Raw genomic sequence first — 56,913 nt, 5'->3', positions numbered from 1 at the left:
GGATATACTGCACAATATTAACAAATACGATTCAATAAATAGTATACAAACCGATATGGAAAAACATTTTTGCCAAAATAAAAACTACTGGAAATCAGCAGCTATCCATTAACTTAATGTTAACAACATGTTAAAAGAAAACGAAAACCAACAAATCAAAATTAAATTGCTCCATATTTTTCACAAAACCAACATCCTAACAAACAATAAACTAATTTATATATAAAACCTTTTATTATAGATTGAGCCTGTTGGTATCTTGAAAACCGAATCAAATTGTTTAGTACCTTTGTATCATCATGGAAGCACTACTGACAGAACTAAACACAAAGGGCTATATCGATGAACCGATCGATCCGACATTGGATCTGGTTGATGAGATAAACAAACTCAAGAAAGAGAAAAATGCGGTGCTGTTGGCGCATTACTATCAAGAGCCGGAAATTCAGGATATCGCGGATTACATAGGTGATAGCCTCGGTCTTTCACAGCAAGCAGCCAAAACGGAAGCGGACGTCATCGTATTTGCAGGGGTACATTTCATGGCTGAAACGGCCAAAATCCTGTCTCCGCAAAAGAAAGTGCTTCTTCCGGATCTGAAAGCTGGGTGTTCGTTGTCTGACAGCTGTCCGCCGCATCTGTTTGCGAAATTTAAAGCGCAGTATCCCGATCACATCGCGATTACCTATGTCAATTGTACAGCCGAACTAAAGGGACTTAGCGATATTGTATGTACCTCTAGTAACGCCGTGCAGATCGTGAATAGCTTGCCAAAAGAGCAGAAGATTATCTTTGGACCGGATAAGAACCTGGGAGATTATGTTAAAAAGAAAACAGGTCGCGATCTTGTCCTCTGGAACGGCGCCTGTATGGTGCATGAAATTTTTTCACAAGAACGCATCGCGCAGCTGCGAAGGGAATATCCGGGAGCCAGATTTATTGCTCATCCCGAATGTGAAAAGGAAATTCTGGACACCGCTGATTACATCGGTTCTACCTCGGGATTGCTGAAATACACAAAGGAAAGCAATGCCAATGTGTTCATTGTGGCCACGGAGAGTGGTATTATCCATCAGATGCAGAAAGCAAATCCCCAAAAAGTATTCATTCCGGCACCTCCCAACAATGCCTGCGCTTGCAACGACTGCCCTTATATGAAACTCAACACGCTGGAGAAGTTGTATAACTGCATGAAATTTGAACTTCCGGAAGTAGACTTGTCAGCCGATGTGATCGAGCGGGCCAGACGGCCCATAGAACGGATGCTGGAAATCTCGGAGCGTCTGGGGCTTTAGTTTGAATATTCAGGTAGAATTTCTAACACGAAGTAGCCAAATCTATTTGGTTCGGCTAGCGAGAAACCGAATATAATTAAATAGGATGTTTGATAACGAAGAAAAAACGAATTTAGAGCGTTTGGGGGAATTTGGTTTAATCGATCACCTAACCAAATCGGTAGAATTGACCCAGGAAACGACGGACAAAGGCATCGGAGACGATGCGGCTGTATTGGATTTTTCTGGAAATAAAACCTTGATATCTACTGATTTACTGTTGGAAGGGATCCATTTTGATTTACGGTATGTACCACTTAAGCATCTGGGATACAAGGCGGTACAGGTAAATCTTAGTGATATTTATGCGATGAATGGGACGGCTTCCCAAATTACATTTTCCATTGGATTGTCGAGTAAGTTTCCGTTGGATGCGGTAGAAGAACTGTATAGCGGGGCATTATTAGCCTGTCAGAAATACGGGGTTGACTTGGTAGGTGGTGATACGTCGGCTTCTGCACAAGGTTTGGTTATCAGTGTTACCAGTATTGGCTATGCGAGGGCGGAAGAAACTACGTACCGTAGCGGCGCACGGGAAGGGGATTTGATTTGTGTTTCCGGGGACCTCGGCGGAGCCTACGTAGGCCTCCAATTACTGGAACGTGAAAAACGCATTTTTCTGGAAAATCCCAACATACAGCCCGATTTGGAGGGGAAAGATTACATCGTTGAACGGCAATTGAAGCCGGAGGCGCGAAAAGATATCATTGAGTTGTTACGTTCGCTGGGTGTTAAACCGACAGCGATGATCGATGTATCGGACGGATTGGCTTCCGAAATATTGCATATTTGCAAAGCTTCGGAAAAAGGATGCAAACTGTACGAGGAAAAAATTCCGATTGATCCCATGACTTATGACACTGCAAGAGACTTTGGTTTGGATCCGACGGTTTGTGCCCTAAGTGGTGGGGAAGATTATGAGTTGCTGTTTACAGTCGATCAAGGCGATTACGATAAACTAAAAAATCAACCCGATATCACCGTCATTGGTCACATTACAGAGCCTGCTGCCGGAACCGGATTGATTTCGAAATCAGGTAATGTACATCCGCTCCAAGCGCAGGGTTGGAATGCTTTTCGAAGGGTATGATTAAAATACACGTGTAAAAAATTTATTTTTTACACGTGTATCAAACTAGTTTCGTATTTTTGCATGAAGGAGATAAAACCATGAATACGAAACTTACATTAACAATAGAGCAGTCGGTTATCGAAAAAGCGAAAAAATTTGCTAAAAAAAACGAAAGAAGTCTTTCCGATTTGATAGAGAATTATTTGAAAGCATTGACCGATGACGAAATAGCTATTGAAGATGAGTTATCCCCAACTGTTAAATCTTTGAGAGGTTCTTTTAAACTTCCGAAAAACTTCAATTATAAACGGGAACTTACTGACCGCTTATCGGAAAAATACCTATAATGAATAAAGTTTTAATCGATACGGACGTCATTCTTGATTTCTTTTTCGATCGGGAACCTTTTTCAGTGGATACATCAAAAATCCTAAGCTTATGCGAAAAAGGAGAATTAAGAGGTTTTGTAACACCTATAATGATTAGCAACGTCTACTATCTGCTCAGAAAAACTGCAAAACATGAAAAAGTCATTGAGCATTTAAAAATGCTGATGAACATTCTCCAGGTTTCCATGATAAACAAAGAAACTGTTTTGGATGCCCTAAATTCTGACTTTAAGGATTTCGAAGATGCTCTACAAAATTTTTCCGCACAAAACGAGAAAGAAATTAACGTAATCATTACTCGAAATATCAAGGATTATAAATCAAGTAAATTGTCAGTAATGACACCCGAAACGTACTTAAAAAGCCGCTGATTTACCTACTTCTTCAGGAATCCCCGCAATACATAATGCAATATCCCTCCGTGGCGGTAATATTCAATTTCAATAGCCGAATCAAACCGTGCTTTGGATTGAAATTCGATGATTTCTCCGTTATTCTTGGTAGCCTTCACGTTTAGTAATTTATGGGGATACAGATCGCCCGATATGCCGGATATGTCGAATATTTCCGTGCCATCTAATCCGAGGGATTCGGCATTTTCTCCACCCGGAAACTCCATCGGAACTACGCCCATACCGACCAGATTGCTGCGGTGGATCCGCTCAAAGCTTTCAGCAATAACAGCCTTTATTCCTAATAAATTGGCACCTTTGGCTGCCCAGTCGCGCGAGGAACCACTTCCGTATTCTTTTCCTGCTAATACGATCAACGGGGTTTGGGTTTCGACGTATTTCATCGCTGCAGCGTATACGGAAAGCGTTTCACCAGTGGGAAAATAGGTTGTATATCCTCCTTCTTTTTCCGTGATCCGATTCCGAATACGTACATTGGCGAACGTACCCCGCATCATCACTTCGTGGTTTCCGCGTCTTGACCCATATGAATTAAAGTCTTTTGGGTCCACACCTTTATCGATCAGGTAGGTGCCCGCTGCGGAATCGGCTTTAAATGAGCCCGCTGGCGAGATGTGATCGGTCGTGACCGAATCCCCCAGATATAAGAGTACTTTTGCCTTGCTTATATCCTGGGCTGGAAGGGGTTCACTGGTGATATTTTTGAAAAAAGGAGCTTCCTGAACGTAAGTGGATTGCTCGTTCCACTCAAAATTTTTACCCTGCGGGGCTGTCAGCTTTTTCCAGTCGTCTCCCCCGTCAAAAATAACGTCGTATACCTCCTTGAAGTCGGACGTACGCATACAGCGGTCGATCGTATCGGTAATTTCTTCCTGGGTGGGCCAGATATCACGCAGATAAACCGGATTGCCATTGGGATCATAACTCAACGGCTCGTTGAGCAGGTCTACGTCTACCCGCCCGGCGAGGGCGTAGGCAACGACCAACATGGGTGACATGAGGAAGTTCATTTTAACCTGCGGATGCACACGTGCTTCAAAATTTCGGTTACCGGACAGGACAGATGCCACAACGAGGTCGCCCTTGTCCACGGCCTCCGCGATGTGCGGCGGCAACGGACCACTGTTTCCGATACAGGAAGTACATCCATACCCCACGGTATGAAAACGCAAGGCTTCTAGATCTTCCAAAAGATTGGCACGTTGCAGGTATTCGGTAACTACTTTGGATCCCGGGGCAAGGCTGGTTTTCACCCAGGACTTGGTACGGATGCCTCGTGCCACGGCCTTCCGTGCCACGAGGCCGGCGCCTACCATGACGGCCGGATTGGAAGTATTGGTACAACTCGTGATGGCCGCGATGACGATACTGCCGTCACTCAGCACATACTCCTGGTTTTTTATTTTGATCCGTACAGAGTGGATGTCTTCAGTTTCAACCTGTATCACGTCGTCTGTAGGACGATTCTCATAGGTAAATTCGCTACCTGATCCACCCTCATAAAGCCAGGCTTGTTCCTGCCGTTGTTTGACAGGTACATAATTGCGGCGGTACTCCGCCTCTAGAAGGCGCGAAAACTGAGGCGCGAAATCCTTTACCAATATTTTATCTTGTGGTCGTTTCGGACCGGATACCGTAGGCTCCAGGGTATCCAGGTTTAACTCCAGCACATGAGAATACTCGATTTGCTCGTGGCCCGTACGCCACAATAAATTGTCCTTGCAATAGGTTTCCACCAACGCGATTTGTTCTTCCGAACGATTCGTACGCCGCATGTATTCAAGGGTTTGGTTGTCTATGGGAAAATAAGTGACTGTACAGCCGAATTCGGGCGACATATTGGAGATGGTCGCACGATCTGTAACGCTGAGGAAATCCAACGCATCACCGAATACTTCTACAAATTTTCCGACTACGCCATAGTCGCGCAGCAATTTGGTAATCGTCAGTACCATATCGGTTGCCGTGCACCCCGGTGGAATTTTGCCCGTCAGTTTCAATCCAATAACCTGCGGGCACGTGAAATAGATAGGCTGCCCCAGCATTGCTGCTTCAGCTTCAATGCCTCCTACTCCCCAGGCGATCACCCCAATGCCGTTTACCATGGGCGTGTGGGAATCGGTTCCCACCAACGTATCCGGAAAAGCCCAGCCATCGCGGGCAATGACTCCCTTGGCGAGGTATTCCAGGTTCACCTGATGGCAGATGCCCATACCCGGAGGTACCACGGTGAAGTTGTCCAGTGCCTGTTGCCCCCATTTAAGCAGTTCGTAGCGTTCGGCATTGCGTTCGTATTCCAATCCGACATTATTCAGGTAGGCATAATTTGTACCGAAATAATCAACCTGCACAGAGTGATCAATAACCAGGTCAACCGGAACAGCAGGATTAATTTTGCTTCCGTCTCCGCCTTTCCGAATGACCTCTGCCCGGATGGAAGCCATATCAACCACTGCCGGTACTCCGGTGAAATCCTGCATCAGTACACGGGCAGGCTTAAAAGGTACTTCTTTGTCGGTTCCCGAAGGATTCCAATTGACCAACGTATTCAGGTGCTCATCGGTAATGGCGAAACCATCGTGATTCCGTAATACATTTTCGAGTAGTATGCGGATGGAAAAAGGCAGTTTACCAATCTTTTTATTTTCTTCTTCCAACTTTTTCAGCGAAGCTATTTGATAGTTCATGATGTTTAGTTAGCGTATTAATAAATCGATATTTTGTATTCTAAATGGATCCACTGTAAAAGATCTAGCCTTAGTAGATTAAATAAGCAGGATTCTGCTAATAATTACTTCTAAAGTAGCAGAAATGTTTTCCGCTTATTCTTTATGCATTTGCCTGTAAGCGTGATGTGCTAAACTAATGAAAATTAATGACATTTAACCGCCTAACAGTTAAATGTATACTATTCTATTGTAAATATTTTTGCTTGGTTTACAAATAATTATACATACATTTGAGTTTTAATATTTTTAATTTTTCAATACAATGGCAGAAGGAGTAGTTAAATTCTTCAATGAAACCAAAGGTTTTGGTTTTATCGTCCCCAATTCCGGTGAAAGTGAAATTTTTGTTCACTCATCGGGCCTTATCGACAAAATCCGCGAAAATGACAACGTTTCGTATGATGTAGAACAAGGCAGAAAAGGTTTAAATGCGGTAAATGTTAAAGTAATCTAAGTATTATTTTTCAACTATATTTATTGTATTTCACCGGCTATCGACTGATAGCCGGTTTTTTATTTTTTGTATCTCTGTCGCCGATTAGGTTTCCGTAGGGTTTCAGAGCGTCTACGTGATCAAAAATCACCTTTGCCACGCCCAAGAACGGAACAAACAGAATCATGCCAGCCACATTCCAGACCAAACTGCCCAATAGAAGTGCCATCAGGGTAAACAGGGCATTCAGTTGTATTTTTCCTCCGGTGATTTTTGGCGTGAGGATATAGCTGTCTATCTGTTGCATAACGATAAAAAAGAAAGCTACGATAACCGGTGTAAGCAGTGAGTCACAGGTAATGAGCGTGTAAATAACAACAACGGTGCTGCCGACTACCGAGCCGATATAGGGGATGATATTGATGGTTGCAACCATTACACCAAAAAACAGCGCATTTTCTATGCCTATAATTGTCAATCCGATGGTGTTAATGACGGAGAATATAAGCGCGACCAAAAATACACCTGCGAGGTAGGCACTGGCCACGGCTGCAGTTTTATCAACGACATCCCGGGCTTCAGCAACGCGTGTCTCACCGGCGTAATAGGAAACCAGAGACAGCACGAAATTTTTGATACGGCGGCGGTAAATCAGTAATAGCACGGAATAGGCGGTGATAATCAGTATATGCACTAAAAAAGAAAGAATAAACCGAAATATATCGCCGATAAATTGACCCGCCAGATTTGATAATCCGGCAATTTGGCTTTGCAGGTATTCTTTTTGCTTGGCAACGGGCAACTGGAAACGTTCAGAGATAAAATCGTGTCCCGAATTGAGCATTTCGTTCAGTTTTCTACCGATCATCGGCAGATCTTTTCCGAGCTCAATCAGCTGATGAAATAAAAGATAGGCGCCTGCGAGCAACAGGACAAGCGTAAGCAGGACACAAATGACAGCGGCTAATCCTCGGGGAACACCACGTTGTTCCATACGTTTGCAAACAGGTACCAACAGCATGGCCATCATCCCGCCGATGGCTACGGGAATGAGGAAGGGCTTCGCAAAATAAAGCAGGGCAAATACCAATACCATAAACAGCAAAACCTGATTGAACCGCGCAATGGCGTTATTTTTCATCGGCGTTTACTGTAGGTCATCTATTGCACGGGCAAGTTTGCGGTCTTTCTCAGTCACTGTATCGCCTGCATCGTGCGTGGTCAACCAGATTTCCACTTTGTTCCAGGTGTTGGTCCACGTGGGATGATGGTTGTGCTGCTCGGCTAGCAGGGCGACCCGGGCCATAAAGGCAAACGCTTCGGAAAAATCCCGAAAGGTGAACGACTGATAAAGCTTGTTATTTTCTTCGTTCCACATGGGCGTACAGATTGGTTATCAACCTACTTATTCCTGAAACAACCGGGAGCCGTTTTTGTTTGACTATTCCTTTTACCCATGAGTTGCTGAACAAAGTTAGGTGGCCATATTCAACGAAACACTTCTTCCAGGATGTTATGTGAATGGATTTCACCCAAGTGATCAATGTGCAATCGATAGAAATCAAGGATTTTCCCGAGCAGAATGCGTCGATCGGACGAAGGAATCTGTAGTGAAGCCAACTCTTCGAATGAACACGTAAGTAGACGAGCAAAAGAAGCTGTTTGCGGGTTTTGCAGTACCCAGGTATGTGCGGGCAGTGCATGGCAAAAAATACCGTCTTTTAAATCAAAAAAAGATTCGCCTGATTTAGGTAAGGTGGGGCTAAACCCCAAGTAACGTGAAAGTTTGATGAGGAAAAAAAGATGGAAATTGGGCACCGGTTTGTCCGTCGCATCCCACCACGAGATTGCGTAAAAAAGATAATCGAAGAGCGGTTCATCCGCAGACTGCTGACGAAGACTTTTGTAGAGCACTTCATTGAGGAACAGCGCGACGGTACGTTTGATGATATCATGGGGAATACTGAGCAACGGAGGCAGCTGACGGGCATCGGAAATGCGCTGTAACGAAGCATTTTCGCGGTGATAAACGACCATATCAAGGAGGTGCAGGGGTTGCAAGACATTTGTTCCGATCTTGGCCTTTGGCTTGCGGGCACCGTTGACAATATACGACTGCAGCCCAAATTTTTCGGTGAACACCTGCACCACCACACTACTTTCCGCATATTTAGTGGTTTTCAAGACTATGCCACGGGTTTTATGCTGCATATTATTCGAAAAAATAAACCCTCAATTTGGGCAAGAAGACGGATGCCCCGACGATCAGCGCGAAAATAGCGCCGACTAACACAGCCCCTGCTGCGGCATCTTTCGCTTTCTTTGCTAAGGGATGATAGTTTGGAGACAGCAAGTCGACCACAGCCTCCAGGGCGGTGTTTAACAACTCAAGTACAAACACCACGGTAATACATAGCGCAATCCATCGCCAGTCTGACGCAGACAAACGGGTCCAAATTCCCAAGGCAATGGCTAAGGCGGCACAACCGAGGTGAATTTTGAAATTCCGTTCACTGCGAAAGGTTTCGAAAATCCCTCTTAGCGCATTGATAAACGGATTTTGGCGGTGCTTATTCATTGTTTTGCTGTCGCTCCCTGCGGTCTTCGAGGATACTCCGGCGTTCTATTTTTCGGATGAGGCCATAGAGTAGGGTCAGGAATCCAATACCAAACACGATTACCCCCGATGCCAGTACCCATTTATAGACGGACGCTTCCCTTCCCATGAGAAAGAGTCCTAATATGCACAATGCTACGCCCAGCGAAGCACCCAAAATTCCTCTTTGAACATATTTATTCATCAGCACATATTTATTCGTTAACGGTCTGATGGAACCCGCAGGTTCATCGCCTTTTGTCAGAAGACGCTGACACGACAGGTTTCATGCACTGTGATAAAGACGTGTAGGACAAAGATAGGGCTTTTTATCCGTTGATTTTCGAAATTGTTATGCTGCGAAATTGAAGAATTGCGAAACCGCGAAATTGCTGAGACGCAACGTTGCGAAACCGCGACTTTGCCGAGGAATGCTTATCTTTATCCTTTTATTTAGTTGGTACCATGCCTCAGATGACTTTACGGGATATTGCCCTTGCATTGGAGTTATCCGTTTCGACGGTATCCAAGGCATTGCGTGACAGTTACGAGATAAGCGAGGACACTAAGGAAAGGGTGATTACGTATGCCCGTGCCAATCATTATTTGCCCAACCGAATGGCCAAGAGCCTAAAAGAAGGCAAAAGTGGTTCCATTGGCGTAGTAATTTGTTCCATTGATAATAGCTTCGTATCCCGGATGCTGGATGGTATTGATGGAGCTTGTACCCAAGCGGGGTATGATATGATTATCATGCAGAGCAAAGAGTCGCTGGTCCAGGAAAAATCATGTCTTAAACAGCTCGAAGCAAGAGGCGTGGAGGGCATTCTAATATCGCCCTCTGCGGAAACAGTGGGTTTTGAGCATCTTCTAGCATTGAGGGAGGCCGGTATGCCGATCGTATTGTTTGACCGGATCAGTGAGCGATTTGAATCGGATCAGGTGGGCATTGATAATTACCAAGCGGCGTTTCAAGCAACAGAACATTTGATTGCGAATAAATACCGGCGTATCGCTATGCTTAATATTGGTCCGGACGTCCATTTCGCATCGCAACGGGGTGCGGGCTATTTGGACGCCCTAAAAAGAAACCACCTAACATATGGGGAGGCGCTTGTGCGGTTATGCCTGTCGAGTGCGGGCGAAACACTAAAAGACTGTGTACGGGCTGGCATTCAATCCCTCTTTGAGCTAGCGGAACCTCCGGATGCACTTTTTACGGCGACAGACCAGCTCTCTACCCTCAGTCTCAGCGTGCTCCATGAAATGGGACGGCGTATCCCTGCGGACATTGCGCTGATTGGCTTCAGCAATACGGAATTGGCCGATGTACTTACCCCTCCCCTTTCTACCTTACATCAGCCGGCACTCGAAATCGGTCGGCTGGCTGCGGAAAAACTGATCAGTCTGATTACTCATAAGGGCATACCCGAGGGGTATGAGACGGTGAGATTGCCGGCGCGGTTGGATATCCGGGATTCGAGTGGACCGAGAGTCAGGAAGCAAGTAATCGTATGACGCGGGAACAGATATCCCCGGCCACGTCCTCCTTCGGTTTCAGTTCAAACGCCTCGCGGTCGCCGTTTTTGTCGATAAGTGTCACTTTATTCTCGTTGCCTGCAAACCCAGCGCCTTCGTCGCGCATGGAGTTGAGTACAATGAAATCGAGGTTTTTCCGACGGAGCTTCTCCAGGGCATTTGCCTGTTCATTCTGCGTTTCCAGTGCAAAACCCACGAGGATTTGATCGTTCCGTTTTGATTTTCCAAGCGTAGCCAATATATCCGTTGTTTTTACCAGTTCGAGGGTCAGGTGTTGTTCGGCTTTCTTGATTTTTTGATCGGCCACGGTTTTCGGCGTGTAATCGGCTACAGCCGCGCTCATGATCGTGATATCAGCAGACGGAAAATACCGGAGACATGCCTCCAGCATTTCGGCGGCGGTTGTCACGGGAAAAAAGGTCACTCCTTCGGGGCGAACTAATGCAGAAGGGCCACTTACCAAGGTTACATCGGCTCCCAGATTGCGTAATTTGGATGCAATAGCGTAGCCCATTTTCCCACTGGAGTGATTACCGATATAGCGCACCGGATCAATGGCCTCATAGGTTGGACCGGCAGAAACGAGTGCTTTTTTACCTGCCAATGGAAGGCCTTCGCCAAAATGAGCAGTTAACGCTGCGAGAATTTCTTCGGGCGCTGCAAGCCTGCCTTCTCCACTCAGCCCGCTGGCTAGCGCGCCGTTTGCGGGAGGGATGATATGATTTCCGAACGATCGGAGACGCGAGATATTTGAGCGGGTACTTCCATGGGCCCACATATCCAGATCCATTGCAGGAGCGATAAAAACAGGGCTTTTGGCAGACAGGTAAATCGCACAAAGAAGATTATCGCAACCTCCGTGTGCAAACTTGGCGAGTGTATTGGCACTTGCCGGCGCTACCAAAAGGGCGTCCGCGTCGAGGGCAAGCTGCACGTGATTATTCCATTCGCCGGATTTGGCATCAAAGTAATCCACCAACACAGGATTACCCGACAGCGTGGCAAGGGTAAGTGGTGTGATAAATTGTGTGGCATCGGGAGTCATCACGACCTGCACACTGGCACCGGCTTTGACTAACAGGCGGGTCAAATGAGCCGACTTGTAAGCGGCAATACTACCGCATACGCCTAGCAGAATATGCTTTCCCCCGACGGACACTATTCTTCATCTTTTTCCCTCGCGGGATTTCTGAAGTATACTTTATCATTCAGAAACTCATCGATCGCAACCAAGGAAGGTTTGGGTAAACGCTCGTAATGTTTGGAGATTTCGATTTGCTCGCGATTTTCAAACACTTCTTCCAGGTTGTCGTTGGTCGTGGCGAATTCAGCCAGCTTACCATTCAGCTCTTCTTTCACATCCACGGCAATCTGGTTGGCACGCTTGCTGATGATGACAATCGATTCGTAAAGGTTATCGGTTTTCTTGTCCAGGTCCCTCAAGTCACGGGTTACGGTGCTATTCGGGACGACTTTGCTTATTTGAGTACTCATATCTTTTCAATGTGTTAATTCTGGGGTGTTTCAGCAGCCTGCTCTTCTTTGCTTTCGGAAGCAGCAGCTAGCTGTGTAGTGAATTTCCTTGCCCGTTCAATACCGCTTTCTGCATCTCGTTTCAACTGATCTGCCTCTTTGCGAAACTTGCTTTCGGGGTATGCCGAAATGAAATTATTGTACATATCCAACGCTTCCTCGAAACGTTCTTCCTGCCTTCTATGTGAACTTTGGTTGGCATACAGGTACTGGGCCTTGATGCTAAGGAACTCCATTTCCTCGGCATATTTTGTGTCGGGAAACTCACGGAGTACGTTGTCAAAGGCAATAACCGCGGCTCGGTAGTCGTCTGAAAGGCCCATGTCCAAATAGAGTTTGGCATTATTAAAGGCCTTGGCTTCCAACTTGTCTCTCAGTTGCTGGATAAGGTCTGAAGCTTCCTTCGCCCGCTCACTATTGGGGTATAGATTGATAAATAGCTGTAAGGCTTCGATTGCCCGGTACGTGTATTCTTGGTCCAATCCTGTTTTCGGCGATTCAAGAAAATAGCAATACGCCCCCATGTAACGGCATTCTTCTGCACGTGTACTGTTGGGATAGGTATCGGTAAATTGCTTGAAATGGAATCTTGCAGAAGTATAATCGCGCAAATAGTAGTTGGTATACGCCGTATAATAATATAAGTCTTCTGCTTCCGCCTGACCTCGGTATTTCGTCATCAGGTCATCAAATAATATGAGGGCTTTGCTGTACTTTTTATTATTATAATATTTTACGGCTTCCTGATATTTTTGGGCGATGTTATTGCTGGCACGTAATTTTTCAAATTTGCTTTTACATCCGGCAACCAGCGCCACGAACATTACCAAAGCAGCTACCGCTACTATTTGCCTGTTTATAAACATCCTGCAAAGATAAGTGAATTTAAAATACCTGTCAATTAAATTTTTACGGGCCAAAATAGGCCGAAAAGAGAAAATCAGCAAGCGGTTTAACAGACTTTAACAGTAAGAATTGTTTGTGCGAAACCACGCCTTTGCAGGATTGTGACAATTAGAAATTATCCGTATCTTTACAACTTTGAATAATCAACAGGTTATGGAAATACGGGAAAGAGTAGAACAGGCGTTGGATTCGATCCGGCCTTATCTCGAAACGGATGGGGGAAATGTGCGTATAGATGAAATTACTGCTGATAAAGTAGTGAAATTAAAGTTGTTGGGATCCTGTGCTTCATGTGCGATGAGCATCATGACCTTCAAGGCGGGTTTGGAGCAAGCCATCAAGAAGGCAGTTCCGGAGATTACCGCAGTGGAGGCAGTTAATATCACGGATATGGACGATCCGAATGCAACGATGCCATCTCCGGTGATTTAATTTAACATTATTTAACGCGTGGTAGAACGTGTGAATGGTTAGTTTTGCTGTCAACGAGCATGAAAAAAATCCGCAACATACTGGTTGTCTGTTTTGTCGTCGGGCTGGCGTTGTCTGCCTCGGCTCAGCAACGGAAGCTTGTGCAGTTCAGCGGAGTCATTCATAATGCAGATACCAACGTAATCGTTCCGTATGTTACGGTAACCAACCTGTCTTACAACAGCCAGACATTTACAGCTAATCATCAGGGTTATTTTTCCTTCGTGGCGCACGAGGGAGATACCGTGCTTTTTAGTTCCGTGGGCTATCGGTCCACACGGGTAGTCATCCCGCGGGTATCGGAAGACAAGTATACCGCGATGGTCAATATGACTGCGGAGATTAAGGAGCTTCCCATGGTTACGCCTTATCCGTGGGCAAGTATCGACGAATTCAACATGGCGTTTATGTCGCTGGAAATCGCCGATGACGACATCGTGGTGGCCAAGAAGAATCTTTCACCGGAGTCGTTAGCTGCATTGGCGGCGGTAACCCCGCGCAGCGCGGAGGAAATCCAGAATTACAGTGCCATGCAAAACCACATTGGGTTGACCAACAAGGCGGTCAATCAACGCATGGCCAACCCTTTATTGAGTCCATTTGCCTGGGGTAACCTGATCCGACAGATCACCGAAGGGAATAAAAGCCGGCAGCGGAGCAAGTATTAAGACAACCGCACGGTCTGCTTTACACTGAGCCGGGATGAAACCAGCGAAATCAGTGCGGAAACAACGAATACAGTTAGGAAAACCAATAGGAAATCGGTAGCGCGGATGTCCACCGGATAGGTATCGGTAACCAAATTTTCAGCCTCGCCAAAGCGGATCCAACCGAAAGTCTGTTGTGAAAGGCAGAACAGGAATCCCAATACCAGGCCGGCTACGCATCCAGTCAACGATATTAATAGCCCTTCAACGAAGAAAATCCGACGAATGAGATCGTTACCTGCGCCTAACCCCATCAGTACGGAAATGTCTTTCTTTTTGTCAATAACGAGCATGGTAAGTGAACCGACAATGTTGAAGATGGCGATAATACCGGTAAATGCGATGATGATAAACACCGCCCATTTCTCTGTGCGGACGATCTTATACAGTGTCGGGTTTTGCTGCTCGCGATTTTTGACGACGAAACCTGAGCCCACCTGCTGTGCGAGTTGCTTTTGTACGGCGGTCGTGTTGCTTCCCGGCAGGAGGTTGATTTCAATAGCCGACACCTGCGAAAACTCACCGAGCACTTCGCGGGCAAAAGATAGGGGCACAATAAGCAGATCGTCAAATTCCTGCTGATATTCCAATACACCAACCGGACGGATGGTACGCATCGTAAACTCTTCCGCGGGATTGATACCGGGTTTGACGCCCTTGCGGGGCGAAAAAACTTCAATGCGTCGCGATTCGTCTTGTAACGAGATACCCAACGTGCCTTGTACCCGCGCGCCCATAACCGCATAGTCGATGTTGCCCTGATGCAGGATAAACCGACCATCCTGAAGCAACGTATCCATGGATTGCAGTGCGTGATCCGCGGTCGTTCCCTTGAGTGTGGCGATGTATTGGGCATCTCCATAGCGTAGCAACACCCGTTCCTGAAGCACTTCGCGGTATGCACGGACTTCTGGAAATTTCTTGAGGCGATCGGCGAGTACGGAATCTACGGCGAAGCCTTTGCCTTCGCGGGGCTCGATGCGGAGTTCAGGCGTAAACGAGCTGTACATGGAGAAAATCAGATTTTCCAGGCCGTTGTAGAAGGAAAGGATCACAATAAGCGATGCACTGCTCACCAGCACGCCCACCACACTGATACCGGAAATAATATTAACGGCATTGATGGTCTTTTTGGAGCGGAGATAGCGTTTGGCAAAGTACAGCGCGATGTTCATGAGTTATCCCCGGATAAATGGGTTGGTTTGCTTTTCGTATCCGATGGTCGTTTCCGGGCCATGGCCCGGATATACCACCGTCTCGTCTGGCAGGGTGTAGAGTTTCTGAGTGATGCTGGTCAACAGCAGCTGATGGTTCCCTCCTGGCAGATCGGTACGGCCAATGCTATTCTTAAAAAGCACATCGCCGCCGATAAGGAAGCCCTGTGTCCGATGATAAAAGCACAGGTGGGCGGGAGAATGCCCCGGTGCTGAGATCAGTGTCAGCTCGTTCGGTCCGAAATGAATGGAGCCGGAATCGGGAAGAAAGGTTTCGCCGATGGGCGAAGGATCGTAACGAATCCCCATCTGTGGTGCATAGTTTTGCACCTCCATAAGCAGGGGCAATTCGCCTTCGTGGAACTGGGGGAGCAGCCCGTATTGTTCATATATGTAGCGGTTGCCGAGCACATGATCCACATGGCAATGCGTATTTAGCAGTAAGGTCGGCTCAAGCCCCTGAGTCTCGATAAACGTCCTTACGGCTTCTTCTTCACCCGGTCCATACATCCCCGGATCGATGATTGCCGTGGTACCGTTATCATCGTACAATAGGTAGGTGTTTTCCTGATACGGGTTGCAAACGAATGACTTGATATGAATCATACGTACAAAGGTAACGGTTTTTAATGGAACGCGGGTGACACGAATTGAATGGATTATTGCAGATTATCCAAGTGAATTTAACATTTTGTGTTAAATTTACGTGGATATGAGTAAACAAATTGCACCGTGCCTCTTCTTGAAAACAGTAAAGTCTCCGGATGATGAAAGCTAGGGAAGTACCTAAAAAAACCATTGTTGTGCTTGGCTGCTTTGATACCAAGGGCGAAGACTTTGCTTACCTTCGGAATCTCCTTTTAAGAGACAGGAACAGCGTGTATACCATCAATGCCGGGATCAGGGGTTCCACCGACCTTTTTCATGTCGATGTAGCGGCTGAGCACGTTGCCGCTGCTGCGGGCCGCTCGCTCGCTGATCTGAGGTCGCGGGGCGATCGCGGTGTGGCCGTGGAGGAGATGGGCTTAGGCGCAGCGGTTATACTGAAGGGCTTGGTGGAGGAGGGATCCGTGGCCGGCGTCATCGGCATGGGCGGCGGTGGTGGAACGCATATTGTGCTCAAAGCGATGCAGGCCGTCCCCTTTGGCATACCGAAGGTGTGCGTAAGTACGTTGGCGACGCATGATCTTTCACGGCAGGTAGGCAGTTCGGACATTGTACTGGTGCCTTCGGTTGTTGACATTGCCGGACTAAACGGCATTAGCAGGGTCACCATCGGTTACGCGGCTTCCGCCATCAACGGCATGGCTGCCTGGCGTGCTGCGGCGGAAGAGGCTCCACTTGTCACCCATGGCCGCATAGCGATCAGCATGTTCGGCAACACGACGGCCTGCGTCGATGAATGCAGCACATTGCTCCGGGAAAGAGGCTACGAAGTGATCCCCTTCCATGCTAATGGTGCAGGAGGGCGCGCGATGGAATCGCTCATTGCGGGCGGGTATTTCGATGGAGTTCTAGACATCACAACGACAGAACTCGCCGACGAGCTTTGCGGCGGGGTGTGCAATGCCGGTCCGAACCGACTGACGGCGGCCGCTGAGCGGGGCATTCCGCAGGTCGTTGTTCCAGGATGCCTCGATATGGTCAACTTTTGGGCATTGGACAGCGTCCCACAGCACTACCGCAGTAGGCAACTATACAGTTGGTCGCCGGACGTTACGCTGATGCGTACAAATGCGGAGGAAAACCGTATACTTGGAGCCCAGTTGGCCGAAAAAGTGGGCACTGCACCTGGCGGCACGGCCGTTGTGCTGCTTCCTATGGGCGGCTTGTCACAACTGGATGCCCCTGGTGGGCCTTTCTACGCTCCGGAAATACATGCGGCGTTGGTTGATTCGATGCGGTCTGGGCTTTCCAGCGGGGTGGAAGTGGTGGAAACCCCGTTGCACATCAACGACCGGGGGTTCGCGGCCCTTGCCGTGGAGGTGTTGGTAAGTTTGCTGGCGGAATGCGAGGGGGCCAAGAAGAAAGGAAAGAATGTCTAGCGATAAAAAAGTGCGACGATAAAAAAGAAGGATTAAGAAGAAAGACAACTATGGCAAACAAATGGACAGGCAGGGGTAACCCTTACACCAAGCAGGAAGTGCGGGAGCGATTGCAAAGGACGGTCGACGAACGAAGGGCAATCATAGCGGCAGGCGCAGGCACAGGCATTAGCGCAAAGTTCATCGAGCGCGGGGGTGCAGACCTCATCATCATCTACAATTCGGGGCGTTTTCGGATGGCGGGCCACGGTTCCACCGCCGGGCTGATGGCCTACGGCGATGCAAACGCCGAAGCGTTGGATATCGGCGAATACGAGGTGCTTCCGGTGGTCGACGAGATTCCTGTTATATGCGGCGTGCATGGTTCGGATCCGCGGCGAAGAATGTGGCACCACCTGCTGAAAGTAAAAGATATGGGATTTTCGGGGGTGAATAATTTCCCGACACACAGCATCATTGACGGCCATTTCAGGCAGGTATTGGAAGAGACGGGTATGGGCTTCCATAAGGAAGTGGAAATGGTGGAACTGGCCACGAAGATGGATTTATTTTCGATCGTTTATGTGGCTACCGCAGCGGAAGCACGTCAGATGGCCCATGCGGGGGCCGATGCGATCATCTCGCACGTGGGTACGACAATCGGAGGATCCATTGGCGTGACCGGGGCTACCTGCAGCATGGATGAGGCAGTTGACCGTACGGAGGAAATCATCGATGCGGGTCGTGAAGTCAATCCGGCTATTTTTTTCCTGGCCCATGGAGGCCCCATCATGGCACCGGAGGATGTCCGTCAGATACTGGACCGCACGGATGCCCAAGGTTTTGTCGGTGCCTCTTCCTTGGAGCGGATGGGTGTAGAACGGTCACTGGAAGATCTGACCCGTGAGTTCAAGTCTCTTACGCTGAAATAGGCCTTACTTCCATCGCAACGATTGGATCAATGTATCAATATCGGTTTTTATGAAATCCAATACGGGCCGGATGGAATCAAGGCGGGGTTTTTCGTGGAAATACAGTGCCCCGCGAAGGTAATGATGAGTGCTGTCAGTAAGGAAAAACTGAATGTTGGATGCAGTGTTTCCTTTGATCTCATAGTTTAGGCCATAAACTTGGGCATTTGGTCGGCTGATGCGCTGCTGGTCGATTGCAGTAGCTTTAACGGTGTGGTTGAATGCGAACGTCCGGGCATCTTCCACCAATTGGTTAAAGTTATCCGGGCTGGTGACGGGCATGTAGCTGAGGTGTATCCGAGCATTGAACTGTGGAAACCAAAGGTCCATCCAGCAGGGTCTGGCGTCTGCAGATCGGTCTGGTTCCATCTTCGCATAGGTGGGGATGCGGGTAGTAAACGGGCACCCCGGAGCAAAAGTCTGATAGGTTTTTTCGGGAAATTCGATACGAAAATAGCCGCGTGGTTTGGGTGAATATTGGGGCATGCATGCTCCCACAGCGAGGGCAGCGAAGCCCATGACAAACAAACGTGCGATTTGTTTTCCGATCATAAGCCGATGGTCCAGATTTCCCAATTTCGCTCGGCTTGGAGCTCCAGCATTTCGAGGCCATTTTTGATCGTCGCCCCGTTAGCTTTTCCCCGACGGAGAAACTCGGTTTCTTCGGGATTATAAACTAGATCATACAGCAGGTGCCTGTTTCCGATACATTCGTAGGGAATATCGGGACATCCCGTAACGGCGGGATACGTGCCCAGGGGAGTGGTATTGATGATGAGCAGGTGGTCGGCTATCAGGGCGGGGTCCAATTGCTCATACGAATACTGTCCGGCTTTAGCCGACCGGGATACGATGGTATATCCGATCCCCAATTGGCTGAGTGCATAGGTTACGGCTTTGGCTGCCCCACCGTTGCCCAATACCAACGCCCGTTGGTGTTCCGGTCGGAGAAACGGTTTCAGGGACTCCACGAAACCGTATACATCGGTATTGTATCCGGTGAGTATGGGGCGCCCATTCGGTCGTTCTATGCGGATGCAGTTGACAGCACCGATCGCTGAAGCTTCCGGAGATAGGTGGTCCAGGTAATCCATTACGGCCACTTTATAGGGAATGGTTACATTCACGCCCATTAGCAGGGGCTGATTGGTCAGCAAAACGGGAAATTCACCGATTTCAGGGATGGCATAGAGTTGGTAATCTATACCCGTTAGCTGCTCCCTTTCCATCTTGGCATCGTAGTACTTTTTAGAGAAAGAGTGTGTCAGCGGAAAGCCGATCAGCCCGAATTTGGTCATCGTCAAATAAAATAATGAAAGGTGTCGCCCCGTAATCCCATGCGGGTGGTTTCCAGTGCAATGATTTCCGCGGGATTAATGTTGCCGAGGTTGACGTTCGCGCCAATTAGGTGGATAAAGTATACCTGTTGGGATTTGAGCGGAGCCTCCCAGATGATTTTCTCGTTGGGAATTTCGTTAAGGATTTCGTCAACCAACCCCTGGCGGACTTCGCCCGACTCGCGATACAATCCTACATTTCCACTCTCCCGGGATTCGGCGATCAGTCGCCATGAACCGGCTTCCAGCTCGGCTTTCATTAGGGAAATCCACTTATACGGAGCCATGATCTTGGTATTGTCTTTGGATCCCACTTCGGAAATTACAGTGACGTGTTGTGCCAGTTTGGCGATGTACTCGCATTTTTCTTCGTGTGGCAGTGCGATGGAGCCGTCGGATATTTCGGCATATTCCAGGCGGTATTTTTCAATAACCCGCAGGAAGTCGTCAAATTGATCCCGTACTACAAAGGCTTCGAACAAGGTGCCGCCGAAGTAGGGGTGTGCACCCGCTTCGCGGTAAACAGCCAGCTTTTCTTCCAGTTTCGGCACAATAAGCGCGGTGGTCCAGCCCAGCTTTACGAAATCGGTATACGCCGCTCCGACTTCCATGAAATCGGCAGCCTGACGCACACTGAACCCTTTGTCCATGACCATGGTCAGTCCGTTTTCTCTTGGTTTTTCCGTTCTTTGGGGAATATTATTCAATTGAAAGTTCATGTACATACAAAGTTACTAGCGGCTATGTCGGATATTTACGGACAAAGGAGGGGAAAAATCCTGAAAAAACTCTGAAAAACCCATTTTTGGTGATGCAAATCAGGGCATATATTTCTTAATTACCTCTGCGATAGCCTTATTATCCTGCAATTGGGGCAAGTATTCAAATAACACGGCGTGTTTTTTTGGATTGGCAGCAAGTCCGAGCTCCAGGTAATTCAGGGCTTCGTTATACCTGCCTGCGGCAATCAGGTACGCGACCATCCGGTAATACAGTTCGGCCCCGTCCGGATTATTCTTGATTGCTTCGGCAATAGTTTCTATGGCGCGGTCCAATTTATTGCGTTCATACAGGATAGATGAATAATCCAGCCATGCTTCGAGGTCAATGGGGTTAAGTTCAACGACCTTTTCATATGCGGCTTCGGCTTCATCCAGTTGTTTTAATTTATAGCGGGCATCCGCGATGGCAAACCAATAATCGGGATTTTCCGGTTCGATATCGAGTGCCTTTTTATAAAAGTGCAACGATTCGAAATAGCGTTCTTCGTAATCCAGCGTTACACCGATACCAAACCAAGCGTCGGCCAGATTTGCATCGATTTTGACCGCCTTTTTATAATAGGATCTGGCCTCGTCCATTTGCTCCAGCTTCTCATAGCACTCACCAATGGCGCAATACGTTTCCGCCCCCGGGGGTTCGTATTCAAACGTTTGTTTGTATACTCCGATCGCTTCCATGTATTTATCGAGATTGACCAAGGCATTTCCTTTATTAAAGTATGCGGAAGCAAAATTATCTTTAATCAGGATTGCATAATCATAGGCGTCGATCGCTTCTTCATACCGATTTAATTTATGGTAGGCGTTTCCAAGGTTGTACCAGCCCGCGTATGAATAGGGATCGTTGTCGATATATTGTTTATAGAATCCAATGCTTTCCTCCTGCCGGTCCAGCACATCGTAACAAAATGCCAGCTCGTAGAGTGCATCTTGATTTTCCATATTTTGCTCCAGACAGCGTTTTAAGTAATGGATGGCTTTTTCGTAGTCTCCCTTGTTTTGGTAAAGTAAGGCGATCTGCAAGTAAATATCGTCTGGGTTTTCCGCCAATTCCAATGCCTTGTTCAGGCTGCCGAACGCTTCGTCATAACGCTCTAAATTGCCTAGGATTCCTCCTTTGATGAGGTAGATGTCACCTTCCGAGGGTTCCAATGTCTCCGCTTTGTCCAATGACTCGAGTGCCCGTGCGAATTGATTGGTCACGGCAAATAATTGGGCCTGTTTGAGGTAAAAAACTGCGGCAAACGGGTGCTGGCTTACGGCATAATCAACTACCTGTAGGGCTTTGATCGGATCGTTTTTATCCATATAGTAGTCAATAATCCCTTCAAAAGCCTGTGTATCAAAAAAGTACTGATCCTTATTGCGAATCATTTCTTCGTAACGTGCTACCGAGAATTTAGGATCTTCGGCTGGCCCATATTCGAAATCGTCTTCCATCTATACTCCTAATTTTAAGAACTAACACTTAGGCTTTCACCTTCTCACAGCCACATTTCTGATAACAAAATAGAGTTTATAGGATGATATTGTCAACATAAGTTTTCAACAATTTGACCCGATCGCCTGAAAACCGTAGAAACCAACAGATTACAAGATGCCCCGTTGTAGATAATCCGGATAAGTTCAAGCAGCTTAAATCCAATTTTTCGCTCATTTCCCACCATATCTGTGCCAAACACAACGCAAATATACGGAAAATAGGGCAAAATGTATCTTTGGTTGAGGAGGAGGAAGTGAAGCTCATTTAACTGTCGAAAAGATTTTGCATAAAGCGTAAACGTTTGCATAGCTGAAATAATGTGTTTAAATTAGCACAAAATCCAATTAAAGAATACGAATAGCAAGAACTATGAGCGTAAATTACGAATCGCGCTATGCGATAGGACCCGATGAAACCAAGACACTGGATACAATGGCGTTGCGGAAGAAATTTTTGATAGAAAAGGTTTTTATCGACGATGCCATTCAGTTGGTATACACCCATTATGACCGCTACATTGCTGGCGGTGCGAAACCGGTGCGTAAACCGCTTACACTGGAAACAATCGACGAATTGAAAGCGCCGTACTTTTTGGAACGGCGTGAGTTGGGTATTATCAACGTAGGCGGCGCAGGAAAGGTTTCCGTTGACGGCGAGGTACACGAACTGGGCTTCAAAGAAGCGCTGTATGTAGGAAAAGGCCGTCAAGAGGTGGTGTTTTCCAGTATCGATGCCGGAAATCCGGCTAAGTTTTACCTGAATTCAGCGCCGGCACACCATGCTTACCCAACTCAGAAAGTTACGAAGGCCGAAGCAGAAATTGTGGAATTGGGAAGCCTGGAAACCGCCAATCACCGGACCATCAATAAGTTGCTGGTCAACAGTGTCATCAAAACCTGCCAGTTGCAGATGGGGATGACAGAGTTAAAGACAGGCAGCGTATGGAATACCATGCCAGCACATACCCATGATCGACGCATGGAAGTTTATTTCTATTTTGAAGTGCCTGATGGCCAGTCGGTAAGCCACTTCATGGGACAGCCGGAGGAAACGCGCCATATCTGGATGCAAAACGAACAAGCAGTGATTTCTCCCCCTTGGTCCATCCATGCCGGAGCGGGCACCAGCAATTATACCTTTATTTGGGGAATGGCGGGCGAAAACCTCGATTACGACGATATGGACAAACGTGCAATTAATGAGCTGAAATAATGCAAAGAACAACTAATCTGGGCTGTTTGCTTGTGGTGTGTACCTTGTTAGCAGCATGTGGGCCTGGTCAACGGGATCACCGGATCGTGATTCGCAATCCGATGGATCAGGAGCGGCATGAACTGGTAGCCATTCCGTACACCGAATGGTCGGACGCCTTCGGGACCGACAGTATAGTTACCATTGTAGATGCATCAAGTGGTGTGGAAATTCCCTACCAACGGGAAACCAAGGGAATGTCCGGAACACAGAATATCTTGTTGGAAGTAACTGTGCCCGCCTCGGGAAGTGTAACGCTTGCTGTGGAAAAATCGGCTCCGGCTCCGGCGACTGTACGTACGTATGCACGCTATGTGCCGGAACGGTACGACGACTTTGCCTGGGAAAATGATGTGGTAGCTTTCCGGATGTATGGCAAGGCACTCGAAGGGCGACCCGACGATGCCCATGGGCTTGATATCTGGTCGAAAAGGACGAAGGATTTAGTGGTCGATAAATGGTATGCCCAAGGCGATTATCATACCGATCATGGAGAAGGAATGGATTATTATTCGGTCGGGATGACGCTGGGCGCAGGCGACATAGCTCCGTTTGCCAACGATACCGTTGTATTTTCCAAGCACTATCGTCAGTATGAAATAGTAGATAATGGTCCGCTACGCAGTACGTTTAAACTTACGTATGAACCGTGGCAGGTAGGAACGAAAACGGTGTCTGTCACTAAACAGTTTACCCTGGATGCAGGATCGCAACTGAACCGGGTGGAGGTAACGTATTCGATAGACGGAGACGGCGAACTGCCGGTAGCCATCGGCGTGGCACGCAGGGAGAAACCCGGAAGCCTTTTGCAGGAGGAACGGGACGGTATTTTTGGGTATTGGGAGCCTGAGATTGGTAACCACGGCATAACCGGAATCGGGGTTATTCTAGAAGAAGGTAGTTTTTCGGGGTTCGGTAACCTATCCAACCAATACCTGGCTTTCGCAGAGACAACAAACGGAACGCCCTTGGTATATTACGTAGGCGGGGCATGGAATAAAGCAGGAGCCTACACCTCGGCGGAGGCATGGTTTGACTACCTGCACACATTTAAAGAACGGGTGGCATCGCCCCTAAACGTGGAAATAAACTAGTAAACAGTAATGATTACATCACACTTATTTGATTTAACGGGTAAAACTGCACTGGTGACCGGGTGCAAAAGAGGAATTGGAAAGGCTATTGCAGAGGCGCTAGCCGAAGCAGGCGCCGACATCATTGGGGTATCTGCATCGTTGGAAACCGAGGGAAGTGCAGTTGCAGCGTCGGTAGAACGGCTGGGGCGTAAATTTTACGCTTATCAGGCCGATTTCGGTGATAGAAAAGCACTATACGCATTTATTGAGCGGGTTCAGGCGGAGCACACCCGCATCGATATCTTGTTTAACAATGCAGGAACCATCCTGCGCAAGCCTGCGGCCGAGCACCCCGACAACTATTGGGATACCGTGATCGAGATCAACCAAAACGCTCAGTTTATTCTTACGCGAGAGGTCGGCAGGGACATGGTGGCCCGCGGAAGCGGTAAGATCATTTTCACGGCCTCGTTGCTTACTTTCCAGGGGGGCATCAATGTACCGGGCTACGCTGCCTCCAAAGGAGCGGTGGGACAGCTAACCAAGGCGTTTGCCAATGAATGGGCATCGAAGGGTGTTAACGTGAATGCCATTGCACCAGGCTACATTTCCACGGACAATACAGAAGCTTTACGGGCTGATCCCGATCGGAGCCGGTCGATTTTGGAACGAATTCCCGCAGGACGTTGGGGCGAGCCGGAAGATTTTAAAGGACCTGCGTTGTTTTTAGCCTCTGAGGCGTCCAGTTATGTACACGGTACGATCCTGACAGTGGATGGGGGATGGATGGGAAGATAGCTACCGATACAGCCCTTTGTTTTCAATGAAGACCATTACGCTGTCGGGAACAAAATACCGGATATTCTTGCCGTTTTTCACGGCATTTCGGATAAAGGTTGAAGAGAATTCCATAAAGGGGGTATCCGTGATTGTTATGGAAGATAGGTTTTCCAGTTCGGCTGGTATGGGGTAGTCCGGCCGTGGGTACACGAAAATAGGATAGTCGCGCAGAATGATTTCGTAATTCTTCCACTTTTTCAGCGAAAGGAGGTTGTCCGATCCCATGATGAGCGCAAAGTCGGTCGTCGGATATTTTTCCCGTAGGTGTGTAAGGGTATCGATGGTGTAGGAAGGTTGGGGCAGCGAAAATTCAACGGTGCTGCTTCGGATATTTTCGGCACGCTCGATAGCTAAGTTCACCATTTCGAGCCGGTCGTACATATTGATAAGGGAATCTTTCTTTTTTAACGGATTGTGGGGAGACACCACCAGCCACACCTCATCCAGATCGGTGTAATTTGCCATGTAGTTGGCGATGATTAGGTGCCCAGTATGTATGGGATTGAATGAACCAAAAAACAATCCAACTTTTCGCATGGCAAACCTTATTTATTCCACCGAAAGAAAGTCCAACATCAGCCGTTCCGCGTTGGCGCAGGCCGTATCAAGATCGTCATTTTTGAGGATTACATCAAAACGGTTGGCGTAGCCAAGCTCCTTTTCAGCTTTTAGAATCCGTTCAGTTAATTTTTCTTCACTATCAGTGCCTCGACCGCGTAGGCGTTGGATGAGTACTTCCAGGGAGGGGGGCTGTACAAATATGGCTAACGCTTGATTGCCAAATTTGCGCTTTAAATGCAGACCGCCTTCCACGTCGATATCGAAAATCACGTGTTTTCCGAGGGCCCATATCCGTTCTACTTCCGAACGAAGTGTCCCATAATATGTACCCGAGTATACTTCCTCAAACTCGATAAATTCTTTTTTTGCAATGCGGTGTAAGAACTCTTCTTTGGAGATAAAATAATAGTCCTTTCCGTTCTCTTCTCCTTCGCGGGGCGTGCGTGTGCTCGCCGAAATGGAAAACGAAATTTTATCGGGATGTGTGGAAAGCAGGTGCTTCACGATCGTGGTTTTGCCGGCACCTGAAGGAGCAGAAAATATGAGGAGTTTTCCTTCCATGGAGTTACAGGACATTTAGCAGTTGTTCTTTGATTTTTTCGAGTTCCTCTTTCATGCGGACCACGATCTGTTGGATTCCTGCATGGTTTGCTTTGGATCCAAGGGTGTTGATTTCGCGTCCCATTTCCTGCGAGATAAAGCCAAGCTTCTTACCGTTGGCATCGGCTGCATCAAGCGCTTGGAGAAAATAGTTGCAGTGGCTGCGCAGGCGAACCTTTTCCTCGGTGATGTCCAGCTTATCGATGTAAAAAATCAGCTCCTGTTCAAACCGATTCATATCGACGTTCTCTTTGCCTACGGTTTCGTCCATATATTGGCTAATCCGGTCTCGAATGAGCGGTATGCGGTCGGTCTCAACTGCTTCCACCTCCGTCAGCAGGCGAAGGATATCCTGGGTACGTGTAGAGAGGTCGTGTTTGAGCACAGCGCCTTCATCCTTCCGAAACCGATCGAGTCCGGCTATGGCCTCCTGAAAGGCTCCCAAGAGCATGGCCGCTTCTTCTTCATCGGCCTCCTCTTCGTTGTGGCTGATGACCTCGGGCATGTTGAGGGCGAGCTCAAAGAGATTCCCCCGGTCGGTGTTCAGCTCGTTGGCCACGACCTCCAGCTGCCGGAAATAGTTTTTGAGCAGTTCTGTATTAATGGTAGCGGCGGCTGCCGTCTGATCTACGTACTCGACGGTAACGGTTACATTTACTTTACCCCGCTCGATAAGCCGGGAGCATTCGCTGCGGAGGGTTAATTCTTTATCAGAAAACGCTTTGGGCAGCCGCAGCGTCAATTCCAGAAACTTGGAGTTCAGGGATTTTATTTCGACTGTATATTTTACCTTTTGATTGTCCTTGGCACCGATGCCATAGCCGGTCATAGATTTAATCATGTGCAAAGGTAACAAATAAAAGCGGAGAGGAGCAAGGTTGCATGTTTGCGTTTTGAATGTATAGTTGAGCGACCGCACCCGCGCGGTCGCTCAACTATGCCATGAAGTAGAGATAATTACGATGACGTGCGCAGATAGACATTCTCGTAAGATGACTTCAGGATAATGTGTATACCTCCTCCGTTAATTGATCCTTCGATCTGCTCGGAGACGCTGCCGATAAATACAGGAGGCGTTGGTGGTATCGGAGGCATTTCGGGAAATATCGTTTCTGCGGCTGAATCCGTGATTGCCGCCGTTGTCGATACCTCATTTTTTTCCGCCGTTGATTTAGGGGGAATTTTTACGTCAAATGCTTCCGCTGCGTATAACTTACCGTAGGAAGTGCTTAGAGAAAGAGTGGCTTTGGTTGCCGCAGGAAGGGATACATCGACGTGTCCATAGACTGATACAATGGAAATGGGGCCGGTGATGGACGGATTGAAAACAGCTTCCACGCCGTTATAGACGGACTTGACGTTCATCGGTCCACTGTTACCTTCTAACCTTACTTTGTTATAACTTGTGGATACTTCGATTTCACCCCTAATTCCTTTGATGAGGAGTGAATCTGCCATAAAACTGTTGTCGTTGTGGAAAATAACACCCATTTGCCGGGGAACGCGGATGCGCAGTAGTTCCTTGTCATTCTGGTTTCCTACCGCGAAAACCTCGATGTTTCCGTCTTTTTCAACGACACTTATCCCTAACCCAGTGTTGTCTTTGAGTCCAGTGCTGCTCAATACTTGGAGGCCTTTCGCTCGCTCGTCTTCTTTTTCTGCAGCTCCTGCTTTTGAGAAAATAATTTCGCTTCCGTCGTATCCCTCGATCCGTGCACCCTGAAGGTTGATTATTAGTTTGCCGTTGGTTTTGCTGATGCGGTAATCGCGTTGGGCCCATGCAGCGGTACTCAGTAATGTGAGCAGTGCAAAGGTGAGAATTTGCTTGTTCATGTGATTTTATGTTTTCTGTTTTACCATTTGTTGTACGATTTGATACGGGTATTGCCTAAAGTTTGTTTTTCTTCAGCAATACGGCATAAGCTTCATCGCGGACTGCGCGGAAGGTGTAGGGATCTTCGGCCAGCGAAAACAATGTCCGGTCGATCGCTCCGTCATCCAGCTGACTGACAATCTTAATGATTCCGAGTTGCACCAGCGGGTCATCTTGTTCCATCAGTGATTTTTGGAATACATCCACAATATCCGGTTGATCCAGATGCTGGCTCAATACATCCAGCGCTGCTAGACGTACATTTGTATTGCCATCCCGATTCAGGGTTTGCGCAAGCATGGTTAGTGAACGGTTGTCTAACTGACGGTTCTGTTCGATTTCCAGGATAGCGGCCAGACGGGTGCTTGCAGACGAACTGTCGCGAAGTCGGGTGGCAAAGGAAGGTGTTTGCGGCGCTGTCGGCACTGCCTTGGCTCGGCGCTGCGGGTTTTTGCCAGCGTTGGCTATCGCATTTACGGGCGGCGACAAGGGAGCTGCTGCTTCGGTTTCGATCGGGTTGGTTGACGTGCTTGCCGGTGTGTGGCCAGTAGGTTGATGCTGTTCGCCGGTAAGCGGCTTATTAGAAGCCAGTAGCCGGTCTGCGGTCGGACGGTCGGTGTTGAGCAACCAATACGCACTAAGTGTGGCAATCAGTAAAGAGGCCGCTGCCAGCCATGGTAGATAAGGTAAGCGTTTAAAAACGGATTCGTTTTTGTCGGTATGGCCCCCGTCGGCCTTCAGCTGCATATGCAAGCGTTTGAATACATCCGCGGAAGGGCTGAGGTGATCAAATTCCTCACGGTGTTTGTTTACAAAATCTTTTAAGTCATCCTTCATAATAACGTATTTTTTTCCAGCGACTGTATTACTTTTTTCTTGGCGCGGTGGTACTGTGTACGCGCAGTGCTATGGGAGATTCCCAATAGGCTTGCTATCTCTTCGTGCCGCATCTCTTCAAAAACATAGAGACTCAGTATGGTTTTATATCCGGTTGGTAACCGGTCTATCGCTTGCCGTATTTCTTCGACCTTGCGATCCATCAACCGGTCCTCTTCTTCATCGTAATGCGCTTCGTCGGGAATACCCACCAAGTCCGCATCTGAAAATGAGATGCTTCGCTTGCGGAGGTGGGTGATCGAGCGGTTCAGCGCAATCCGCTTAACCCAGGCGCCGAAACTGTGGACCTGCTGTAGGCGGTGTATATCCTTAAAGGCGTGATAAAACGACTCTTGAAGAATATCCTCCGCTTCTGCCGTATGTGAAACGATGCGGCAAATGGAGTTATAGGTTGTCCGGGCATATTTTTTATATAATCCCGTGAATCCCGCTTCATGGCCTTTGCGGCAAAGCGCGACGAGTTCCGTTTCGTTCATTGTTGGCAGCACGTATGCAAACGTATGTGTTTTATTAGTTAGTCGTGAAACACTGAAAAATGTTGCATGAGTAATTTTTGTGCCAAGGAACGGCTTCGAAATGGAAGATTATTTTTTGGAAAGTAATTTTGTTGGTGGACGCTATTCGTGTTTCCTGTTAGATTTTCCGAATTTTTCTTTTGCCACTTCAAAAATGATGGGTAGAATGGAAACGACAATGATGAACAGGACCACTTTAGAAAAGTTGTCCCTGACAATAGGAATGTTACCCAGGAAATATCCCGCCAAGGTGATGCCCACGACCCATAATAAAGCCCCTATGACGTTATAGGTGAGAAACGTGCCGTAATTCATTCTGCCTATTCCACCCACAAAAGGAGCGAGTGTTCTGACGATTGGAACGAAGCGTGCAATCACAATGGTTTTACTGCCATATTTTGCGTAAAAAGCGTGGGTCTTTTCGATCTGTTCCTCTCTCACGATTTGCCTGCCAAACAGCTTGAATCGGGTAACCCGCATACCGAACCGTTTCCCGATGGCATAGTTCAGTGAATCGCCGGTTATCGCAGCGACTAACAGAATAACGATCATCAGCCCTACATTCAAGTCATTCGGTTGGGCAGCCAGCATTCCGGCGGCGAATAGCAGCGAGTCTCCCGGAAGAAAGGGCATTACCACTACACCGGTTTCGATAAAGATAATCAGAAATAGGATGAGATACGTCCAGGTCTGGTAATCGTTGACAATCTCAACCAGGTGCTGGTCGATGTGCAGGATGAAATCAATCAGAGTGGAAATCAGATCCAATACCTTAACCCAGATTATTTAACATTACCGGCATTACTAACATGAGAATATCCTCGTTTTCTTCAGAAATCGCGGGAACCAACAATCCGGCGCGGTTCGGTGTACTCATTTCGATGACTACTTCATCGCTATTGAGGTTGGTCAGCATTTCTACAAGGAACTTGGCGTTAAATCCGATTTCCATGTCATCGCCTTCGAATTGACAGCTCAGCCGTTCATGTGCTTCGTTGGAGAAGTCGAGATCTTCCGCCGAGATGTTCAGCTCGCTGCCTGATATTTTAAGGCGGACCTGATGGGTCGTCTTATTGGCGAAGATGACGACGCGCCGTAGCGAATTGAGGAACGTATGGCGATCGAGCGTCAGCCGATTGGGATTAACCTGCGGGATAACGGCCTCGTAATCAGGGTATCGCTCGTCGATGAGGCGGCAAATCAAATGGATATTTCCGAACTTGAAAAATGCATTGGTGCTGTTGTATTCGACAGAAACGCTGACGTCCTCTGTCGGCAACGACGATTTCAGCAACGACAGGGCTTTCTTGGGTAAAATTAACGAAGTCGGCTTCTGGGTTCCGATGTCTTTCCGGCGGTAGCGCACCAGTTTATGAGCGTCTGTGGCAACGAAGGTGGTGGATTGTTCTGCCAACTGTACCAGGACGCCCGACATGGCGGGACGCAATTCATCGTTGCTCACCGCAAAGATCGTTTTGTTGATGGCTTCAGCCAATACAGACGCCGGTATCGCAACGGAGGATGCATTGTCCACCACCGGGATTTTCGGAAAGTCATCGGCATTTTCGCCGCTGAGTTTATATTTACCGTCGCCAGCACTGATTTCTACCGCCAGGGTAGCTGTATCTACCGAGAAGGCCACTGGCTGATCGGGCAACGTTTTCAGTGTCTCAATTAATATCTTGGAAGGCATCGCTACACGGCCTTCTTCTTTTGCTTCAATGGGAAGCGAGGTAACCATGCTGGTTTGCAGGTCGGTTGCTGAAATAGTCAGTATGTTGTCCTTGATTTCGAACAGGAAATTTTCTAAAATCGGGAGTACCGTGCTGCTGCTTGAAGCACCACTGATGGCCTGCAATTGCTTTAACAGTATGGATGTAGAAACAATAAATCTCATGGCTGAATAATCTTCCGTGCAATGATAAGGAAAAGATTTGGATTCGGGAAATGAGATTGCGATTTGAGGCGAAACAAAAATAGGTGTATTTTGTTATTATTTATAGAAAACAAGGATTTCACGTTATGGAAACGAATAGGCATCGAACCGACGGGGAAGGAAATCTTCAAGCGGAGGATAATTATACAGCTCATCAGGAGGACCCTGCGCCTTCGCCGGAGGCGATAAAAGAGCCGAACGATCGGCCGGCAAGCAACACCATTTGGGTGGCTATCGTTATTGCCATTATTATTGCGTCCATTTTATATTTAGTGTTTATTTATTAATGAGCCTTAGCTTGTCATAATAAGGACTATCTTTGCGGAGATGCGCATCATGGCTTTTGATTATGGCACGAAGCGGGTAGGAATGGCGGTGACCGACCCCCTGCAGCTCATTGCTACAGCTTTGGAGACAGTACATGCCAGAGACGTTCAGGATTATGTGAAAGCTTACGTTGCCCGGGAGGAGGTGGAGGTATTTGTAGTTGGAATGCCCCGTCAGCTGGATGGGTCGGATTCCGAATCTGCACAGCATGTTAAAGGGTTTGTACGATCGTTGCGCAGCGCATTTCCCGCTATTCCGGTGGAAACGATTGATGAGCGTTTTACCTCTAAAATCGCTTCAGCGAGCATTGCGCAAAGTGGGATGACAAAAAAGAAGCGACAGGATAAGTCACTCATTGACAGTGTTTCAGCTGTGATCATCCTCCAATCTTATCTGGAGAGACGCGACTTTCACCGATAACTTCCTACTTTTACCGGCTACAAGGCTTCAACGATGCGCACCATTCATTTTTTTTCGGAAGATACCGATTATAAACCCAAGCACAAGACCGCTCTGCGAAGGTGGATAAAAGAGACCGTCAGCACAGAAGGCTACAAAACCGGCGAAATCAACATTGTTTTATGCAGCGATGGGTATTTATTGACTATTAATAAGCAATACCTTCAGCACGACACCTATACGGATATTGTGACTTTCGACAGCAGCGAACAGGAAAGCATTATCGCGGGCGATATCTTCGTCAGTATCGACCGAGTGCGCGAAAATGCAGCGAAATTCAATGTGGCCGAGGCCGATGAGCTGCACCGGGTCATCATCCATGGCATCCTGCATTTATGCGGTTACGGCGATAAGAAAAAAGAAGATAAAGTGCGAATGACGGAAAAGGAAGACTTCTATTTGGCACGAAGGGTTTTCAAGCAAGTATGAATACCTAACAAGCCAGCTGGCTTGTTAGGTGTCACATCACGGAAACGACTAAAACCGTTCGAACTGCGAAAAGAAAAAGTTGCCTTCGATTTCTGCATTTTCGTCCGAATCGGAGCCATGAATGGCGTTCGCCTCAATGGATTTTGCGTATTTGTTGCGGATGGTTCCGGCTTCAGCTTTTGCTGGATCCGTGGCACCGATCAGTTTGCGAAAATCTTCCACCGCATTGTTTTTTTCCAAGATCGCTGCCACGATGGGACCAGACGTCATGAAACCGACCAGCTCTCCGTAAAACGGACGCTCTTTGTGTACCGCATAAAATGCGCCGGCCGTTTCCTTCGAAAGGTGGATGTACTTCATCGCCACAATTTTGAACCCTCCCGCAATGATATCGTTCAGGATGGCACCGGTGTGGCCATTGCCCACTGCATCGGGCTTAATCATGGTGAATGTCTTATTTGTTGTTGCCATTATAATTATAAAAATTTTTGCAAAAGTAGAAAATTGTATGGCATTCACGAATACTTCTTTTGCAAAGGTTTACGAAAGGATAAAAGATTTATATTGCACCCATTACGGCGGAATTAGGTAAATTTACGTTCATGAACCTGCATGAATTGCCAGTAAAAAACATACTTAGCGAAGCGGTCTCATTGATGCCGCTGAAACGGCAAATAAATCAATAATTATTTCTGATGAAAACACGATACTTTTCTCAAATGCTTTCAGCGCTCCTGCTTTTTGTGACAACAGCGGCCAATGCCCAACAATCTGTGGAAACAGAAATAGCAGCTATCATGGCCCGCTACCAGGCCATCGGCGCTGCCGTGGCTGTCGTGAAAGGACAAGACCTTACCTATAGCCATTCGTTTGGCTTGAAGAATGTCGAGACCGGAGAGCCCTTGGAAAACGGCGATGTTTTCCGTATTGCTTCCATTTCCAAGTCGTTTGTGACTACCGGAATCATGCAGCTCGTCGAAGCCGGAAAACTGTCATTGGACGATGACGTAAGCGATCTGATCGGTTTCCGCGTACGCAATCCCAATTTTCCGGATTCGGTGATTACCTTGCGACTGATCCTTTCCCATCGTTCGAGCATCAGTGATAAAAATGGTTATTTTACATTGGACGCCCTCAACCCGGACAAAGACCCGAATTGGACCAAGGCATACAACGCGTACGCCCCCAATGGAGGCTATCAGTATTGTAATCTGAATTTTAACCTAGCCGGCGCGATTCTGGAAAAATATGCGGGCGAACGCTTTGACCAATACATCTATCGACATATCCTGAAACCGCTGGGCGTGTACGGAGGCTATAATGTAGACGACCTGGATAGCAACCGATTTGTTACCCTGTATGCCTATGATGGAGAAGCTAAACGTTTCCTAGCCTCGCCCGAAGCGTACCGTTCGCGCGCCGAGGCGCTGAGGGACTACCAACCGGGCTATAGCACACCTGTTTTTTCGCCGACGGGTGGTATGAAAATGTCTGCAGAAGATCTTGCGAAGGTGATGACGATGCACATGCGCCACGGAAAGGCAAACGGGAAGCGCATCCTATCAGAAGCGAGTAGCCGCGCGATGCAGACCGTCTTGACTCCGGAATCGGGCTATGGAATGTCTCTACGGACCATCGACTACCTTATACCGGGAAAAGCCATGACGGGCCACGAAGGTGTTGCCTATGGTTTGTACAGCGCGATGTACTTTCAACCCGAGGAGCAATTCGGTATTGTGGTGATTACGAACGGATGCAACACCGGCTTTACACATGGGGATGTTATCAACGATTTTCTGATGGAGATGTACGACTGCCTGTACCGAAATTTCATTCAGTAAACGAAACGACGCAATTATAACGGTTGAACAGCCTGCTAAGAGGCATTTCGGTCTTTTCGAACACGAGATATGCAATCTCTATCTCGCTGATCTTCTCTATTTCGTAATTTTAAAACCTGAAACAAATCCCGTAGGAAAAAGGTAAGCTATGGGCTGTTTCGTAAACCGATTATGTAATTATGTTAAAAGTTCTCAGTATCGCTTTTCTATTGTTTGTTCCGGTATTATATGGTATGGGAAGGAAGCCGATTATCAGGATCGAGGTTTCAGCGGGATCAGTGGCCCATACGAATTTGCCGGTTAATGTATCCCTCGCTGAGCTTGGAATCTCCTCGGTCAAGAAAATCCGTTTGGTGGAAATTGCTGAAGGCAGACGGGTGGAAAAGCCGTTTCAGGTGATTAACCATACAGAAACACACATATATTGGAAGTTAGATGGCGTAACCCCTGCGGGATCGGTTCGAATCTTTGAATTGGAGAACGGGACGCCGACGGAAGTGCCGTCTACATTGGCCGATAAACAGCTAGACGACCTGGTGTTGAAGCGGCAGGATAAACAACCCTTGTTAACGTATCGCTACACCGTAAAAGCACCACCCAAGGGGGTAGACCCTTTGTACGGCCGCGGTGGTTATATTCATCCGTTATATACGCCTTCCGGAAAGGTGCTTACCCGGATCCAGCCTCCCGATCATTATCATCATTACGGTATCTGGAACCCGTGGACGAAGATCAGTTACGATGGCAAAGAATATGATTTGTGGAACCTGAAAGACCATAAGGGAACCGTACGTTTTGTCAAGTTTGATCGGATAGCACAAGGGTCGGTGTTCGCAGGGTTTGATGTGGTTCACGATCATGTGATTTTTAACGACGGGCAGGAGGAACGTATTATTCGTGAAAATTGGAAAATTCAGGTATTTCCCATGGATGAGAGCAGGTATGCCTGTGATATCACATCCGAGCTTAAACCGACGGAAAAACTGGATGTGATTCTGAAAGAATACCGCTATGCGGGATTGGGCTTCCGGGCGACCGAACAGTGGACCAATCAGAACAGCGAAGTACGCACATCCAGCGGGAAGACATGGAAGGATGCCGATGGGTCGCTCGAACGATGGGCAATCGTGTCAGGCGATCTTGGCGGTACGCCGGGAGGTATCCTGTTCATGTCTTTTCCGGAAAATTACAATTTTCCGGAGCCGATCCGGGTATGGCCTTTTGACGGAAACGGCGGAAGGGGGGATCAGTTTTTTAATTTCTCTCCGACCAAAAATAAAGATTGGGTGCTGAAAGCGGGGCATACCTATACGCTGAAATACAGGTTGCTGGTTTTCGATGGGAGGCTGTCGGCAGATGAAGCGGAGTCTGCATGGCAATCATTCGCGCATCCGCCGGAAATAACCGTGCAAAAGATATAGCTCTTTGCAAGGCTATTCAAAAAGCTTTAATGAGCAGGGCAATGAAAGTTGCTGTGCCGTGCGTTCTTTGTCAGGATATTTTATAAGGTCAAGCAGCATTTTCGCGGCTTTTTCGCCGATCACGTAGGGCTGTTCCTGTATGGAGCCCAAGGGTGGATGGTTCACATAGTCAAAGAAAGGCAACGCCCCAAACCCGATGAGGTCTATGGAATGGATTTTCTCGGGGAATTGTTGGCGGAGGCACTTGATCACGTCGAGCATAATGTAGTCTTTAAAGCAGAGGATAGCGGTTGGCGGATGGTCTTGCAGGAGCAGCTTTCTGACGGCCGCCTGTGTTTCCGACGCATTGAAGTTCGTTTCTTCAACCAATGAAGGATCAAAGGGTATGCTATTGCGCAATAAGCCGTCGCGATAGCCCAAGAAACGGCCTTTGCTGGTTGACCAAGAAGTTGGGCCATTTAGGTAAGCAATGCGCCGGTGGCCTCGGGCGACAAACAGGGATACCGCATCGATAGTAGCTTGGTAAACGTCGCTTACTACACTGTGACAGGCAATCACGGGCTTTCTGGCAAAATACACGACGGGTATGCCGGCAAGTTCGAGGTTTTTCACATGCTGGAACTCTTTGGTTTCCTTGGAAATGGATATAAGCAGGCCGTCAATGGAACTGGATTGCATCACGGACATGAGCTCAACTTCACGGGTAAAGCTTTCGTGGCTTTGACCGACAATCACGTGATACCCCTGGGAAGCGACCACTTTTTCAAATCCGTCAAGTGCTATGGTATAAAAATGATCCATCAAGCTGGGAACAATGATGCCAAGGGTAAACGATTTGCGTTGTTTAAAATAAATGGCGGCCCGGTTGGGAATGTAATTCAGTTCCTCCGCTAGTTTTTTTACGCGCTGTTTGGTGCTGACTGCGATTTTCGGATAATCGCTCAATGCTTTTGAAACGGTAGAAACCGACAAGTGCAGCCGGGCAGCGAGGTCTTTAATCGTGACGGGTTTATTCAACATCAAGCTAAATTAGCAAATAAGGAGAGAAATCGTATGATAAGAACAAAAAAGGCAAACAACAAAAAAGGCAATAATTCTATGAGAAAACACGGTTTTTGCGCACGGGCTTCTTGGCTGGCAATCTTGTTATCGGGTATCATCGTGCTATCTGTTCAAGAAACAAACGCGCAAAAGGTAAAATGGTCAAAGATAAAAGTGTTGGTTTATACCAAGAATGGAAAAGGTTTTGTACACGACAATATACCCAACTCCATCGTTGCGATCAAAGAATTAGGCAAGCAGCATGGGTTCGAAGTAGATGCCAGTGAGGACCCGGCTGTATTTACGGACGATAACTTGAAGCAGTATAATGTGTTGGTCTTTTCCAATACAAATAATGTGGTTTTCGATACAGATGCACAGCGGGTAGCGCTTATGCGCTACATACAAGCAGGAGGAGGTTTTGTTGGGATTCATTCGGCATCGGGCACCGAGCGCGATTGGAAATGGTTTAAGCAGCTGTTGGGCGCCAAGTTTTACTGGCATGATAAAAACCAACCCTTTACCGTGAACATTATCGACCACAATCATCCATCGGTGGCACATCTTCAGAATAGGTGGCAGCGAAACCGCGGGGATGAATTTTATTACCTGAAAGAAATGGCCGTTAACCTGCATGTGATAGCCGTCAATGATGCAACGACGTTAGCGGGGGAAAACCCGAAGAGGCTGGACACATTCGGGGACGTATTCCCTTCCGTATGGTGCCATGAATTTGACGGCGGAAGATCTTGGTATACATCGCTTGGACATAACAAGGAATACTATTTTGATGACGATTTCAGGGAACATATTCTGGGAGGCATCAAGTGGGCGATCGGCAAGGGCAAGAAGCTCGATTACAGCAAGGCGTACGCCACATCGCCGCAAGATGAAGTTAAACACCGTTAAACATTATAAATTTTAGACTATGGATCGTGAGAACAAACATCTGGACAGAAGGAAATTCATCAAGCAGGCAGCAACCGGTTCTGCGGCCCTGTTTGCCGCCGCGGCATTTCCTTCGATTGTACCATCGTCGGTCTTTGGGAAGAATGCACCCAGCAACCGCATACATATCGGGCAGATTGGTTTCGGGCGGATCGCTATGACGCACGATCTGCCTGAAGTAATGAAGCATGATTATGTACGGGTGATCGGCGTGGCTGATGTGGACTCCAAACGTTTGGCACATGGAAAGGCCTGGATCGAAAAATTTTATGCCGACAAGGGAGCAAAGTCATCCGTAGATGTGAAGACCTATAGCGATTACAAAGATCTGTTGACGAATACCGATATCGATGCTATTGTAATCAGCACGCCGGACCATTGGCATGCACAACCTGCTATGGAAGCCGCTATTGCCGGTAAACACGTGTATTTACAGAAGCCCACGGCGCTTACGATTAAGGAAGGGCGGATGATGGCCGATGCGGTAAAGAAGACGGGCATTAAGTTCCAATTAGGCAGCCAGCAACGGTCTGTCAGTCCTTGGCCCCAATTCCACCGCACGTGCGAATTGGTTCGTAACGGTCGCATAGGCACGCTAAAACGGGTGATAATCGGGCTGCCCGGAGATCCCGCCGGCGGTAACCCGGCTGAAATGCCGATACCGGATAACCTGAATTACGACATGTGGCTCGGCTCCACGCCCCTGGTACCCTATACATTAGACAGAGTGCATTCACAGACGGATATTGGTTCCCGCCCGGGCTGGTTGCGCTGTGAGCAGTTTGGAGCCGGTATGATTACCGGTTGGGGGTCTCACCACATAGACATTGCCCATTGGGGCATGGGTACCGAACTGTCTGGACCGCTTGAAGCAGAAGGGCGTGCTACATTTCCTTCCAATGGTTTGTGGAACGTGCATGGAGATTTTGAGGTGGAGATGCTATACCCCGATAACGTTGTTATGCAGATCAGTGGCGCCAATCCCAACGGCGTGCGGTTTGAGGGCACTGAGGGGTGGATATTCGTTTCCCGGGGAAACGTCGGTGTAACGGCTTCCGATCCGACCGCTGCGGGAGGTAAAGAGCATGAGTCGTTCAAAGCGAGCGACCCAAAGATCTTGCAATCTGAAATCGGCCCGAATGAAATCAAACTTTACAAAAGCCCTGAACAGCATACCAATTGGCTGGAATGTATAAAGGATGGTAACCAAACAATCAGTCACGCCGAAATTGCCCACCGGTCGGGCTCTGCGTGCTTGATCGCCCATACGGCGATGAAATTGAGGAGGAAATTGTATTGGAACGCGAAGAAGGAAAAATACAAAAAAGACAAAGAGGCAAATAACCTATTGGCGCGAGACCAGCGCTTTCCATATGGCACGGAGTATGTCAAAGGACGGTAACACGTAAACGGCAATTCGAGCAGCATCCGTTGATCATTTGATCAGGAGAACTGAGGTCTTGCAATAACATTTGCAGGCTACGGAAAAAGCAAAATTCTGTCGGCCGGGGATTTCTATGTCTGAATTTTTCAGTTAGCAAGAGCCGGCGTCCCTGCGCATGCAAATTCCAAAAACGGCCGTCCGACGATAAAATGACCAATTAATACGTAACTAAGCAAGGAGGTTTTCATGACACACATTTACGGATTCTTCAACCGGAATACGATTGATGGTCCCGTTAGGTATCCAACTTAGGTATACCACTGGATTTTTATGAAGAGGCGATTATTTAAGTCAGTCGTCATTGATTTCGTCTAAATTTTAACCAAAAAACAAACCAATGAAAACGCAGTTAACTAGATTCTTTTTAGTGATATTACCGCTTTTTGTGGTACCGCATTTAGAAGCGCACGATCGTAAATTTTCTTTAATTAAAAATCATCTTTTTCAACGTGTTGTCTCGGGAACCGTAAAGAACGATGCCGGATTTGTCCTGGAAGGCGTAACGGTCGTAGTAAAGGGCACGGGGACGGGCACGCAAACAGATGCCCAAGGGGCTTTTAGCCTCGCATTGCCTGAGGGAGGAAATACGCTAGTTTTTTCATCTACGGGATACAGTACGCAGGAAATTCAAGTAGAACAGCGTACGGTTATTGATGTTACCTTACAGGCAGATATCCAAGACCTCGATGAAGTGGTCGTTATCGGTTATGGGACCGCAAAACGGAAAGATTTGACCGGCGCTGTTGCTTCCGTTCAGGCAGAAAAGCTCGAAACCCAGGCACCCCGGTCTGTACAAGACCTATTGCGAGCAAATGCTGCTGGGATGATTATCGGGCAGGGTAACCGAGCAAAAGGAGATGCCTCGCTGCTTATCCGTGGCAAGGGGACTTTGAAAGCCGGCAGTAGCCCCTTGCACGTTGTGGACGGTGTGATATTCGATGGTGCCTTATCGGACATCAACCCGAATGACATACAGTCCATCGATATTCTAAAAGATGCCAGTGCGTCGGCGGTTTATGGTGCCAAGGCGGCAAATGGTGTGGTATTGATCACGACGAAAAAGGGACAGGTGGGAAAGCCAAAGATTTCGTTTAACGGAAATTTGGGTTTAGTGGAAAACGCAGGAATGCCCCGCGTCATGACCGGTGAAGAGTTCTTGGCCTATCGGTATGACTATGAAATGGGAAGACGGACGGACGAATACCACCAAGAATATCCCGAGATGTTCGTGGACCCCCGGAAATTAAGTCAAGTAGACCCGTTGACTTGGTACAACTACGACCAAAATGATCCGGTAGCATCCGTAACCGACGAACAGCTCACAAGGGCTTGGCTTTCGAGGTTGGAACTCAAGACGCCTGAAATCGATAACTATATGGCCAATCGCCTAACCGATTGGCAGGATCTTGTTTTCCAACAAGGGGTTCAGCAAGATTATTCGGTCAGTATATCGAACAGAACAGATAACATCAATTATTACTGGTCCGTAAATCACGTGGACCGTGAGGGTATCATTGTCGGTAATCGGTTCAAAAACCTACGTTCCAGACTAAACTTAGAGTCCAAGATCACGTCTTTCCTCCGTGTTGGTGCCAATGCCAATTTTGCAACACGGAATGAAGGTTTCTTAGAGGCGAATTGGGCACAATCGGCGGTGATCTCGCCGTATGGATCAAATAACATCGACGATCCCGCCAGTCCCTATCGAAGGCTGCCGACTGGTGATCCAACGCCCCAGAACCCGTTTTTTGACAACTTGTATAGAGACCGGGTGGATCAATACAATACCTTGAATGCAAGTCTGTTTGGTGTGATAACGTTGCCTTTCGGTATCGAGTTTCAGTCGAACTTTACCCCTTCGTACGTATGGCGGGAATACTACAATCACGAATCGTCGCAAAATCCCGAGTGGGCCAATAGCGGCGGTCGTTCCGAGCGTACGTTTGAGAAAACCTACAATTGGCAAATTGATAATGTGTTGAGGTGGAACAAACGGTTTGACATCCACAATTTCGAGGTGACCCTATTGCAGAATGCTGAAAAGGGTCAGTTTTGGCGGACCAAGGCCACCGCATCAAACTATAGCCCCAGTGATATCCTTGGGTGGCATCGCCTGCAGGCCGGGGCGGTACCGTTGAACGAAAGTGACGATACCTACCGCACGGGTGATGCCCTGATGGCCCGGTTGTTTTATTCGTTGCATGATCGCTATATGCTGACGGCTTCCGTGCGCCGCGATGGGTATTCGGCATTCGGGGCACAAAATCCGCGCGCCACATTTCCGGCGTTGGCGTTCGCGTGGAATTTTTCTGACGAGAAGTTCATGGGCGGCACGTCAAGCTGGCTGGATTATGGGAAGCTCCGGTTGTCGTGGGGGCGTAACGGTAATCGGGACATCGGACAATACGAGGCACTTTCTGATATGACGTCCGGCCTGCATCCCTATATCGATCAAAATGGAAACATCTACCTTTACTCCCAGCTCTACGTCAATCGCATGGCCAATTTAGGGCTTCGGTGGGAAAATAAGTCATCCTATAACCTCGGGTTGGATTTCTCGTTGTTCAACAATAAGCTCGGTGCCGCGCTGGATTTCTATACGTCTACCACGTTGGATTTGCTGGTAGACCGCGCACTTCCGGAAATTATCGGATTCAACAGTGTGGCCGCTAACTTGGGTGAATTGGAAAATAAGGGATTTGAGGTGGCATTGAACAGCCGGATTATTGAGCGCGAAAAATTCAATTGGAACGCCTCTGCCATCTTTATGCTCAATCGGACAAAAATTAAAAAGCTTTATGGCGATATGGTGGATGTGTTGGATGCGAATGGCAATGTGATCGGCCAGCGAGAGGCCGACGATATAAAAAACCGTTGGTTTATCGGCCAGGATCCCGATCGAATTTGGTCCTATGAGCGGATTGGCGTATGGCAAGTCGGCGAGGAAGATGCTGCGGAACGCTATGGGCTGCAACCGGGCGATTTTAAATACAAAGATCAAAACGGGGATGGTGTGATGACTGACGAAGACCGCATCTTCCAGCAATGGACAACCCCGAGGTTCAGGTGGTCACTCCGCAACGATTTCCGCTACGGGAATTTTGATTTCTCATTTTTCATCTACTCCAATTGGGGGCACTACGACACCTACAACCGCGCCGCCAATAATGCAAACTTTGCCGACAGAGCCACGGACTATGAACAACCAAGATGGACACCGGATAATCCGATAAACGATTATGGTCGAATCGGTTCCAAGAACATCGGATCCAATTACGTATCGCGATCGTTTATCCGCCTGGATAATGTCTCGCTTTCTTACGCTGTACCGGCTTCCTTTCTTCAGTCGATCAATATCCAGAATTTACGGATATCGGCTACGGTACGTAACGTTGCTTTTTGGGCACCTCAATGGACGTTCGGCGATCCGGAGTCGTATGATAACGCGGATTTGGGAGGTATGCCCACTCCGAGGACCTACAACATGAGTATCAATTTTTCGCTTTAACCTGAAAAACACAAAAAGATGAATAGCAGAAAGATCTATAAAAAAACACTCTGGGTGTTTGTGACCACGGCCTTTACCGTTGTCAGTTGCAGTGAAGACTGGTTAACCCCTAAGCCGCTGTCATTTTACGAACCGGGAATCGCATTGTCCAATGCGGAGGGAATGTATTCCGCACTTACGACGTTAGAGCGGAATATGCGGCATGAATATTTTGGCGATAATGCGCCAATCTTAACGGAGATTATTCAGTCAGAAGTCGCGGTAGAAGGCACCACAGACAAAGCGGGTCCGCAAATGGACATGGATGTGGCATTGCTACCGGATGCGCAATTGAATCATACGGATTTCACAAAGGTAGGTTGGTATTGGTATGAGGGCTATAAAGGAGTTAAATACGCCAACACAATCATATCACGTATCGATAATGCTGAATTCGGGAGTGAGGAGGAACGCAATGCGGTTTTAGGATCAGCCTATTTCCATCGCGCCTACCGTTATTTCAAACTAACGCATCAGTTCGGTGATATACCCTATCTGGATTGGGAAATCGAAGCGCCTAAATACGATTTCTATTCTTATGACAGATGGGGAATTTTGGAACGGATGAAGAAGGACCTTGAGTTTGCTTACCAGTGGGTGCCCGAAGTAGTAGATCGCGGTAGAACCTCTAAAGCCGCATGTGGTGTTTTACTTATGAAGGTTTGCATGGTGCTTGGCGATTTTGACCGTGCAATCGCGGTAGGCAAAGAGGTTGTCGGGAAGCATCCACTGATGAGGAACCGATTTACGCCGAATCAAGGGAAACCGAACACCAATTTGATGTTCGACCTGCATAGTGTGGAAGCAAAATTGGACATGTCCAATACGGAGGGATTGATGTATGTGGTCTCTTATCCGGAAGAGGAGGGGTCAGACCGTATTCAAACGATGCGGAATGCTGTTCCCTTTTGGAACAGTGGGAATATCAAAACACCGGATGGACAGACCGGTACAAGTATCGCACCGGCGGCAGGCGAAACAGATCCTGAAATGGATTTAAATAAGTCCTATGGTCGGGGTATCGGTCGTCTGCGGCCAACCTGGTATTTTACCAACGAGATTTGGCGTGCCGATAAGGAAGCGAACGATCTGCGAGGCATTCGCAACCGGGATAGCTGGAGGCGCATGGAGGATTTGAGGTATAACGCACCCGGATTGAAGACCAGTGGAAGCCCGTGGTATGGAAAAAACTTTGAAAAGCCCGCAAGTATGAGTGTGGAAGACACGATACGGACCTGGTTTTCTTGGCCCCATTATAAGTTGTTTGTACCCGACCCCCTGCAGACGCAATGGCAAGGCGGGGAAACCCCGTGGTATATCTATCGATCGGCAGAGGTATACTTGTTGTTAGCGGAGTCATACTATTGGAAAGATCAATTTACACTTGCCGCAGAAGCATTGAATGAAGTACGTACGCGAGCGGGAGCCGAACCGTTGACTGCAGGCGATGTCAATATCGGCGAGATACTGGATGAACGGGCCCGGGAACTTTATTACGAAGAAAATCGCCATATTGAATTAGTTAGAATCTCTTATATCTATGCTAAGACCGGAAAGCCGTGTGAGATTTTTGGTGGCCGTACATATAACTTGCAAAACCTCAGCGGTCCAGGAGGAACGGGGGCTAACGTTAAACAAGAAGGGGTTAATTTTTGGTATGACCGGGTCGTAGCGCGGAGCAACTTCTACAATAAAGGGGTGAAACACAAATGGGCCGAATATAAGGTGAGTGTACATCACATATTATGGCCGGTACCCGCCAATGCGATCAATACAAACATCAAGGGCGTTATTAATCAGAATATCGGATATCCGGGTGCGGAGCGGAATGTGGAGCCACTCCCGGTACCCGAAGAAGGAACGGTTTTGGGACCGCAGGCTGGTGAATAACGGGTGCGTTCAGCATCTTAATCGGGCGGTACGCTTTTGTTTACTATGCGACCGCTCGATTTTTCTGTTTGTAACATACATGCGTTGTTGCAGGTTATATCGATTGCATTATAGTTATTTATCCGTACCTTTGTGGCAGGATGGCCTATCAGTTACAGGTAACGATCGATAAAGATTCCGGATTCTGCTTCGGAGTAGTCTACGCCATTGATATGGCTGAGGAGATTCTGGAAGAAGATGGCTACCTGTACTGCCTGGGCGATATCGTGCACAACGATGAGGAAGTCGCCCGGCTGAAGGCAAAAGGCTTGCGAATCATCGGCCATGAACAGTTGCCTGCATTGAAGAACGAGAAGGTACTGATCCGTGCGCATGGCGAAGCGCCTGAAACCTATCGCATTGCTTTGGAGAATAACATCACGTTGATCGATGCCTCCTGCCCGGTCGTGCTCAAGCTCCAAAATCGGGTAAAAACTTCCTTTGACCAGCAGGAGAAAGTCTTGATTTACGGTAAACACGGCCATGCAGAAGTTATTGGCCTGCAAGGACAGACCAACGGTGATGCCTTGGTCTTTCAAGACATTTCCGAGCTGGATGGGGTAAAACTACCCGACCGGTTTACGCTCTACAGCCAGACGACCAAGAGTGTGGATAAATTTTATGCAATCAAGGAAGAGCTGCAGAACCGGGGGTACGATGTAAAGGCCAACGATACCATCTGTAGGCAAGTGTCTAATCGGTATGAGGAGTTGGGTGATTTTGCCCGCAGCTATCATAAGGTGGTATTTGTTTCCGGAAAGAAATCGTCCAATGGACGAGTGTTGTATGAGGTTTGCCTGAAACACAACCCCAATAGCTTTTTTGTATCCGATCCATCTGAATTGAAACCCGAACTATTCGAGGCCGGGGATACCGTAGGTGTATGCGGCGCGACCTCTACTCCCATGTGGCTCATGGAGCAGGTGAAAGAAGTATTAGAGCGCTATTGACCGTCATCTGAACATCAAATTGGCACCCGCTATGTAAGGCCGCGGATATAAATCCGTACCTTTGCAGACGATGAGTAAAAAACCGAGCAAGGGAATTTTGTTGATCAATCTGGGCACGCCTGATAGTCCTTCCGTGGCCGATGTAAGAAAGTATCTGGTCGAGTTTTTGACGGACGGGCGGGTCATCGATATCCCTGCGTTGCGCCGGAACCTGCTGGTGCGGGGAATTATCGCCCCCTTCCGAGCACCCAAGTCGGCCAAGTTATATCAAGCCATTTGGGATGATAAAACAGGTTCTCCGCTTTTATATTATAGCGAGCTTCAGCAACGGCTGCTACAGGAGCAGCTGGGTGATGACTATCATGTTGAATTAGCGATGCGGTATCAGACGCCTTCCATCGCGTCGGCGCTGGCTAATCTCAAGCCGATGAACCTGGAAAGTATCCGGGTTATTCCGTTATTTCCTCAATATGCCTCAGCGAGTACCGGATCGGTGATTGACAAGGTGATGGAACTGATGCGGAAATGGCATACGTTTCCCGAGGTTTCGGTGGTCAATGATTTTTACGACAACGAAGCGATGATTGACGTTTTTGTGGAAAATGCATTAACCCACCAACCGGAAACGTACGATCACGTCTTATTCAGTTACCATGGGCTGCCGGTGAGGCAGCTGACTGATGTAGAGGCTTCGGGTACACACGATTGCGAAAAAGCGGGTTGCCGCGAGCGTATTGCGGGACATAACCGGTATTGCTACCTTGCCCAATGTTATGCCACCACACGCCTGTTAGCCCAAAAGCTTCAGCTTTCAACGGAAGGGTACACCGTCTGTTTTCAATCGCGTTTGGGCAAAACGCCTTGGATACAGCCGTATACGAGCGATGTATTGAAGGATGTAGCGGCAAAAGGTAAAAAGCGGCTGCTTGTTTTCTGCCCGGCTTTTGTGTCCGACTGCTTGGAGACCATCTACGAAGTTGGCACAGAATATGCAACAGAGTTTAAAGATCTGGGAGGTGAGCACGTGCAACTGGTCCAAAGCCTAAATGCACATCCCTTGTGGATCAAAGGGCTGCAGCAGTTAGCAACGGCTACAAGATAACGATGCGATAAACTAGCTGCAATCCGAACGAGGAATTTCATTCATGATTATCTTTAATACAGTTATTTTGCTCTTGATAGATTTTTACATCTACAAGGCATTGCGGTCGACGCGGTTGAAGTGGGCGTCGTCTCCGACATTTCCGAAAGTATGGTGGGGATACAGCCTGCTATTGGTAGGCGGCGTTTTTGTCAGTGTTTATTTCAGCATTCCCCTAATGTTCCGGGCGATCATCTTGGTTGCCTTTTTCTTGACCTTCGTAAGCAAATTCATATTCATTTTGGTCTTGCTGGCGGATGATATCCGCCGGGGAGGCGTGTGGATGAAGCGGTTGTTTGCTTCCAAAAATGAGCAGGCGGTAGCGGACGCGGCTCCTTCGAAACCGTTGCCCGAGCGGCCGGTGAAAGGCATCAGCCGCTCCGAATTTTTGACCAAGGCTGGGATTGTTGTTGCCTCGCTGCCGATTGTTCCCATGGGATGGGGCGTTATTTCGGGAGCTTACGATTACCGCGTTCGTAGGCAAAAGCTTTATTTGCCGAATCTTCCCCGCGAGTTTCACGGAATGAAAATCGGTCAGTTATCTGACGTACACTCCGGTAGTTTTTACAATAAGAAAGCGGTGCTGGGGGGCGTCGAGCTACTATTGGCAGAAAAGCCGGATGTAATCTTTTTTACCGGGGATTTGGTGAATAATCTGGCCAATGAGATGCGCGAATATCAGGATATTTTTGCGAAGGTACAGGCGCCGCTGGGTGTTTACTCCACGTTGGGAAACCATGATTATGGCGATTACCACTTTGGTCCCGAACCGTCACCGGCGAAGGCGAAAAACCTTCAGGATCTGAAAGACACACACCAGGTGATGGGCTGGGACTTGCTGCTTAACGAAAACCGTAAGCTAACCGTGGACAATGCGGAAATCGGTATTATCGGTGTGGAGAACTGGGGGGCGGGAAAACGGTTTCCCAAATTTGCCAAGCTGGACGACGCGCTGCAGGGAACGGACGATCTGCCGGTGAAATTACTGTTATCGCACGATCCGACCCATTGGCGTGCGCAGGTACTCTGCAAACCAGATGTGGATGTGATGTTTGCCGGTCATACCCACGGCATGCAATTTGGCGTGCGTATGGGCAATATCCAGTGGAGCCCGGCACAATACATTTACAAAGAATGGTCGGGATTGTATCACGAAGGACATCAGCAACTGTATGTCAATACCGGGTTTGGATTTCTCGGCTATCCAGGCAGGGTGGGTATTTTACCCGAAATAACCGTTTTCGAACTCATCAAAGGAGAACGGCCCGCCGGAGTTAATCGCCGGTCCGGTTCCAATAGATCTTGAGATTTTGGGTAGACCGCCCGGAGGCAATGATATCCGGTTTGCCATCTCCATTTAAATCGGCTACAGCCAGGTCTTCACAGGCCATATCTCCGATATCAATTGCCCGCACACTCCAAGCCTCCCATAGAGAATTGAAGGGAATGTATAACTTGATGCCGATTAGGCCCGCCTTATTTGGCTTACGCCATCCAGCAACGACCTGATCTCTTCCTTGATCCATAAAATCGGCTACGGCCAAACCATGCCCTTCGTGGAGGTCTTCATCGAGCACGATACGTTCTGCCTGATTGAGCTTCCGCGCCCCGTTACGGGGTACATACGCGGTCAGGATGTTGCCGTGCAGGGGTTCAATGCCGGCCAATAGTGGAATCTGTTCTTCCACTTTTCCCAAACGAAGCTCCCCAAACCCGCTATCTTTTCCCAACTGTTTTAAGCTGTTTTTGGAACGCCACTTGCCCTTGGTGTACGAAAAGGCTTTTATGCCTTCTTTGCCGCCGATATAGATACATTCGCTTTCGCCTTCGTTGTGTACATCAAGATTGTGTGTGAGGTGCATAGACTCATCGACGACCCAATGTTTCCAAGGCTGCCTGGGATTTTGGGGCTTTTCATAGGCGATCACTTTTACCCCCTTTCCCTCCCCGTTTTTGTTGCCCCGGCCGTGCAAGGGTAAGACGATCAGGTGATACGTGTTTTCTCCCGCTTTGGCCCAGCGCATGCGGTGCACCGTGGGCTCGTGATGGAGCTTGACGGGCGACCACGGTTGGGTGGGGTCGTCCGGACGGATGAGGTAGTGGACGGAACCGGACTGCGTGGTATCTGCCGTTTCGCCGGGGTTCCACTGTGCACCCACGGCCACTTCTACTTTTCCGTCGCCATCGATGTCCCGTGCTGCGATACACACATTATCATGCTCGGTAAGATTTTCTACCATGACAAACTTTTTCCAATCGCCGTTGCGGTACCAGACAAATGCTTTCTTATCGGCCAATAAAATATCCGGTTTGCCATCGCCATCCACGTCGCCGATGGCGATACCATAACCAATGGATACCTTGTCGTCTATCAATTGCTGTTCAAATGAAGGTTCCTGTTGGAAGGCACATAGCAATGCAATCCCTATTGGTAGTGCGTTCATGTATGTTAGTTTTTCTATTCAACAACTTTCGTCCCCACTTAGTTTGCCCGGATTGTGGTTTGTTATTCCCAGATGGATTGCACGTTAAAGACTTCTAAGGTCTTTATTGTGATCGTATTCCCCCAGAAGAGAAGTCCTTCTTTGTTGTTGCTTTCGGGTTTTCGTTCCATTGAATAGGAATACGCTCCGCCATCGATGAATACCTCAATGGTTGTGCGGTCGATATAAATATCGGCAAATAGCTCCATACTGGTCATATCTTCGGGTGAATAGAATACGCCATTTAGCGTATTAGGATTCAGGTCGTAGTCTACGATCCGTTGTCCGAATAGGTTGAGTCCGGCACTGGTCGCGTGCGACAGCTTGAAGGTGGTCTTTATCCGCAGGCGGTCTGCGTGATCAAATTCGTTGAGCAATTCGTTTGCTTGATCCGAAGTTAGGTTTGTCCACTGCCGGGCCGAAGCAAATAATTGTTCGGTTTCTTTTACGGGGGCGTTAACTAGCCGCGGACCGTCTTTTGTTGTACGGAGAGTCAGTTCAGTGGGTAGCAGCATCATCCCGTTGAACGGCATCCCAGGATGGCTGACACGCCCCCAACCGATCTGCACACGGCGCCCATCTGGCATTTCGCTGAACGTCTGTGCGGCATAAAGGGAGCCCGTGGTATATTGGTATTTCCCCGCTTCGGGCGTGAACACCTTACCATCAAAAGAACCCAGCATATACGTTCCCGACGCGCCATACATCACCCATTTGGTGTTATTAGTGTTTCCGTCAATCGGAAGCTCGAACAGTTCGGGGCATTCCCAGAATCCGGTTACGTGGCTTTCGTATTTCCAATCCTTCAGGTTTGCGGACGTATAAATGGAGTGCCCATCGCGCTCATTGAGCACCATGACCCAATGGTTGCCCGGATCATACCAAAACACCTTTGGGTCGCGCGTATCCTTGCTGTTCCATTTATGCTTAGAGTCAATCACCGGATTTCCGTCATACTTGGTAAAGGTGCGCCCGTTGTCGAGGCTATATGCGATGCATTGCACCTGTTTTTCCGGGCTATCGGCGGTGTAAGCCACAATCATCGCTGGCGTGTCGCCTTGATTGTAGCCAGCGGTATTGGCGTGGTCAATGACGGCCGAGCCGGAAAACATCGTGCCAATTTCGTCCGGAAACAACGCCACAGGCAATTCCTGCCAGTGGACCAGATCCTTACTGACGGCGTGCCCCCAGTGCATATTTCCCCATTCCTTTTCATACGGGTTATGTTGGTAGAAAAGGTGGTATTCCCCGTTGTGGTAGATCAATCCATTGGGATCATTTATCCAGCCACGCCGGGTAGTGAAATGGAACTGGGGCCGGTTTTTTTCTTTATACATACGATCCTGTCCGGCAATTTTGTCATCCTGATAGATGTTACTCAGTCCGTTGCCGGTACCTTCATAGGTAATTTTAATCGTTTTGCCTTTCAGTGCGGATACATCCCTAAACACCCAATAGTCGGCATCATCGGCGGCGAGGCGTATCATGACGGACAGGTCGGGTTTGCCCTCCACCTGAAAGATCATTTTAGCCCGGTCTTGCTGGTGCGACACCGGAAAGTTGAGGTAATTTTTGGTGATTCTTATTTCGATCTCATCCGCAGACAGCGAAAAATTTGAGCAAAGAAGGATAAAAAGGGCGAGTGTGGTAATTACGGCAGGTTTCATAACTTCGTTTGCTTTTAGTACGAAGATAATCGTTTAAAGGGGAATCCGCAACGTAATCTTCCTACTTTTTTTGGCAGAAAAGAATAAAATAGTACTTTTGATCGATAAGAAAAGTTGACCTAGTTTAACTATGAAACAAACCACGCTGATTTTTTTTAGTTGCTTATTGATCTCCATGGTTACCTATGCGCAGGATTTTTCGGCTTTTCAGCCGAAACAACTTATTCACCGCGGAGACACGCTTCCTTACCGGATATTGTATCCGGAAAACTACGACGCTAACGGACAATACCCGGTGTTGTTTTTCCTTCACGGGGCGGGCGAGCGGGGAAACGACAACGCCAAACAGTTAATGCACGGAGGGGACTTGTTTTTATCGGATAGTGTGCGCAAGGCGTTTCCAGCTATCGTGGTATTTCCGCAATGCCCGGCCGATTCGTACTGGAGCAATGTAGGTATTCAATCTCAGGAAGGCGGTGGACGGGAATTCTATTTCCGCACCGGCGGCAGACCATCTGCAGGAATGGCCTTGTTCCTGCGTTTAGTAAAGGATGTGCTTAAGAATGAAGCGGTCGATGAGCAGCGGGTGTATATTGGCGGGCTATCGATGGGCGGGATGGGAACCTATGAAGCTTTGCGGCGCAAGCGAAAAGTGTTTGCCGGCGCATTCGCCATCTGTGGGGGCGACCATACATCCAATGTTAAGAAATATGCCAAAATTCCGCTTTGGATATTTCATGGTGAGCAGGATGATGTGGTGCCATCGACGCACTCACATGCGATCGTTGCGGAATTAACTCGGCTTGGTGCCCACCCGAAGTACACGTTTTATCCAACTGCCAATCACAACAGCTGGGATGCTGCCTTTGCTGAGCCTGATCTACTTCCCTGGCTTTTCAGCCAAACGAAGAAATAAGCAGAAACTTGTAACACTCCGCTACGGGCCGGGTCTAATTAGCGTTAATTACGTGAGATGTCGGTACAAATGTCCAATACGGAAAATGTAAAGCTATCGCTGCAGTCGATCAGTAGCAATAAATTGCGCACTTTTTTGACAGCCTTGATTATTGCGATTGGCATCACGGCATTGGTTGGGATTCTGACATCGATCGATGCCATTAAAAGCTCGCTTACCGATTCCTTTTCCGCAATGGGCTCCAATTCTTTTAACATCCGGAATAGGGGATTAAATGTGCGAATTGGGGGTGGAGGTGAGCGACCCAAGCAATTTCCGCCTATTACGTATTATCAAGCCACGGATTTTAAGAAAGAGTTTGATTACCCGGCGGTGGTATCGTTGAGCACGTATGCATCGACGGGTGCGGTTGCCAAATACAAAAGCGAAGAGACAAATCCGAATATCAACATACTCGGCGCCGACGAGAATTACCTGGAAACCGCCGGTTATAAACTTTCTTTGGGCCGTAATTTTTCGCTGCGGGAAATTGAGTACGGGAATAATGTGGTCATTGTCGGCTCCGAAATTGTGGAGCGGTTATTTAAGGAGAACGAGGATCCGCTTGACGCGTTTATCACGATTGGCAATGCACGGTATTCCATCATCGGGGTTTTGGAAGACAAGGGATCGAGTGGCGGGTTTGGCGGTGACAAAACATGTATCATTCCCTTGTTAAAAGCCAGGGCGGTGATGGCGTTTGGCCAGCCTTCGTATACCATCACGGTCATGGTGGGAAATCCGCAGCATATGGACTCGGCAATCGGTGAGGCAACCGCGGTGTTCCGGAATGTGCGTGGTGTACGGGTTGGGCAGGAAACCAACTTTGAAATTACCAAGAGTGATGCCGTGGCACAGATACTGTTTGATAGTTTAATGTACGTGCGATGGGGAGCAATTGTCATCGCCTTGATTACGCTTATCGGTGCCTCCATTGGTCTGATGAATATCATGCTCGTATCTGTTACCGAACGTACCCGCGAAATCGGCATACGTAAAGCCATCGGCGCTACGCCACGCGTGATCCGCAGGCAGTTTCTCACAGAGGCGGTGGTCATTTGCCTGATGGGCGGCTTTGCGGGTATTTTTCTGGGGATATTGATTGGCAATATTCTGGCTGTAATCATGGGAGCGAGCTTCATCGTTCCTTGGCACTGGATGGTATTGGGAGTAGCCGTATGTGTTGGGGTTGGTATGCTTTCTGGTTATTACCCGGCATCAAAAGCCTCCCGGCTTGACCCCGTGGAGGCATTGAGGTATGAATAAATTTTCGTTTACCTGCGGAATATTGTAAATTTACCGGAGTAACCAAGTAAGACTAGATTTTGAAACGGTCGAGCGACCCTTTTAATGAAAAAGATTTGCTGGAAAGGATGCGTAATGGAGATGTGTACGCATTCCACGAAATCTACGACCGGTATAAAGACCCGCTTGCCCGCAGGGTTCTTCTATTATTGAAAGCAGATGAATTGGTGCAAGATGTGCTACAAGACCTTTTCCTAAAGGTTTGGGAGCATCGATCGACTATCGACCCCGACAGGTCATTTCGAGCCTATTTATTCCGCATCGTCAGCAATCAAGTTACGGATATTTTCAGAAAACTACACCGGGAGATCATTTTGCAGGAGCAGTTGCTGCATGAGAATCCCGATAGCTATTACCACATTGAAGAGGAAGTCATCAGTAAAGAGAATATCCGGCTAATCCGTGACGCGTTGCTAAAGCTGCCTGAACGTCAACGGGAAATCTTCGTGTTGCACAAGCTTGATGGAAAAAGCTATAAGGAGATTAGTGAAGAATTGGGTATCGAACCGGCTACAATCAACCAGCATATTTACCGTGCCATGCAGCACCTCAATCGTTTGGTGAACCCTAAGCTTCCATTTATTGCGCTATTTCTCTCCATTTTTCTTTTAGAGGGATAATCTCATTGAAATTATTTCACGGAGCACTGTCATACTTTTTTTCGTTCAGGCGTATTTAAGAGACATCAGTTCGACGACAGGATGGTTGACAAAGAAAAATGGCGCCAATTATTTCAGCAGTACATAGGCGGCAATTATAGCCTGGAAGATCTAAAGAAACTGACAGCAGGCTTTTGCGATCCAGAAGAATCCCGTTATTTGCAATTGCTGATAGACGAGTATTTTGCCGACGTGGAGCCATCTGGGGAAATAGAACACGAACGGATCCAAAAGATTCTTCGCCATATGGACACTCGTATCCGCGAGGCAGTACCCTTACCGGCCAATAAAGAAAATATCCCTGAAAAGCGGAGGCACCGCTTTTGGAGATATGCAGCTGTTTTACTTGTCGGTATCACCACTTATTTTGCCGGAAGTCTGGTTTTTCAAAACTTTATTGCGCCTTCTGACAATCAGGAAAAGAATGCCTCGCCGGTTATACTGCCCGGAACCAACCGGGCCACCTTGACACTAGGCGGCGGCAAGCCGTTGGAACTCAGCAGCAGCAAATCCGCGGTTGTGATGGAAGCGGGTAAAATTCACTACAACGATGGGACCGATGTGATTGAGAACGCTGAGGCTTCCCATGCTGTGATTAGCACACCAAAAGGAGGACGATACGAGGTTGTACTCAGTGACGGTAGCCACGTTTGGTTAAATGCCCAATCTACATTAAAATACCCACTTGAATTCACGGGTGATAGCCGTATCGTGGAAATCGAAGGGGAGGGATATTTTATAGTGGCTCGCGATGAAAAGAAACCGTTTAAAGTAATTTCCAGTGGCCAGGAGGTAATTGTCTTAGGAACCTCGTTCAACGTAAATGCGTATACGAATGAGACGGTTAAGACCACCCTCGTAAGCGGTGCAGTTCAGGTTCGCCACGCTGACCAAACCACTATTTTGCAGCCCGGCGAACAATCGTCCGTGAGCCGGTCGGAAGGTCTTAGCAAAAAACATGTCGACACCGAGGAAGCAGTTGCTTGGAAATCGGGGATATTTTACTTCAACAAAACCAATGTCCACGAAGCGATGGCCGAACTCTCGAGGTGGTACAATATTGAAATAGTATACGAAGGGAATCCAAAAGTCTTGCACTTTTACGGTCGCATTAGCCGTGACTATACATTGGCTCAAGTATTGGAAGTGTTGCACTTGGGGGGGCTCCGCTTTGAAATCCAACAGCGAGGAGAAAATGAACACATTTTATTGGTCAAACCATGAACCGGAAGGTTTCGTCCGGTCAGATGAAAGAAAGGAGTAACGATATGTAACGAGATTTTCCTACCACTAACCAAACAGAGCACCTTTATAAAGCCGGAAGTGCCGTGAACACCTCCAGCCAATCGTTGGGCAAGCTATTTACAGTTTCCAAAGCAAATATTTTACTGACCCAAGCAGAACAAAAGTATGAAAATAAATGCATTTGCTCAAACCGTCTCAGACGGACGGGCGATCGTTCAAATTTTCCGAATCATGCGGATTATCATCATCCTATTGACGGCAATCAATCTACAGGCAGGTGCATATTCCTATGCACAGCAAATAACGCTCAATGCACGGAATGTACCGTTGTATGAGGTGTTGGAACAGATTGAACAACAAAGTGGATATCTTTTTTTCTGGACTTCTGACGCGGTGAAAACCAGCAAGATCAGTATCCAACTGAAGAATGTATCACTAGAAAGAGCGCTAAATGAGTTATTTAGTAGATTACCCTATACCTATCGGATCAAAGATAGATCGATTGTATTACAGGAAAAAATGCGCATGCCGAGTGCCGCTGTTAGTCCCCCTTCTTCTCGCGAAGCGGAACGTCGCGTCATGCAAACAGTTATCCGGGGAAAGGTATCCAATGAACGCGGCGAGCCATTATCGGGCGTTAGCATCAAAGTGAAAGGAACTTCTATCGGGACGGCAACAGATACGGAAGGCATTTATCAGCTTGCGATCACGGACGCAGGAACGGCAGTTCTGGAATTCTCCTTCCTTGGTTATAAACACGTCGAAGAGCGGGTACGTCAACGCACCTCCGTGGATGTCATATTAGAAGAAACAGCGTCGGACCTCGACGAGGTTGTGGTTGTGGGATACGGCGAACAGAAAAAGGCTACGGTTACCGGTTCGATCGCTACCGTTAGTGGCGAAAAGCTGGAAACCGCACCAACCGTTAATTTCAGCAATTCGCTCGCCGGTCGGTTGCCAGGTCTGACAGCCGTCACCCGGGGCTCGGAACCGGGGAAAGACGATGCCGGCCTCCGGATCAGGGGTACAAATACCTTGGGTGACAACTCGCCTCTTGTTGTTATCGATGGCATTGCCAACCGCAGCCTGACGCGGTTGAATCCGGCAGATATACTCAGTGTTACCGTGCTGAAAGATGCCTCTGCCGCTATTTATGGTGCTCAGGCCGCCAACGGCGTTATATTGGTAACGACCAAGCGCGGCCGATCCGGCAAACCGGTTGTGCAAGTCAGTCTCAATCAGGGTTGGAACAGTCCAACCGTCATTCCCGAAATGGCCGATGCCGCCAGTTACGCGCAGATGATCAATGAAGTGAGTCTCTACCGCGGTTCTCCGCAGCCTTATAGCGAAGAACAGATCCAGAAATACAACGACGGTTCGGATCCTTGGTTGTATCCCAATACAGATTGGTTTAACGAAACATTTAAGCCCCGTGCGGGACAGCGCTATGGCAGTCTGTCCGTAAACGGGGGGTCTGATCATTTCAAATACTTTGTCTCGCTGGGATCCAATTTCCAAGACGGTATTTATAAGAACAGCGCAACGAACTACTCGCAAGCGAATATACGTAGCAACTTTGATGTAAAGGTGTCGGAATATATCGACTTGGGATTTAACTTGTTAGGACGTCAGGAAAACCG

The 56,913-nt window shown here is 48.0% G+C and carries 57 protein-coding genes (1 of these 57 cut by a window edge); 30 read left to right on the top strand and 27 right to left on the bottom strand.

Features of this window, described 5'->3' with window-relative positions:
• The first annotated feature begins 299 nt into the window (after positions 1–299).
• From nadA to BMZ56_RS11710, 4 genes are all read left to right on the top strand, one after another.
• Positions 300–1,295: a quinolinate synthase NadA gene (nadA, locus tag BMZ56_RS11725; RefSeq protein WP_090626785.1), complete on the top strand. Its 996-nt coding sequence runs from the start codon at positions 300–302 to the stop codon at positions 1,293–1,295.
• Between the two features lie 85 nt (positions 1,296–1,380).
• Positions 1,381–2,424, top strand: coding sequence for a thiamine-phosphate kinase (gene thiL, locus BMZ56_RS11720; protein WP_090626784.1), 1,044 nt, complete (start codon positions 1,381–1,383; stop codon positions 2,422–2,424).
• 80 nt (positions 2,425–2,504) lie between these two features.
• On the top strand, positions 2,505–2,753 hold the full coding sequence (locus tag BMZ56_RS11715; RefSeq protein WP_090626783.1) for a DUF6364 family protein: 249 nt from the start codon (positions 2,505–2,507) through the stop codon (positions 2,751–2,753).
• A complete protein-coding gene (locus BMZ56_RS11710; RefSeq protein ID WP_090626782.1) occupies positions 2,753–3,166 on the top strand; it encodes a PIN domain-containing protein in 414 nt (137 codons plus the stop codon). The genes BMZ56_RS11715 and BMZ56_RS11710 overlap by 1 nt, the downstream gene beginning before the upstream one ends.
• Positions 3,167–3,171: 5 nt before the next feature.
• On the opposite strand, the gene acnA is transcribed toward BMZ56_RS11710, so the two are convergent.
• On the bottom strand, positions 3,172–5,895 hold the full coding sequence (acnA, locus tag BMZ56_RS11705; RefSeq protein WP_177195135.1) for an aconitate hydratase AcnA: 2,724 nt from the start codon (positions 5,893–5,895) through the stop codon (positions 3,172–3,174).
• A 304-nt stretch (positions 5,896–6,199) separates the two neighbouring features.
• On the opposite strand from acnA, the gene BMZ56_RS11700 reads away from it, so the two are divergent.
• On the top strand, positions 6,200–6,391 hold the full coding sequence (locus BMZ56_RS11700) for a cold-shock protein (protein WP_090626780.1): 192 nt from the start codon (positions 6,200–6,202) through the stop codon (positions 6,389–6,391).
• Positions 6,392–6,428: 37 nt separating this feature from the next.
• Here the strand turns inward: BMZ56_RS11700 and BMZ56_RS11695 are convergent, their stop codons facing one another.
• The 5 genes from BMZ56_RS11695 to BMZ56_RS11675 all read right to left on the bottom strand — a co-directional run bounded on the left by BMZ56_RS11695 (position 6,429) and on the right by BMZ56_RS11675 (position 9,171).
• On the bottom strand, positions 6,429–7,511 hold the full coding sequence (locus BMZ56_RS11695; RefSeq protein ID WP_090626779.1) for an AI-2E family transporter: 1,083 nt from the start codon (positions 7,509–7,511) through the stop codon (positions 6,429–6,431).
• Positions 7,512–7,517: 6 nt separating this feature from the next.
• Complete coding sequence (locus BMZ56_RS11690) at positions 7,518–7,748, bottom strand: 4a-hydroxytetrahydrobiopterin dehydratase (RefSeq protein WP_090626778.1); 231 nt, start codon at positions 7,746–7,748, stop codon at positions 7,518–7,520.
• A 110-nt stretch (positions 7,749–7,858) separates the two neighbouring features.
• Positions 7,859–8,581 carry a DNA repair protein RecO gene (gene recO / locus BMZ56_RS11685; RefSeq protein ID WP_090626777.1) on the bottom strand — a complete coding sequence of 241 codons (723 nt, stop codon included), beginning with the start codon at positions 8,579–8,581 and terminating at the stop codon, positions 7,859–7,861.
• A 1-nt stretch (position 8,582) separates the two neighbouring features.
• On the bottom strand, positions 8,583–8,948 hold the full coding sequence (locus BMZ56_RS11680; RefSeq protein WP_090626776.1) for a diacylglycerol kinase family protein: 366 nt from the start codon (positions 8,946–8,948) through the stop codon (positions 8,583–8,585).
• The gene (locus BMZ56_RS11675; protein ID WP_090626775.1) at positions 8,941–9,171 is read right to left on the bottom strand and encodes a signal peptidase; all 231 of its coding nucleotides are present in this window, start codon (positions 9,169–9,171) and stop codon (positions 8,941–8,943) included. The genes BMZ56_RS11680 and BMZ56_RS11675 overlap by 8 nt, the downstream gene beginning before the upstream one ends.
• Before the next feature lie 269 nt (positions 9,172–9,440).
• Between BMZ56_RS11675 and BMZ56_RS11670 the strand changes: the two genes are divergently transcribed.
• Positions 9,441–10,484 carry a LacI family DNA-binding transcriptional regulator gene (locus tag BMZ56_RS11670; RefSeq protein WP_090626774.1) on the top strand — a complete coding sequence of 348 codons (1,044 nt, stop codon included), beginning with the start codon at positions 9,441–9,443 and terminating at the stop codon, positions 10,482–10,484.
• Here the strand turns inward: BMZ56_RS11670 and coaBC are convergent.
• From coaBC to BMZ56_RS11655, 3 genes are read right to left on the bottom strand one after another with little or no spacing between them, the layout of a single operon-like run.
• Positions 10,462–11,664: a bifunctional phosphopantothenoylcysteine decarboxylase/phosphopantothenate--cysteine ligase CoaBC gene (gene coaBC / locus BMZ56_RS11665; protein WP_090626773.1), complete on the bottom strand. Its 1,203-nt coding sequence runs from the start codon at positions 11,662–11,664 to the stop codon at positions 10,462–10,464. The genes BMZ56_RS11670 and coaBC overlap by 23 nt on opposite strands.
• Positions 11,664–11,999, bottom strand: a complete 336-nt coding sequence (locus BMZ56_RS11660; RefSeq protein ID WP_090626772.1) for a DNA-directed RNA polymerase subunit omega — start codon at positions 11,997–11,999, stop codon at positions 11,664–11,666. The genes coaBC and BMZ56_RS11660 overlap by 1 nt, the downstream gene beginning before the upstream one ends.
• 14 nt (positions 12,000–12,013) lie before the next feature.
• Positions 12,014–12,904, bottom strand: coding sequence for an outer membrane protein assembly factor BamD (locus tag BMZ56_RS11655; protein WP_090626771.1), 891 nt, complete (start codon positions 12,902–12,904; stop codon positions 12,014–12,016).
• 193 nt (positions 12,905–13,097) lie between these two features.
• Here BMZ56_RS11655 and BMZ56_RS11650 point away from each other — a divergent pair, with 193 nt between their 5' ends.
• Both BMZ56_RS11650 and BMZ56_RS11645 read left to right on the top strand, forming a co-directional pair.
• Positions 13,098–13,376, top strand: a complete 279-nt coding sequence (locus tag BMZ56_RS11650) for a NifU family protein (RefSeq protein WP_090626770.1) — start codon at positions 13,098–13,100, stop codon at positions 13,374–13,376.
• Between the two features lie 59 nt (positions 13,377–13,435).
• Positions 13,436–14,083, top strand: coding sequence for a hypothetical protein (locus BMZ56_RS11645; RefSeq protein ID WP_090626769.1), 648 nt, complete (start codon positions 13,436–13,438; stop codon positions 14,081–14,083).
• On the opposite strand, the gene BMZ56_RS11640 is transcribed toward BMZ56_RS11645, so the two are convergent.
• The gene (locus BMZ56_RS11640; RefSeq protein ID WP_090626768.1) at positions 14,080–15,297 is read right to left on the bottom strand and encodes an FtsX-like permease family protein; all 1,218 of its coding nucleotides are present in this window, start codon (positions 15,295–15,297) and stop codon (positions 14,080–14,082) included. The genes BMZ56_RS11645 and BMZ56_RS11640 overlap by 4 nt on opposite strands.
• 3 nt (positions 15,298–15,300) lie before the next feature.
• On the bottom strand, positions 15,301–15,942 hold the full coding sequence (locus BMZ56_RS11635) for an MBL fold metallo-hydrolase (protein ID WP_090626767.1): 642 nt from the start codon (positions 15,940–15,942) through the stop codon (positions 15,301–15,303).
• A 158-nt stretch (positions 15,943–16,100) separates the two neighbouring features.
• Here BMZ56_RS11635 and BMZ56_RS11630 point away from each other — a divergent pair, with 158 nt between their 5' ends.
• Both BMZ56_RS11630 and BMZ56_RS11625 read left to right on the top strand, forming a co-directional pair.
• Positions 16,101–17,381: a Tm-1-like ATP-binding domain-containing protein gene (locus tag BMZ56_RS11630; protein ID WP_218146548.1), complete on the top strand. Its 1,281-nt coding sequence runs from the start codon at positions 16,101–16,103 to the stop codon at positions 17,379–17,381.
• Between the two features lie 50 nt (positions 17,382–17,431).
• The gene (locus BMZ56_RS11625) at positions 17,432–18,292 is read left to right on the top strand and encodes a phosphoenolpyruvate hydrolase family protein (RefSeq protein WP_090626766.1); all 861 of its coding nucleotides are present in this window, start codon (positions 17,432–17,434) and stop codon (positions 18,290–18,292) included.
• 3 nt (positions 18,293–18,295) lie between these two features.
• Here the strand turns inward: BMZ56_RS11625 and gldD are convergent, their stop codons facing one another.
• The 4 genes from gldD to BMZ56_RS11605 all read right to left on the bottom strand — a co-directional run bounded on the left by gldD (position 18,296) and on the right by BMZ56_RS11605 (position 21,890).
• The gene (gldD, locus tag BMZ56_RS11620) at positions 18,296–18,883 is read right to left on the bottom strand and encodes a gliding motility lipoprotein GldD (RefSeq protein WP_090626765.1); all 588 of its coding nucleotides are present in this window, start codon (positions 18,881–18,883) and stop codon (positions 18,296–18,298) included.
• Positions 18,880–19,629, bottom strand: a complete 750-nt coding sequence (locus BMZ56_RS11615) for a shikimate dehydrogenase family protein (protein ID WP_090626764.1) — start codon at positions 19,627–19,629, stop codon at positions 18,880–18,882. The genes gldD and BMZ56_RS11615 overlap by 4 nt, the downstream gene beginning before the upstream one ends.
• A 2-nt stretch (positions 19,630–19,631) precedes the next feature.
• On the bottom strand, positions 19,632–20,387 hold the full coding sequence (locus BMZ56_RS11610) for a phosphosulfolactate synthase (RefSeq protein WP_090626763.1): 756 nt from the start codon (positions 20,385–20,387) through the stop codon (positions 19,632–19,634).
• A gap of 99 nt (positions 20,388–20,486) precedes the next feature.
• Positions 20,487–21,890, bottom strand: coding sequence for a tetratricopeptide repeat protein (locus BMZ56_RS11605; protein WP_090626762.1), 1,404 nt, complete (start codon positions 21,888–21,890; stop codon positions 20,487–20,489).
• 412 nt (positions 21,891–22,302) lie between these two features.
• Between BMZ56_RS11605 and kduI the strand changes: the two genes are divergently transcribed.
• The 3 genes from kduI to BMZ56_RS11585 are packed head-to-tail and all read left to right on the top strand — an operon-like array spanning position 22,303 to position 25,058.
• Positions 22,303–23,145, top strand: coding sequence for a 5-dehydro-4-deoxy-D-glucuronate isomerase (gene kduI, locus BMZ56_RS11595; protein WP_090626760.1), 843 nt, complete (start codon positions 22,303–22,305; stop codon positions 23,143–23,145).
• Positions 23,145–24,278 carry a BT3233 family polysaccharide utilization protein gene (locus tag BMZ56_RS11590; protein ID WP_090626759.1) on the top strand — a complete coding sequence of 378 codons (1,134 nt, stop codon included), beginning with the start codon at positions 23,145–23,147 and terminating at the stop codon, positions 24,276–24,278. Before kduI ends, BMZ56_RS11590 begins: the two co-directional genes overlap by 1 nt.
• Positions 24,279–24,287: 9 nt before the next feature.
• Positions 24,288–25,058, top strand: a complete 771-nt coding sequence (locus tag BMZ56_RS11585; protein WP_090626758.1) for an SDR family oxidoreductase — start codon at positions 24,288–24,290, stop codon at positions 25,056–25,058.
• Here BMZ56_RS11585 and nadD read toward each other — a convergent pair whose 3' ends face one another.
• The 8 genes from nadD to dnaN form a co-directional block, all read right to left on the bottom strand.
• Positions 25,059–25,637 carry a nicotinate (nicotinamide) nucleotide adenylyltransferase gene (gene nadD, locus BMZ56_RS11580; RefSeq protein WP_090626757.1) on the bottom strand — a complete coding sequence of 193 codons (579 nt, stop codon included), beginning with the start codon at positions 25,635–25,637 and terminating at the stop codon, positions 25,059–25,061. It lies immediately after the preceding gene.
• Between the two features lie 12 nt (positions 25,638–25,649).
• Positions 25,650–26,222 carry a guanylate kinase gene (gene gmk / locus BMZ56_RS11575; protein ID WP_090626756.1) on the bottom strand — a complete coding sequence of 191 codons (573 nt, stop codon included), beginning with the start codon at positions 26,220–26,222 and terminating at the stop codon, positions 25,650–25,652.
• A 4-nt stretch (positions 26,223–26,226) separates the two neighbouring features.
• Positions 26,227–27,102, bottom strand: a complete 876-nt coding sequence (locus BMZ56_RS11570; RefSeq protein WP_090626755.1) for a YicC/YloC family endoribonuclease — start codon at positions 27,100–27,102, stop codon at positions 26,227–26,229.
• Positions 27,103–27,218: 116 nt separating this feature from the next.
• Positions 27,219–28,094, bottom strand: a complete 876-nt coding sequence (locus BMZ56_RS11565) for a DUF4097 family beta strand repeat-containing protein (protein ID WP_090626754.1) — start codon at positions 28,092–28,094, stop codon at positions 27,219–27,221.
• 55 nt (positions 28,095–28,149) lie between these two features.
• Complete coding sequence (locus BMZ56_RS11560; RefSeq protein WP_090626753.1) at positions 28,150–28,971, bottom strand: HEAT repeat domain-containing protein; 822 nt, start codon at positions 28,969–28,971, stop codon at positions 28,150–28,152.
• Positions 28,968–29,507, bottom strand: a complete 540-nt coding sequence (locus tag BMZ56_RS11555) for an RNA polymerase sigma factor (RefSeq protein ID WP_090626752.1) — start codon at positions 29,505–29,507, stop codon at positions 28,968–28,970. Before BMZ56_RS11555 ends, BMZ56_RS11560 begins: the two co-directional genes overlap by 4 nt.
• A gap of 141 nt (positions 29,508–29,648) precedes the next feature.
• Positions 29,649–30,314, bottom strand: a complete 666-nt coding sequence (locus tag BMZ56_RS11550) for a DedA family protein (RefSeq protein ID WP_177195134.1) — start codon at positions 30,312–30,314, stop codon at positions 29,649–29,651.
• A 4-nt stretch (positions 30,315–30,318) separates the two neighbouring features.
• Positions 30,319–31,443 (bottom strand): DNA polymerase III subunit beta, encoded by a 1,125-nt coding sequence (gene dnaN / locus BMZ56_RS11545; protein ID WP_090626751.1) that lies wholly within the window; start codon positions 31,441–31,443, stop codon positions 30,319–30,321.
• Between the two features lie 125 nt (positions 31,444–31,568).
• On the opposite strand from dnaN, the gene BMZ56_RS11540 reads away from it, so the two are divergent.
• From BMZ56_RS11540 to ybeY, 3 genes are read left to right on the top strand one after another with little or no spacing between them, the layout of a single operon-like run.
• Entirely contained in the window at positions 31,569–31,769 is a 201-nt protein-coding gene (locus tag BMZ56_RS11540) for a hypothetical protein (RefSeq protein ID WP_090626750.1), read from the top strand.
• A gap of 40 nt (positions 31,770–31,809) precedes the next feature.
• Entirely contained in the window at positions 31,810–32,229 is a 420-nt protein-coding gene (gene ruvX, locus BMZ56_RS11535) for a Holliday junction resolvase RuvX (RefSeq protein WP_090626749.1), read from the top strand.
• Positions 32,230–32,262: 33 nt separating this feature from the next.
• Positions 32,263–32,697 (top strand): rRNA maturation RNase YbeY, encoded by a 435-nt coding sequence (ybeY, locus tag BMZ56_RS11530; RefSeq protein WP_090626748.1) that lies wholly within the window; start codon positions 32,263–32,265, stop codon positions 32,695–32,697.
• A 48-nt stretch (positions 32,698–32,745) separates the two neighbouring features.
• On the opposite strand, the gene BMZ56_RS11525 is transcribed toward ybeY, so the two are convergent.
• A complete protein-coding gene (locus BMZ56_RS11525) occupies positions 32,746–33,168 on the bottom strand; it encodes a nucleoside-diphosphate kinase (RefSeq protein ID WP_090626747.1) in 423 nt (140 codons plus the stop codon).
• 224 nt (positions 33,169–33,392) lie between these two features.
• On the opposite strand from BMZ56_RS11525, the gene BMZ56_RS11520 reads away from it, so the two are divergent.
• Both BMZ56_RS11520 and BMZ56_RS11515 read left to right on the top strand, forming a co-directional pair.
• Positions 33,393–34,538, top strand: coding sequence for a serine hydrolase domain-containing protein (locus tag BMZ56_RS11520; RefSeq protein ID WP_218146547.1), 1,146 nt, complete (start codon positions 33,393–33,395; stop codon positions 34,536–34,538).
• Positions 34,539–34,717: 179 nt separating this feature from the next.
• Positions 34,718–35,959: a DUF6807 domain-containing protein gene (locus BMZ56_RS11515; protein WP_090626745.1), complete on the top strand. Its 1,242-nt coding sequence runs from the start codon at positions 34,718–34,720 to the stop codon at positions 35,957–35,959.
• A 12-nt stretch (positions 35,960–35,971) separates the two neighbouring features.
• Here BMZ56_RS11515 and BMZ56_RS11510 read toward each other — a convergent pair whose 3' ends face one another.
• Complete coding sequence (locus BMZ56_RS11510) at positions 35,972–36,979, bottom strand: LacI family DNA-binding transcriptional regulator (protein WP_090626744.1); 1,008 nt, start codon at positions 36,977–36,979, stop codon at positions 35,972–35,974.
• 78 nt (positions 36,980–37,057) lie between these two features.
• Here BMZ56_RS11510 and BMZ56_RS11505 point away from each other — a divergent pair, with 78 nt between their 5' ends.
• The 7 genes from BMZ56_RS11505 (at position 37,058) to BMZ56_RS11475 (ending at position 48,265) form a co-directional block, all read left to right on the top strand.
• On the top strand, positions 37,058–37,909 hold the full coding sequence (locus BMZ56_RS11505; RefSeq protein ID WP_090627236.1) for a ThuA domain-containing protein: 852 nt from the start codon (positions 37,058–37,060) through the stop codon (positions 37,907–37,909).
• A gap of 19 nt (positions 37,910–37,928) precedes the next feature.
• A complete protein-coding gene (locus BMZ56_RS11500) occupies positions 37,929–39,350 on the top strand; it encodes a Gfo/Idh/MocA family protein (RefSeq protein ID WP_090626743.1) in 1,422 nt (473 codons plus the stop codon).
• A gap of 379 nt (positions 39,351–39,729) precedes the next feature.
• A complete protein-coding gene (locus BMZ56_RS11495; RefSeq protein WP_090626742.1) occupies positions 39,730–42,900 on the top strand; it encodes a SusC/RagA family TonB-linked outer membrane protein in 3,171 nt (1,056 codons plus the stop codon).
• Between the two features lie 18 nt (positions 42,901–42,918).
• Positions 42,919–44,829, top strand: coding sequence for a RagB/SusD family nutrient uptake outer membrane protein (locus BMZ56_RS11490; protein WP_090626741.1), 1,911 nt, complete (start codon positions 42,919–42,921; stop codon positions 44,827–44,829).
• 140 nt (positions 44,830–44,969) lie between these two features.
• A complete protein-coding gene (locus BMZ56_RS11485) occupies positions 44,970–45,818 on the top strand; it encodes a 4-hydroxy-3-methylbut-2-enyl diphosphate reductase (RefSeq protein ID WP_090626740.1) in 849 nt (282 codons plus the stop codon).
• Positions 45,819–45,888: 70 nt separating this feature from the next.
• Positions 45,889–46,920, top strand: a complete 1,032-nt coding sequence (hemH, locus tag BMZ56_RS11480; RefSeq protein ID WP_090626739.1) for a ferrochelatase — start codon at positions 45,889–45,891, stop codon at positions 46,918–46,920.
• A 43-nt stretch (positions 46,921–46,963) separates the two neighbouring features.
• Positions 46,964–48,265 (top strand): metallophosphoesterase, encoded by a 1,302-nt coding sequence (locus BMZ56_RS11475; protein ID WP_090626738.1) that lies wholly within the window; start codon positions 46,964–46,966, stop codon positions 48,263–48,265.
• Here BMZ56_RS11475 and BMZ56_RS11470 read toward each other — a convergent pair.
• The gene (locus tag BMZ56_RS11470; protein WP_090626737.1) at positions 48,234–49,403 is read right to left on the bottom strand and encodes an FG-GAP and VCBS repeat-containing protein; all 1,170 of its coding nucleotides are present in this window, start codon (positions 49,401–49,403) and stop codon (positions 48,234–48,236) included. The two genes, BMZ56_RS11475 and BMZ56_RS11470, sit on opposite strands and share 32 nt — an antisense overlap.
• Before the next feature lie 62 nt (positions 49,404–49,465).
• On the bottom strand, positions 49,466–51,109 hold the full coding sequence (locus BMZ56_RS11465) for a glycoside hydrolase family 32 protein (RefSeq protein WP_090626736.1): 1,644 nt from the start codon (positions 51,107–51,109) through the stop codon (positions 49,466–49,468).
• A gap of 130 nt (positions 51,110–51,239) precedes the next feature.
• Here BMZ56_RS11465 and BMZ56_RS11460 point away from each other — a divergent pair, with 130 nt between their 5' ends.
• From BMZ56_RS11460 to BMZ56_RS11440, 5 genes are all read left to right on the top strand, one after another.
• Positions 51,240–52,025, top strand: coding sequence for a carboxylesterase family protein (locus BMZ56_RS11460; protein ID WP_090626735.1), 786 nt, complete (start codon positions 51,240–51,242; stop codon positions 52,023–52,025).
• 57 nt (positions 52,026–52,082) lie between these two features.
• Entirely contained in the window at positions 52,083–53,330 is a 1,248-nt protein-coding gene (locus BMZ56_RS11455; RefSeq protein ID WP_090626734.1) for an ABC transporter permease, read from the top strand.
• Between the two features lie 59 nt (positions 53,331–53,389).
• Positions 53,390–53,989: an RNA polymerase sigma factor gene (locus BMZ56_RS11450; protein WP_090626733.1), complete on the top strand. Its 600-nt coding sequence runs from the start codon at positions 53,390–53,392 to the stop codon at positions 53,987–53,989.
• Positions 53,990–54,070: 81 nt separating this feature from the next.
• Positions 54,071–55,252, top strand: coding sequence for a FecR family protein (locus BMZ56_RS11445; RefSeq protein WP_090626732.1), 1,182 nt, complete (start codon positions 54,071–54,073; stop codon positions 55,250–55,252).
• Between the two features lie 186 nt (positions 55,253–55,438).
• Positions 55,439–56,913, top strand: partial view of a TonB-dependent receptor gene (locus BMZ56_RS11440; RefSeq protein WP_218146546.1) — the beginning only. It continues 1,948 nt past the right edge of the window; the window shows 1,475 of its 3,423 coding nt (coding positions 1–1,475); it begins with the start codon at positions 55,439–55,441; the stop codon falls past the right edge of the window.

The organism is Parapedobacter indicus (assembly GCF_900113765.1).
Taxonomy (GTDB): Bacteria; Bacteroidota; Bacteroidia; order Sphingobacteriales; family Sphingobacteriaceae; genus Parapedobacter; species Parapedobacter indicus.
This window is presented reverse-complemented; position numbering and strand designations above follow the sequence as displayed.

Excerpts from the sequence above, each read along its gene's own strand:
- nadA (WP_090626785.1), top strand. The coding sequence starts at position 300 with ATGGAAGCACTACTGACAGAACTAAACACAAAGGGCTATATCGATGAA.
- thiL (WP_090626784.1), top strand. The coding sequence starts at position 1,381 with ATGTTTGATAACGAAGAAAAAACGAATTTAGAGCGTTTGGGGGAATTT.
- BMZ56_RS11715 (WP_090626783.1), top strand. The coding sequence starts at position 2,505 with ATGAATACGAAACTTACATTAACAATAGAGCAGTCGGTTATCGAAAAA.
- BMZ56_RS11710 (WP_090626782.1), top strand. The coding sequence starts at position 2,753 with ATGAATAAAGTTTTAATCGATACGGACGTCATTCTTGATTTCTTTTTC.
- acnA (WP_177195135.1), bottom strand. The coding sequence starts at position 5,895 with ATGAACTATCAAATAGCTTCGCTGAAAAAGTTGGAAGAAGAAAATAAA.
- BMZ56_RS11700 (WP_090626780.1), top strand. The coding sequence starts at position 6,200 with ATGGCAGAAGGAGTAGTTAAATTCTTCAATGAAACCAAAGGTTTTGGT.
- BMZ56_RS11695 (WP_090626779.1), bottom strand. The coding sequence starts at position 7,511 with ATGAAAAATAACGCCATTGCGCGGTTCAATCAGGTTTTGCTGTTTATG.
- BMZ56_RS11690 (WP_090626778.1), bottom strand. The coding sequence starts at position 7,748 with ATGTGGAACGAAGAAAATAACAAGCTTTATCAGTCGTTCACCTTTCGG.
- recO (WP_090626777.1), bottom strand. The coding sequence starts at position 8,581 with ATGCAGCATAAAACCCGTGGCATAGTCTTGAAAACCACTAAATATGCG.
- BMZ56_RS11680 (WP_090626776.1), bottom strand. The coding sequence starts at position 8,948 with ATGAATAAGCACCGCCAAAATCCGTTTATCAATGCGCTAAGAGGGATT.
- BMZ56_RS11675 (WP_090626775.1), bottom strand. The coding sequence starts at position 9,171 with ATGAATAAATATGTTCAAAGAGGAATTTTGGGTGCTTCGCTGGGCGTA.
- BMZ56_RS11670 (WP_090626774.1), top strand. The coding sequence starts at position 9,441 with ATGACTTTACGGGATATTGCCCTTGCATTGGAGTTATCCGTTTCGACG.
- BMZ56_RS11660 (WP_090626772.1), bottom strand. The coding sequence starts at position 11,999 with ATGAGTACTCAAATAAGCAAAGTCGTCCCGAATAGCACCGTAACCCGT.
- BMZ56_RS11655 (WP_090626771.1), bottom strand. The coding sequence starts at position 12,904 with ATGTTTATAAACAGGCAAATAGTAGCGGTAGCTGCTTTGGTAATGTTC.
- BMZ56_RS11650 (WP_090626770.1), top strand. The coding sequence starts at position 13,098 with ATGGAAATACGGGAAAGAGTAGAACAGGCGTTGGATTCGATCCGGCCT.
- BMZ56_RS11645 (WP_090626769.1), top strand. The coding sequence starts at position 13,436 with ATGAAAAAAATCCGCAACATACTGGTTGTCTGTTTTGTCGTCGGGCTG.
- BMZ56_RS11640 (WP_090626768.1), bottom strand. The coding sequence starts at position 15,297 with ATGAACATCGCGCTGTACTTTGCCAAACGCTATCTCCGCTCCAAAAAG.
- BMZ56_RS11635 (WP_090626767.1), bottom strand. The coding sequence starts at position 15,942 with ATGATTCATATCAAGTCATTCGTTTGCAACCCGTATCAGGAAAACACC.
- BMZ56_RS11630 (WP_218146548.1), top strand. The coding sequence starts at position 16,101 with ATGATGAAAGCTAGGGAAGTACCTAAAAAAACCATTGTTGTGCTTGGC.
- BMZ56_RS11625 (WP_090626766.1), top strand. The coding sequence starts at position 17,432 with ATGGCAAACAAATGGACAGGCAGGGGTAACCCTTACACCAAGCAGGAA.
- gldD (WP_090626765.1), bottom strand. The coding sequence starts at position 18,883 with ATGATCGGAAAACAAATCGCACGTTTGTTTGTCATGGGCTTCGCTGCC.
- BMZ56_RS11615 (WP_090626764.1), bottom strand. The coding sequence starts at position 19,629 with ATGACCAAATTCGGGCTGATCGGCTTTCCGCTGACACACTCTTTCTCT.
- BMZ56_RS11610 (WP_090626763.1), bottom strand. The coding sequence starts at position 20,387 with ATGAACTTTCAATTGAATAATATTCCCCAAAGAACGGAAAAACCAAGA.
- BMZ56_RS11605 (WP_090626762.1), bottom strand. The coding sequence starts at position 21,890 with ATGGAAGACGATTTCGAATATGGGCCAGCCGAAGATCCTAAATTCTCG.
- kduI (WP_090626760.1), top strand. The coding sequence starts at position 22,303 with ATGAGCGTAAATTACGAATCGCGCTATGCGATAGGACCCGATGAAACC.
- BMZ56_RS11590 (WP_090626759.1), top strand. The coding sequence starts at position 23,145 with ATGCAAAGAACAACTAATCTGGGCTGTTTGCTTGTGGTGTGTACCTTG.
- BMZ56_RS11585 (WP_090626758.1), top strand. The coding sequence starts at position 24,288 with ATGATTACATCACACTTATTTGATTTAACGGGTAAAACTGCACTGGTG.
- nadD (WP_090626757.1), bottom strand. The coding sequence starts at position 25,637 with ATGCGAAAAGTTGGATTGTTTTTTGGTTCATTCAATCCCATACATACT.
- gmk (WP_090626756.1), bottom strand. The coding sequence starts at position 26,222 with ATGGAAGGAAAACTCCTCATATTTTCTGCTCCTTCAGGTGCCGGCAAA.
- BMZ56_RS11570 (WP_090626755.1), bottom strand. The coding sequence starts at position 27,102 with ATGATTAAATCTATGACCGGCTATGGCATCGGTGCCAAGGACAATCAA.
- BMZ56_RS11565 (WP_090626754.1), bottom strand. The coding sequence starts at position 28,094 with ATGAACAAGCAAATTCTCACCTTTGCACTGCTCACATTACTGAGTACC.
- BMZ56_RS11560 (WP_090626753.1), bottom strand. The coding sequence starts at position 28,971 with ATGAAGGATGACTTAAAAGATTTTGTAAACAAACACCGTGAGGAATTT.
- BMZ56_RS11555 (WP_090626752.1), bottom strand. The coding sequence starts at position 29,507 with ATGAACGAAACGGAACTCGTCGCGCTTTGCCGCAAAGGCCATGAAGCG.
- dnaN (WP_090626751.1), bottom strand. The coding sequence starts at position 31,443 with ATGAGATTTATTGTTTCTACATCCATACTGTTAAAGCAATTGCAGGCC.
- BMZ56_RS11540 (WP_090626750.1), top strand. The coding sequence starts at position 31,569 with ATGGAAACGAATAGGCATCGAACCGACGGGGAAGGAAATCTTCAAGCG.
- ruvX (WP_090626749.1), top strand. The coding sequence starts at position 31,810 with ATGCGCATCATGGCTTTTGATTATGGCACGAAGCGGGTAGGAATGGCG.
- ybeY (WP_090626748.1), top strand. The coding sequence starts at position 32,263 with ATGCGCACCATTCATTTTTTTTCGGAAGATACCGATTATAAACCCAAG.
- BMZ56_RS11525 (WP_090626747.1), bottom strand. The coding sequence starts at position 33,168 with ATGGCAACAACAAATAAGACATTCACCATGATTAAGCCCGATGCAGTG.
- BMZ56_RS11520 (WP_218146547.1), top strand. The coding sequence starts at position 33,393 with ATGAAAACACGATACTTTTCTCAAATGCTTTCAGCGCTCCTGCTTTTT.
- BMZ56_RS11515 (WP_090626745.1), top strand. The coding sequence starts at position 34,718 with ATGTTAAAAGTTCTCAGTATCGCTTTTCTATTGTTTGTTCCGGTATTA.
- BMZ56_RS11510 (WP_090626744.1), bottom strand. The coding sequence starts at position 36,979 with ATGTTGAATAAACCCGTCACGATTAAAGACCTCGCTGCCCGGCTGCAC.
- BMZ56_RS11505 (WP_090627236.1), top strand. The coding sequence starts at position 37,058 with ATGAGAAAACACGGTTTTTGCGCACGGGCTTCTTGGCTGGCAATCTTG.
- BMZ56_RS11500 (WP_090626743.1), top strand. The coding sequence starts at position 37,929 with ATGGATCGTGAGAACAAACATCTGGACAGAAGGAAATTCATCAAGCAG.
- BMZ56_RS11495 (WP_090626742.1), top strand. The coding sequence starts at position 39,730 with ATGAAAACGCAGTTAACTAGATTCTTTTTAGTGATATTACCGCTTTTT.
- BMZ56_RS11490 (WP_090626741.1), top strand. The coding sequence starts at position 42,919 with ATGAATAGCAGAAAGATCTATAAAAAAACACTCTGGGTGTTTGTGACC.
- BMZ56_RS11485 (WP_090626740.1), top strand. The coding sequence starts at position 44,970 with ATGGCCTATCAGTTACAGGTAACGATCGATAAAGATTCCGGATTCTGC.
- hemH (WP_090626739.1), top strand. The coding sequence starts at position 45,889 with ATGAGTAAAAAACCGAGCAAGGGAATTTTGTTGATCAATCTGGGCACG.
- BMZ56_RS11475 (WP_090626738.1), top strand. The coding sequence starts at position 46,964 with ATGATTATCTTTAATACAGTTATTTTGCTCTTGATAGATTTTTACATC.
- BMZ56_RS11470 (WP_090626737.1), bottom strand. The coding sequence starts at position 49,403 with ATGAACGCACTACCAATAGGGATTGCATTGCTATGTGCCTTCCAACAG.
- BMZ56_RS11465 (WP_090626736.1), bottom strand. The coding sequence starts at position 51,109 with ATGAAACCTGCCGTAATTACCACACTCGCCCTTTTTATCCTTCTTTGC.
- BMZ56_RS11460 (WP_090626735.1), top strand. The coding sequence starts at position 51,240 with ATGAAACAAACCACGCTGATTTTTTTTAGTTGCTTATTGATCTCCATG.
- BMZ56_RS11455 (WP_090626734.1), top strand. The coding sequence starts at position 52,083 with ATGTCGGTACAAATGTCCAATACGGAAAATGTAAAGCTATCGCTGCAG.
- BMZ56_RS11445 (WP_090626732.1), top strand. The coding sequence starts at position 54,071 with ATGGTTGACAAAGAAAAATGGCGCCAATTATTTCAGCAGTACATAGGC.